The sequence below is a fragment of the Pseudomonas sp. GGS8 genome (genome assembly GCF_024168645.1).
Classification (GTDB): Bacteria; Pseudomonadota; Gammaproteobacteria; order Pseudomonadales; family Pseudomonadaceae; genus Aquipseudomonas.
The window spans coordinates 964,603-1,022,273 of sequence record NZ_JALJWF010000001.1; the positions used below are offsets into that span (position 1 = coordinate 964,603).

The 57,671-nt window shown below is 58.4% G+C and carries 50 protein-coding genes, 3 tRNA genes, 1 other RNA gene and 1 pseudogene (2 of these 55 only partly in view); 18 read left to right on the forward strand and 37 right to left on the reverse strand.

Annotation, left to right across the window (positions count from 1 at the left end; all coding sequences use genetic code 11):
• A protein-coding gene (cra, locus tag J3D54_RS04270; RefSeq protein ID WP_253416829.1) for a catabolite repressor/activator crosses the window boundary here: on the forward strand, positions 1 to 548 show its 3' portion. Its footprint begins 448 nt before the window's first position; the window shows 548 of its 996 coding nt (coding positions 449–996); the start codon falls outside the window, past its left edge; the stop codon is at positions 546 to 548.
• A 3-nt stretch (positions 549 to 551) separates the two neighbouring features.
• Complete coding sequence (locus J3D54_RS04275; RefSeq protein WP_253416830.1) at positions 552 to 1,328, forward strand: TatD family hydrolase; 777 nt, start codon at positions 552 to 554, stop codon at positions 1,326 to 1,328.
• A 42-nt stretch (positions 1,329 to 1,370) separates the two neighbouring features.
• On the opposite strand, the gene J3D54_RS04280 is transcribed toward J3D54_RS04275, so the two are convergent.
• From J3D54_RS04280 to J3D54_RS04295, 4 genes are all read right to left on the reverse strand, one after another.
• Entirely contained in the window at positions 1,371 to 3,401 is a 2,031-nt protein-coding gene (locus J3D54_RS04280; protein WP_253416831.1) for a methyl-accepting chemotaxis protein, read from the reverse strand.
• 298 nt (positions 3,402 to 3,699) lie between these two features.
• A complete protein-coding gene (gene ampE / locus J3D54_RS04285; RefSeq protein ID WP_253416832.1) occupies positions 3,700 to 4,536 on the reverse strand; it encodes a regulatory signaling modulator protein AmpE in 837 nt (278 codons plus the stop codon).
• Positions 4,533 to 5,108, reverse strand: coding sequence for a 1,6-anhydro-N-acetylmuramyl-L-alanine amidase AmpD (gene ampD / locus J3D54_RS04290; RefSeq protein WP_253416833.1), 576 nt, complete (start codon positions 5,106 to 5,108; stop codon positions 4,533 to 4,535). Before ampD ends, ampE begins: the two co-directional genes overlap by 4 nt.
• A gap of 64 nt (positions 5,109 to 5,172) precedes the next feature.
• Complete coding sequence (locus tag J3D54_RS04295) at positions 5,173 to 7,380, reverse strand: DUF1631 domain-containing protein (RefSeq protein ID WP_253416834.1); 2,208 nt, start codon at positions 7,378 to 7,380, stop codon at positions 5,173 to 5,175.
• A 360-nt stretch (positions 7,381 to 7,740) separates the two neighbouring features.
• On the opposite strand from J3D54_RS04295, the gene nadC reads away from it, so the two are divergent.
• Entirely contained in the window at positions 7,741 to 8,589 is an 849-nt protein-coding gene (gene nadC, locus J3D54_RS04300) for a carboxylating nicotinate-nucleotide diphosphorylase (protein WP_253416835.1), read from the forward strand.
• A 51-nt stretch (positions 8,590 to 8,640) separates the two neighbouring features.
• On the opposite strand, the gene J3D54_RS04305 is transcribed toward nadC, so the two are convergent.
• Positions 8,641 to 8,946, reverse strand: a complete 306-nt coding sequence (locus J3D54_RS04305) for a DUF6388 family protein (RefSeq protein WP_253416836.1) — start codon at positions 8,944 to 8,946, stop codon at positions 8,641 to 8,643.
• Positions 8,947 to 9,248: 302 nt separating this feature from the next.
• Between J3D54_RS04305 and J3D54_RS04310 the strand changes: the two genes are divergently transcribed.
• Positions 9,249 to 9,794 carry a hypothetical protein gene (locus J3D54_RS04310; RefSeq protein ID WP_253416837.1) on the forward strand — a complete coding sequence of 182 codons (546 nt, stop codon included), beginning with the start codon at positions 9,249 to 9,251 and terminating at the stop codon, positions 9,792 to 9,794.
• Between the two features lie 10 nt (positions 9,795 to 9,804).
• On the opposite strand, the gene J3D54_RS04315 is transcribed toward J3D54_RS04310, so the two are convergent.
• The 16 genes from J3D54_RS04315 to rlmE all read right to left on the reverse strand — a co-directional run bounded on the left by J3D54_RS04315 (position 9,805) and on the right by rlmE (position 25,353).
• A tRNA-Thr gene (locus J3D54_RS04315) sits at positions 9,805 to 9,880 on the reverse strand.
• Between the two features lie 144 nt (positions 9,881 to 10,024).
• Entirely contained in the window at positions 10,025 to 12,130 is a 2,106-nt protein-coding gene (gene pnp, locus J3D54_RS04320; RefSeq protein ID WP_253416838.1) for a polyribonucleotide nucleotidyltransferase, read from the reverse strand.
• A 210-nt stretch (positions 12,131 to 12,340) separates the two neighbouring features.
• The gene (gene rpsO / locus J3D54_RS04325; protein WP_011332409.1) at positions 12,341 to 12,610 is read right to left on the reverse strand and encodes a 30S ribosomal protein S15; all 270 of its coding nucleotides are present in this window, start codon (positions 12,608 to 12,610) and stop codon (positions 12,341 to 12,343) included.
• Between the two features lie 140 nt (positions 12,611 to 12,750).
• The gene (gene truB, locus J3D54_RS04330; protein ID WP_007933551.1) at positions 12,751 to 13,668 is read right to left on the reverse strand and encodes a tRNA pseudouridine(55) synthase TruB; all 918 of its coding nucleotides are present in this window, start codon (positions 13,666 to 13,668) and stop codon (positions 12,751 to 12,753) included.
• 3 nt (positions 13,669 to 13,671) lie between these two features.
• The gene (gene rbfA / locus J3D54_RS04335) at positions 13,672 to 14,073 is read right to left on the reverse strand and encodes a 30S ribosome-binding factor RbfA (protein WP_007900467.1); all 402 of its coding nucleotides are present in this window, start codon (positions 14,071 to 14,073) and stop codon (positions 13,672 to 13,674) included.
• Between the two features lie 159 nt (positions 14,074 to 14,232).
• On the reverse strand, positions 14,233 to 16,752 hold the full coding sequence (gene infB / locus J3D54_RS04340; RefSeq protein WP_253416839.1) for a translation initiation factor IF-2: 2,520 nt from the start codon (positions 16,750 to 16,752) through the stop codon (positions 14,233 to 14,235).
• Positions 16,753 to 16,779: 27 nt separating this feature from the next.
• Entirely contained in the window at positions 16,780 to 18,261 is a 1,482-nt protein-coding gene (gene nusA, locus J3D54_RS04345; RefSeq protein ID WP_007933547.1) for a transcription termination factor NusA, read from the reverse strand.
• A gap of 47 nt (positions 18,262 to 18,308) precedes the next feature.
• A complete protein-coding gene (gene rimP, locus J3D54_RS04350) occupies positions 18,309 to 18,767 on the reverse strand; it encodes a ribosome maturation factor RimP (protein WP_007973115.1) in 459 nt (152 codons plus the stop codon).
• A 138-nt stretch (positions 18,768 to 18,905) separates the two neighbouring features.
• Positions 18,906 to 18,982: transfer RNA gene (locus tag J3D54_RS04355), tRNA-Met, on the reverse strand.
• A gap of 96 nt (positions 18,983 to 19,078) precedes the next feature.
• Positions 19,079 to 19,164: transfer RNA gene (locus J3D54_RS04360), tRNA-Leu, on the reverse strand.
• Positions 19,165 to 19,186: 22 nt separating this feature from the next.
• Positions 19,187 to 19,570, reverse strand: coding sequence for a preprotein translocase subunit SecG (gene secG, locus J3D54_RS04365; RefSeq protein WP_017336473.1), 384 nt, complete (start codon positions 19,568 to 19,570; stop codon positions 19,187 to 19,189).
• Positions 19,571 to 19,574: 4 nt separating this feature from the next.
• Positions 19,575 to 20,330: a triose-phosphate isomerase gene (gene tpiA / locus J3D54_RS04370; protein WP_253416840.1), complete on the reverse strand. Its 756-nt coding sequence runs from the start codon at positions 20,328 to 20,330 to the stop codon at positions 19,575 to 19,577.
• A 66-nt stretch (positions 20,331 to 20,396) separates the two neighbouring features.
• The gene (glmM, locus tag J3D54_RS04375) at positions 20,397 to 21,734 is read right to left on the reverse strand and encodes a phosphoglucosamine mutase (RefSeq protein ID WP_253416841.1); all 1,338 of its coding nucleotides are present in this window, start codon (positions 21,732 to 21,734) and stop codon (positions 20,397 to 20,399) included.
• 16 nt (positions 21,735 to 21,750) lie between these two features.
• Positions 21,751 to 22,602: a dihydropteroate synthase gene (gene folP / locus J3D54_RS04380; RefSeq protein ID WP_253416842.1), complete on the reverse strand. Its 852-nt coding sequence runs from the start codon at positions 22,600 to 22,602 to the stop codon at positions 21,751 to 21,753.
• Between the two features lie 8 nt (positions 22,603 to 22,610).
• Complete coding sequence (gene ftsH, locus J3D54_RS04385) at positions 22,611 to 24,521, reverse strand: ATP-dependent zinc metalloprotease FtsH (protein ID WP_253416843.1); 1,911 nt, start codon at positions 24,519 to 24,521, stop codon at positions 22,611 to 22,613.
• 202 nt (positions 24,522 to 24,723) lie between these two features.
• Positions 24,724 to 25,353 (reverse strand): 23S rRNA (uridine(2552)-2'-O)-methyltransferase RlmE, encoded by a 630-nt coding sequence (gene rlmE, locus J3D54_RS04390; RefSeq protein WP_008005470.1) that lies wholly within the window; start codon positions 25,351 to 25,353, stop codon positions 24,724 to 24,726.
• Between the two features lie 105 nt (positions 25,354 to 25,458).
• Between rlmE and J3D54_RS04395 the strand changes: the two genes are divergently transcribed.
• Positions 25,459 to 25,767, forward strand: coding sequence for a YhbY family RNA-binding protein (locus J3D54_RS04395; protein WP_007942889.1), 309 nt, complete (start codon positions 25,459 to 25,461; stop codon positions 25,765 to 25,767).
• A gap of 9 nt (positions 25,768 to 25,776) precedes the next feature.
• Here J3D54_RS04395 and J3D54_RS04400 read toward each other — a convergent pair whose 3' ends face one another.
• The 8 genes from J3D54_RS04400 to grpE form a co-directional block, all read right to left on the reverse strand.
• Positions 25,777 to 26,181, reverse strand: coding sequence for an MFS transporter (locus J3D54_RS04400; RefSeq protein WP_253416844.1), 405 nt, complete (start codon positions 26,179 to 26,181; stop codon positions 25,777 to 25,779).
• Positions 26,182 to 26,209: 28 nt separating this feature from the next.
• Positions 26,210 to 26,686, reverse strand: coding sequence for a transcription elongation factor GreA (greA, locus tag J3D54_RS04405; protein ID WP_018929481.1), 477 nt, complete (start codon positions 26,684 to 26,686; stop codon positions 26,210 to 26,212).
• A complete protein-coding gene (carB, locus tag J3D54_RS04410) occupies positions 26,683 to 29,904 on the reverse strand; it encodes a carbamoyl-phosphate synthase large subunit (protein ID WP_253416845.1) in 3,222 nt (1,073 codons plus the stop codon). Before carB ends, greA begins: the two co-directional genes overlap by 4 nt.
• 116 nt (positions 29,905 to 30,020) lie before the next feature.
• Entirely contained in the window at positions 30,021 to 31,157 is a 1,137-nt protein-coding gene (gene carA / locus J3D54_RS04415; RefSeq protein WP_253416846.1) for a glutamine-hydrolyzing carbamoyl-phosphate synthase small subunit, read from the reverse strand.
• Between the two features lie 259 nt (positions 31,158 to 31,416).
• Complete coding sequence (gene dapB / locus J3D54_RS04420; protein WP_253416847.1) at positions 31,417 to 32,223, reverse strand: 4-hydroxy-tetrahydrodipicolinate reductase; 807 nt, start codon at positions 32,221 to 32,223, stop codon at positions 31,417 to 31,419.
• Positions 32,224 to 32,232: 9 nt separating this feature from the next.
• A complete protein-coding gene (gene dnaJ, locus J3D54_RS04425) occupies positions 32,233 to 33,357 on the reverse strand; it encodes a molecular chaperone DnaJ (protein WP_095055180.1) in 1,125 nt (374 codons plus the stop codon).
• A 297-nt stretch (positions 33,358 to 33,654) separates the two neighbouring features.
• Positions 33,655 to 35,571, reverse strand: a complete 1,917-nt coding sequence (dnaK, locus tag J3D54_RS04430) for a molecular chaperone DnaK (RefSeq protein WP_253416848.1) — start codon at positions 35,569 to 35,571, stop codon at positions 33,655 to 33,657.
• A gap of 102 nt (positions 35,572 to 35,673) precedes the next feature.
• Positions 35,674 to 36,240: a nucleotide exchange factor GrpE gene (grpE, locus tag J3D54_RS04435; protein ID WP_007900531.1), complete on the reverse strand. Its 567-nt coding sequence runs from the start codon at positions 36,238 to 36,240 to the stop codon at positions 35,674 to 35,676.
• A gap of 241 nt (positions 36,241 to 36,481) precedes the next feature.
• Here grpE and recN point away from each other — a divergent pair, with 241 nt between their 5' ends.
• Entirely contained in the window at positions 36,482 to 38,155 is a 1,674-nt protein-coding gene (recN, locus tag J3D54_RS04440; protein WP_253416849.1) for a DNA repair protein RecN, read from the forward strand.
• 75 nt (positions 38,156 to 38,230) lie between these two features.
• Here the strand turns inward: recN and fur are convergent, their stop codons facing one another.
• Complete coding sequence (gene fur / locus J3D54_RS04445; RefSeq protein ID WP_003197684.1) at positions 38,231 to 38,635, reverse strand: ferric iron uptake transcriptional regulator; 405 nt, start codon at positions 38,633 to 38,635, stop codon at positions 38,231 to 38,233.
• A 97-nt stretch (positions 38,636 to 38,732) separates the two neighbouring features.
• Between fur and J3D54_RS04450 the strand changes: the two genes are divergently transcribed.
• Positions 38,733 to 39,260, forward strand: a complete 528-nt coding sequence (locus J3D54_RS04450) for an outer membrane protein assembly factor BamE (RefSeq protein WP_253416850.1) — start codon at positions 38,733 to 38,735, stop codon at positions 39,258 to 39,260.
• Between the two features lie 61 nt (positions 39,261 to 39,321).
• Here the strand turns inward: J3D54_RS04450 and J3D54_RS04455 are convergent, their stop codons facing one another.
• The 3 genes from J3D54_RS04455 to J3D54_RS04465 are packed head-to-tail and all read right to left on the reverse strand — an operon-like array spanning position 39,322 to position 41,474.
• Positions 39,322 to 39,636: an RnfH family protein gene (locus tag J3D54_RS04455; protein ID WP_253416851.1), complete on the reverse strand. Its 315-nt coding sequence runs from the start codon at positions 39,634 to 39,636 to the stop codon at positions 39,322 to 39,324.
• Entirely contained in the window at positions 39,629 to 40,063 is a 435-nt protein-coding gene (locus J3D54_RS04460) for a type II toxin-antitoxin system RatA family toxin (protein WP_007933502.1), read from the reverse strand. Before J3D54_RS04460 ends, J3D54_RS04455 begins: the two co-directional genes overlap by 8 nt.
• 7 nt (positions 40,064 to 40,070) lie before the next feature.
• Positions 40,071 to 41,474 carry a sodium-dependent transporter gene (locus J3D54_RS04465; protein WP_253416852.1) on the reverse strand — a complete coding sequence of 468 codons (1,404 nt, stop codon included), beginning with the start codon at positions 41,472 to 41,474 and terminating at the stop codon, positions 40,071 to 40,073.
• A gap of 118 nt (positions 41,475 to 41,592) precedes the next feature.
• Here J3D54_RS04465 and smpB point away from each other — a divergent pair, with 118 nt between their 5' ends.
• A complete protein-coding gene (gene smpB, locus J3D54_RS04470; protein ID WP_008029800.1) occupies positions 41,593 to 42,075 on the forward strand; it encodes an SsrA-binding protein SmpB in 483 nt (160 codons plus the stop codon).
• 40 nt (positions 42,076 to 42,115) lie between these two features.
• Here smpB and J3D54_RS04475 read toward each other — a convergent pair whose 3' ends face one another.
• A complete protein-coding gene (locus J3D54_RS04475) occupies positions 42,116 to 42,883 on the reverse strand; it encodes an FCD domain-containing protein (RefSeq protein WP_253416853.1) in 768 nt (255 codons plus the stop codon).
• A 262-nt stretch (positions 42,884 to 43,145) separates the two neighbouring features.
• Here J3D54_RS04475 and J3D54_RS04480 point away from each other — a divergent pair, with 262 nt between their 5' ends.
• From J3D54_RS04480 to ssrA, 8 genes are all read left to right on the forward strand, one after another.
• Entirely contained in the window at positions 43,146 to 44,837 is a 1,692-nt protein-coding gene (locus tag J3D54_RS04480) for a lactate permease LctP family transporter (protein ID WP_253416854.1), read from the forward strand.
• 151 nt (positions 44,838 to 44,988) lie between these two features.
• Positions 44,989 to 45,813 carry a (Fe-S)-binding protein gene (locus J3D54_RS04485; protein ID WP_018929467.1) on the forward strand — a complete coding sequence of 275 codons (825 nt, stop codon included), beginning with the start codon at positions 44,989 to 44,991 and terminating at the stop codon, positions 45,811 to 45,813.
• Positions 45,810 to 47,264 carry a LutB/LldF family L-lactate oxidation iron-sulfur protein gene (locus J3D54_RS04490; protein WP_253416855.1) on the forward strand — a complete coding sequence of 485 codons (1,455 nt, stop codon included), beginning with the start codon at positions 45,810 to 45,812 and terminating at the stop codon, positions 47,262 to 47,264. The genes J3D54_RS04485 and J3D54_RS04490 overlap by 4 nt, the downstream gene beginning before the upstream one ends.
• Positions 47,264 to 47,935: a lactate utilization protein gene (locus J3D54_RS04495; protein WP_018929465.1), complete on the forward strand. Its 672-nt coding sequence runs from the start codon at positions 47,264 to 47,266 to the stop codon at positions 47,933 to 47,935. Before J3D54_RS04490 ends, J3D54_RS04495 begins: the two co-directional genes overlap by 1 nt.
• The gene (locus J3D54_RS04500; protein ID WP_253416856.1) at positions 47,932 to 50,742 is read left to right on the forward strand and encodes an FAD-binding and (Fe-S)-binding domain-containing protein; all 2,811 of its coding nucleotides are present in this window, start codon (positions 47,932 to 47,934) and stop codon (positions 50,740 to 50,742) included. The genes J3D54_RS04495 and J3D54_RS04500 overlap by 4 nt, the downstream gene beginning before the upstream one ends.
• A 128-nt stretch (positions 50,743 to 50,870) precedes the next feature.
• Positions 50,871 to 51,143: a hypothetical protein gene (locus J3D54_RS04505; RefSeq protein ID WP_253416857.1), complete on the forward strand. Its 273-nt coding sequence runs from the start codon at positions 50,871 to 50,873 to the stop codon at positions 51,141 to 51,143.
• Between the two features lie 278 nt (positions 51,144 to 51,421).
• Positions 51,422 to 51,697, forward strand: a complete 276-nt coding sequence (locus tag J3D54_RS04510; RefSeq protein WP_253416858.1) for a hypothetical protein — start codon at positions 51,422 to 51,424, stop codon at positions 51,695 to 51,697.
• 97 nt (positions 51,698 to 51,794) lie between these two features.
• Positions 51,795 to 52,188, forward strand: a transfer-messenger RNA (tmRNA) gene (gene ssrA, locus J3D54_RS04515).
• A gap of 160 nt (positions 52,189 to 52,348) precedes the next feature.
• Here the strand turns inward: ssrA and J3D54_RS04520 are convergent.
• Genes J3D54_RS04520 through J3D54_RS04530 form a run of 3 tightly spaced genes read right to left on the reverse strand, consistent with a single transcriptional unit; the run spans position 52,349 to position 56,450 of the window.
• Complete coding sequence (locus J3D54_RS04520) at positions 52,349 to 53,689, reverse strand: MFS transporter (RefSeq protein ID WP_253416859.1); 1,341 nt, start codon at positions 53,687 to 53,689, stop codon at positions 52,349 to 52,351.
• Positions 53,690 to 53,730: 41 nt separating this feature from the next.
• On the reverse strand, positions 53,731 to 55,272 hold the full coding sequence (locus J3D54_RS04525; RefSeq protein ID WP_253416860.1) for a class I adenylate-forming enzyme family protein: 1,542 nt from the start codon (positions 55,270 to 55,272) through the stop codon (positions 53,731 to 53,733).
• Positions 55,273 to 55,274: 2 nt separating this feature from the next.
• Positions 55,275 to 56,450, reverse strand: a complete 1,176-nt coding sequence (locus J3D54_RS04530) for an acetyl-CoA acetyltransferase (protein ID WP_253416861.1) — start codon at positions 56,448 to 56,450, stop codon at positions 55,275 to 55,277.
• 152 nt (positions 56,451 to 56,602) lie between these two features.
• On the opposite strand from J3D54_RS04530, the gene J3D54_RS04535 reads away from it, so the two are divergent.
• Together J3D54_RS04535 and J3D54_RS04540 are read left to right on the forward strand one after the other, a co-directional pair.
• Positions 56,603 to 57,175, forward strand: a complete 573-nt coding sequence (locus J3D54_RS04535) for a LuxR C-terminal-related transcriptional regulator (protein WP_253416862.1) — start codon at positions 56,603 to 56,605, stop codon at positions 57,173 to 57,175.
• Between the two features lie 217 nt (positions 57,176 to 57,392).
• Positions 57,393 to 57,671: pseudogene (locus J3D54_RS04540) on the forward strand (DUF6124 family protein) (it continues 91 nt past the right edge of the window).

A 57,671-nucleotide genomic window follows, 5' to 3' on the forward strand; every position in this document is an offset into this window, starting at 1 on the left:
TGATGGAACCTGAGCACTTCTGCTCGGTGATCAGCGACGATCGTGAAGCCAGCCTGCACCTGACCCGCAGCCTGTTGGACCCGCTGCCAAAACAAATCGCGCTGCTCGGCGCCCGCCCTGAATTGAGTATCAGCCAAGAGCGGGCGACGGGCTTCAAAGAAGCGCTGAACGGCTTCAAAGGCGAGGCGCTGATCGAACACGGCGAGTCGTTCAGTCGTGAATGCGGCAAACAATTGATGGAAGAATTAATTCAACGCCTGGGCCATTTGCCGGATGCGCTGGTGACCACGTCCTACGTGCTGCTTCAGGGCGTATTCGATGCCTTGCACGACTTCCCGCTGAAAACCCGCCCGCTGCGCCTGGGCACCTTCGGTGATACGCAGTTGCTGGACTTCCTGCCGCTGCCGGTCAACGCTATGTCTCAGCAACATCAACTGATCGCCGACAAAGCCCTGGAACTGGCAGTGGCCGCCATCGAGCAGGCCGATTACCAACCGGGCGTGCTGGCCATCGCGCGGACGTTCAAGCAGCGTATTCGTCAGGATTGACCCGTGGAACTGATCGACACCCACACTCATCTGGATTTTCCGGACTTCGACGAAGATCGTCAGGCATTACTGGCCGAGAGCCGTGCGCTCGGCGTGCGGCGGATGGTGGTGCTGGGGGTGTATCAGGCCAATTGGCAGCGAGTCTGGGAGCTGGTGCAACGTGATCCCGATCTGCATGCGGCGTTCGGTTTGCACCCGGTGTATCTGGATGACCATCGCCCTGAAGATTTGACCGAACTCGGTGACTGGCTGACGCGATTAGCGGGCCATCGGCAGCTATGCGCGGTGGGCGAGATTGGTCTGGATTACTTCATCGAAACCCTCGATCGTGAACGTCAGCAAACGCTGTTCGATGCCCAACTGCAACTGGCGGCGGACTTCAACCTTCCAGCGTTGATTCATGTGCGACGCAGCCACGCGGCGGTGATTGCCACGCTCAAACAGTTTCGCTTGAAACGGGCGGGGATCATTCATGCCTTCGCCGGCAGCCAGGAAGAGGCTCGCGAATACATCAAGCTCGGTTTCAAACTCGGCCTCGGCGGCGCCGCGACCTGGCCGCAAGCCTTGCGCATGCACCGGGTGATTGCCGGTTTGCCCCTTGAGTCGGTGGTACTGGAAACCGACTCACCAGACATGGCTCCCGCCATGTTCCCCGGCCAACGCAACAGCCCGGCTCATCTGCCGGCGATCTGCGAGGCACTGGCTGCCCTCATGGCGATCAGCCCCGAACAACTGGCTGCCGCCAGCACCGCCAATGCGTGTGAGCTGTTCAACTGGTAATCAGTCGCTACACACATTCCCTGTGGGAGCGGGTTCGTGGCATCAAACCCGGAACGCGCTGATCAATTGCTTGAGCTCCACCACCTGCGCCGATAACGCCCGGCTCGCCGTCTCGGTCTGGTGCGCGCCTTCGGCGGTACGCTCGCCGGCGCGGTTGATCTCGACGATGTTCTGGTCGATATCGTGAGCCACGGCGGTCTGCTGCTCTACCGCAGCGGCAATCTGCTGGTTCTGGTCGACGATCATGCCGACGGCGCCGACGATGTTTTCCAGCGCCTGCTGGACCTTTTCCGACTGCCCGACCGTGCCACTAGCCATCTGATGGCTAGTGCCCATCGCCTTGACCGCCGCACCGACACCGCTGTGCAGCTTGGCGATCATCTGCTCGATTTCTTCGGTCGATTGCTGGGTGCGTTTGGCCAGGGTCCGGACCTCATCCGCCACCACCGCAAAACCACGGCCCTGCTCGCCCGCGCGCGCGGCTTCGATGGCGGCGTTGAGGGCCAGCAGATTGGTCTGTTCGGCAATGCTTTTGATCACTTCCAGCACACGGCTGATGGACTGACTGTCGCTGGCCAGCTGATTGATCACCCGCACCGACTGATCGATCTCGCTGGCCAGTGCAGCGATGCTGCCTTGCTGGGACTCCACCAATCCGCGCCCGCTGATGGTCTCGTCATTGACGCTGTGGGCGCTGCTGACGGCCGCAGCGGCACTGCGCGCCACCTCCTGAGAAGTGGCCGACATCTGGTTCATCGCCGTGGCGACCTGTTCGATCTGCGTACGCTGCCCCGCCACCGCCAGGTTGCTCTGGGCGGACACGCTTTCGACCTGCCCGGCCTGGCGCTCGACCTCGCTGACGGTCTGGCCCACTCGCTCGATCAGGTCATGGATTTTCTTCACGGTGCCGGTGAACACCTCGCCCAACTCGCCCAGTTCATCGCGGCTGTTGGCGCTAAAAGTCACAGTCATGTCACCGGCCGCCACCGTATCCATCACCGCGCCAAGACGCTTGAGGGTGGTGCGGGTCGAGGCGTAGAACCCGCCATAGAGGTAAAAAATCAACACAAACACCAGCGCCAGCGCCACCGCCTGCAACACCATGTGGGTACGGTGCTGCTCGAGCCGCTGCTGCAACTGGGTGCCGAGAAACTTCAGGGTGGCTTCGTTGAGTTGATAGGTCTGGTCCATCAGGCCCGTGACTTGATCGAAAAAGGCCTGCCACGGCGCATCAAGGGTGTCGGCCATCACCACCTGTTCTTCGAACAGTTCACTGGCCTTTTTCAGGGAGGCCTTGCTGCTTTCTGCCTGTGCAGCCAGGGTTTCGTACGCGGCTTTACTGGAGCCCAGTGCATCCTTCAACTTCAGGCCGTATTCGGCCTGAAGTTTTTCGATCTGCGCCAGCAACTCATCGAATCGGGTGCTCGAGGCCGAATTGAGAAAGCCCTGCCCCAGCGAGTAAGCCCCCATCGCCCGGCCTTCGCCGAGTATCTGGGTAACGGCCGGCGTGACGTTGGTAATGAGTTCGCTCAGCTGACGCATGTCGCTCTGGCTGTCGCGGCTCAGGCCGGCCTGACTGGCAATGATCTGGCTGAAAATCTGCGCGTTGCCGAGCAACTTGCCGATCAGCGCACTTTTACTCTGCAGGGAGTTTTCCGCTTGCTGGGCCTTGAACGCGGCGATCATTTCATCGCGTTTGCCATCGAAAAACGTGATTTGCTCCGGGTCAGTGGTCATCGCCACCAGCCCTTGCAAACGGCTAAGAACGCTTTGCTCCAGGGCACTGATCGTCGATTCGACATGATCGGCCTTGCCGGACTGGCCCAGGGTGACGTTGATCTGTACCAGGTTGTTCAGGGTCTCCAGGTCCCGACGCAGGCTCAGGCCGCTGCCCAACAGGTCGAGGCTCTGCAACTCGACCTGGGTGCCCTGGAATTCGCGATAGGAATCACGCACCAGATAGAAATTGGTCACCAGCATCGGCACGAGGAACAGCACGCTGATCAGGCTGAACTTCATGCCGAAGCTCAGGCGGTTCATCAGCGCGACGGCGGGATAGAGCAAGCTCTTCACTGTGAAGTCTCCCTTTGATTTCTTATTTTTATTGGCAGGCGCGCAGAGACAGCAGATAGCCACTATTGGCGCTGCCTCTGTATAGCCTAAATCGGAGGGAGGTTTTGTAACTTAAGGTTAACTACAGGGTTGCCGTTGTTGGAGCGGATGAGCCCCTTGTGGCGAGGGGGCTTGTCGGAACGCCGCATCGCCCCGTTCGGCTGCGAAGCAGTCGTAAATCCGGACAACTCGATCTGACTGAAAGGGCGCTGGGGGGCCGCTTCGCGACCCAACGGGGGCAAGCCCCCTCGCCACAGGCTTAGTGCAAAACTGTCCACAACGCAAACCCGGCATACCAAAGCACCGCCGCGCGCAGCAGCAGTTCCCAGATCCGGTCCAGGCTGTTGATGCCGTCCGGGCCAACCACCGGTGCCGGAATTTCACCGGCCACCAGCCCGACCTTCTCGATCAACTGGGCAGCGCTGATATTCCAGTTCAGCAGTTCGTGCAGCATCACCCGGCTGACCGCGACAAAGTTGCCGACCAGCGCAAAGCTCGCCGCCAGCAGTCGCACCGGCACCCAATCGAACGCATGACGCAGCTGCGCGGCACGCTCGACCACGGCCGGGTTCTGACCATGCTCTTCGGCCAGCGCCAGCAGTCGATAGCTCAGGGCCGCAACCGGGCCCAGCAGGAAGTACCAGAAGATCACCGCGAAAAAGCTCTGATAGGCCTCCCACAGCAGATACCCTTGCACCCGTTCCAGCAACTGCTCGCCGTTGTCAGCGCAGATATCCAGGTCACGTTTGGCGACATGGGCGGCGGCCTGCAGGTCTTCCCGGCGCCAGGCATCGCGAAACGGTCCGAGGCCGGCCAGCAGATCGCCACGCCCCAGACTGTAAATCACCACCAACAAGTGCACAGGCAACGCCAGCAAGCCATAGGCCACCGGGTCCAGCACCACCAACAGCAACCCCAGCAGCGCCACCGGCAGCAACACCAGCACCACCAGTATCAGCCACGGACGGTGAGTCATGCGTGGGCTCGATTCAAGCTTGTTCAGCTCGCGCACCCAACCAGCATCACGTTGAACCCGATGGCGCAGGGCCGAGAACTTTTCGATCCAGACCGCTAACAGCAGCACTAGAAAACTCATTGTTGCTCCTCTTCTTCCTGAGCGGCTTTTGCCAGGGCCGCACGATAGCGTGCCCAGTCGAACGCCGGTCCCGGATCAGTCTTGCGCCCGGGTGCAATGTCGCTATGCCCGCAAATGCGTTGTGCGGTGATGCCCGTGAAGGCGCTTTGCAGCTGTTGGGTAAGGGCCGTCAACGTCTCATATTGCGCATCGGTGAACGGTAGATCATCCGTGCCTTCAAGCTCGATGCCCACGGAAAAATCGTTACAGGTTTCCCGTCCCTCGAAACACGAGACGCCAGCGTGCCAGGCGCGCTCAAGACAAGAGACAAACTGAGTAACCGTGCCGTCACGTTCAATCAGAAAGTGCGCAGACACCCGCAGGTCGGCGATCCCTGCAAAATAGGGATGTTCCGTGACATCCAGTCGATTCTGGAAAAACTCCTGCACCTTGCCGGTCAGAAACTGCGCGGGCGGCAGACTGATATTGTGGATCACCAGCAGGGAGATCTCGCCCTCGGGGCGCGCATTGAAGTTGGGCGAGGGGCATATGCGCACACCCTGACACCAACCGCTCGCGGGGTCCAACTGCATACAGGTTCCTTCAACGACGACTGTGTTGGTGCCCAGTATGCCGCGATAGACCCTCGGCACGCGATCACTTGCCGCGTTTGAGACGCCGCAGGTTGCCCAACACCGATTCCAACGCCCGGTCGAACAGCAAGGTGTCGTCCAGCGTGCGCACTGCGCCACGCCGAAACTCCAGAGCCAGACCGGTACGCCTGCGCTCAAGAACTTTCATCCCGGTGCGGTCGACGAAGATGTATTTGCCGGTGGTTTCAATGATCGCCGCCAGCTTGCAGCGCAGGGTGTTTTCTTCATCTTCCTGAAACTCGACCCAGCACCCCGGGCGCAGTTGATCGACCTGCAGCAGCGCGACATCGTCCTGCGGCAAACGCACCGAGGCTGTCTCGACAGGGCCTTCGTCAGCGGTGCGAAGTACAATTTCCTGCTGCACTTCGACCATCATCGGCCCCTCAACAGGCGCGCTGTCCTGGACCGGAGGTTCGAACAATTGAACGTGCAGAACTTCCAGCTCGCTGAAAAACTCGCTGGTGGCGAACGGGTCGAATGCCGAGCTGTTCAATCCATCGCGCAACGACTTGAGCAACCCCGGCACCAGCGCCAACACGCGCAGGCTCGCGTCGGGCTCGTCATGGCGCTGCACGCTCCAGACCAACTGCTCCATGGTCTGCACATCGGCGTGCCATTCGGCAGACTGATCACCGTGTTTGAGGCTGGTCAGCAACAGCACTTTGCTCCAGGCCTCCTGGACAAACACCACCACGCTGTGCGGCAGCACCTTACCCACCAACGCCTGATTCAGCGCCTGCTCGACGCGCTGACGCGCCAGTTCGGTCCTGGCGCGGCCCTCTTCGGCGTCACGGGTGCGCTGCTCGAGTAATTCGCTGCGACGGCGCTCGTCATTGGTGAAGGCAAGAAAATCCGCCAACAGTTCGGAAAAGATCGCCGGGTCATCGACAAAGTCGTTCAACAATCGCTGCACCACCTGCTCGATACGCAGGTACAGACTGTCGCGTTCATGGTCATCGCACTCGTCCCAGCCCATGGCCGCCGCGGCGATTTCGTTTAGCAAGCGCCGGGCGGGGTGGCTGCCGCGGCTGAAAAAACTCTTGTCGAGCACTGCGACTTTCAACATCGGGATCTGCAAGCGTCCGATCAGCGCCTTGAGGGAGTCCGGCAGGTTGCGGTCATCGAGAATGCATTCGAAGAGCATGGCGATCAGGTTGATCACGTCTTCATCGGCCACCCCGACCACCCGCGACCTGCCGCTTTTGACACTGACCCGGGTCAGTAGCAGTTCGAGCTGATTACGCAGGTCAAAGTCGTCCTGAACCGCCAGCGCCGGCACGTATTGCTGCAAGTGCGAGAGCAGGCGCAGCAGATCGCGGGTGGAGATGGGCTGGGTCTGGGCACTGACCTCCAGAGTCGGCGCAACGCTGCCGCGCACATGGAGCAGCAACTCCTGCAATGCGGCGAAAACTTCCTGCACCCCCTCGTCAATCTGTGGATTGCCGCTGCGCCCCCCGGCCTCGACAGAGTCGGCGTGAACACTGGCAGCCGCTCGATCGATGGCACGTCGCGCCGGGGCGGGCTTGAGGTCCGGCAGCACGCCGGTGGCGATCAGCAATTGATTGGCTTCAGCGTAAAGCTGATCAGCGTTGCTGAGCACATAGCGCTCGAACAACTTGAGGATGATCAGCTTGACCTTGATCTCCATCCCCAGGTTGCGCCCGGCCTGCAGGAAATACTCGCAGAGCAGCGTCGGCCCCAGGGGATTGTGCTGTTCGACCAGTTTCTTGCCCAGCAGGGTGCTCAGTCGGGCGGTGAGTTGGTCGAGGGCGAAACCGTCGCGGTTCAGCACTTTGCCGACCATGACTTCCACCGCCACATTACGCTCCATGTCGTCATGGGATAGCGACGCCGAGGTATCGAAAACCAATGCCCGAGGCAAGGCAACCTGTGAGGTGTCGCACTGCGTGAGTCTGAGGAAAGCCTCGAGGAACTGCTCGAGAAAACCGCGCTCGATATTTTTGCGCTTGAGCCGCAAATCGCGCATGGCTTCGAAGAAGATGTTTTGCTCGACATCGTTTCGAGCCCGGTCAGCCATTTCGAACAGGGTATCGTCGGCGTTATCGAACAGCTCCTGCAGACCCTGCTTGAGCTGTTGAGCAGCCTTGTCGCGAACCTGAAGCAGAATCACCGGCAGGCGGGCGAGCAGCGAGTGAGTCGCCTGGTCGGTAGTCGCCTTGTGCAAAGGCACTGCATTCCCGTCGTTGTGCATCCAAGCCTCCTGAAACGGTGATGCTTCGGTTCGGTAAGAAAGATCGAGCACGCCGGCCATATAGCCGGCACTCAGCGGGCACATCGCCCACCCGCTGTCATTCAATAATCGGGAACCCAAAGATACGTCAAAGCTATGACGTCAAATACAAGGCAGAATTATCTGCAAAAGACCTCTTTTGTGCCAGCAGACTCTGCACCTCCCAAAGAAATAGACGCTTATGAAAGACACTTGCTTAGCCCCGATTGCTCGCGCTAATCGACCAAATGCAGGTTTGCAAACGACGGGATGGTTGTTGATGCCTTGGGTTGCCTCGCGCCATGGCCCTATAATCGGGCCACTTTGTTTGTGGAGCCCGTTATGCCGAATCTACGACTCGCCGATTTGACCGCCGAAATCGAAGCCAACGTGCGCCGTGCGTTGCTCGAGGACATCGGCAGCGGCGACATCACCGCGCAACTGATCCCGGCCGAACGCCTGGCCAAAGCCACCATCATCACCCGCGACGCCGCCGTCATCAGCGGTACTGCGTGGGTTGATGCCGTGTTTCGCCAGCTGGATCCGCGGGTCGCCGTGCACTGGCAGGTGAGCGATGGCGAGCGGGTGAAACCCAATCAGGTGCTGTTCCACCTTGAAGGCCCGGCACGCTCGCTGCTCACCGGCGAACGCAGCGCACTGAACTTCCTGCAACTGCTCTCGGGCGTGGCCACTCGCGCGCAGTACCTGGCGGATTTCGTCGCCCAAACCCGAGTGAAGTTACTAGATACTCGCAAAACCCTGCCGGGGCTGCGTCTGGCCCAGAAATACGCCGTGACCTGCGGCGGCTGCCATAACCACCGCATCGGCCTGTATGACGCGTTCCTGATCAAGGAAAACCATATCGCCGCCTGCGGTGGCATTCCTGAGGCTATCGCCGCCGCGCACAAGATCGCTCCGGGCAAACCGGTGGAAATCGAAGTGGAGAACCTGACGGAGCTCAAAGAAGCCCTGGCGGCGGGGGCCGACATCATCATGCTCGATGAACTGAGCCTGGATGACATGCGCGAAGCCGTGCGCCTGAACGCCGGCAAGGCAAAACTGGAGGCCAGTGGCGGCATCAACGAAAGTACGTTGCTGCCGATTGCGCAAACCGGGGTGGATTACATTTCGATTGGTGCGATGACCAAGGATGTGAAGGCCGTAGACCTGTCGATGCGACTGAGCCTCTGAGTTCTTCGCATAAAGAAAAACGCCAGCCCCGATGAGGCTGGCGTTTTTGTATCAGACCACCAGATTGTTCATCTCGCAGTACTCTTCCCACTCGACACCCAATACCTCGGCCGCTTCCTTGTGCAGCGCCAGGCGCGCAGCCTCGAACTCTTCCGGGGTTGAGGTGTACTTGAGCGTCAGCTCCCACGGCTGCAAGCCCTGGGCTTCTGCCTCATCCTCGAATGCCCACTGGATCTGGTCTTTCTGATCGTCGGCTGGCAAGTCCTTGATCTCTTCGGCCAACTGAGGCGACTCAAGCAGGTACTTTTTAAGTGCTTCTTCGTTTCTGGCTTCTTGGGTCAATTCTTTAACGGTCATGGCGTTCTCGCTGATCTGGGGAATGGAAGATGGATCTGGATCATCAAGGATCTCTCTGACGCAAAAAACCGTTTGAAGCCCGGTTTGTCTGGCCTTCAGAACCATTCGGGATCATCTGAAAACTGCTGGGCGATGCTCATGCAGGCAACGAATATAGGACGTTTTGCCGATGATTTACACGGCTCTTTACATCTATCTCACAAAAAGCTGCGTGCAAGAGGAGCTGAGGACGTCGGGAACATAAATCCAATTCCCAAGTCATAGCGATGTGCCATATCAGCACTTCACGAGGAACCCCAGTGATGCGCAGTTTTTCGAAGCTTTCGTCTACCCGGTTTGCCACCGCGACCCTGCTGCTCGGCAGCCTGACATTGGCCAGCGCTGCTCAAGCGGCTGTCGAAGTCAGCTCCGACCCTTCGCTGTACTCCGACAAAATCTCCGCCCTCCACAATTCACTCGGCAAGGACACGCTCGTCAGAACCAGCGTCAGCATCGATGATCTGGAAAATCTGCAAAAAACCGTGAAGGCCAATGCCTCCGAACTGGAAAGCCAGAAGCGCACCATCAATGAGCAAGCCCGCCAGATCGAAGAACTCAAACGCAACAGCGGTTCCAGCACCAGCTCCAGCAGCAAGGAGATTGATGATCTCAAGCGCACGGTCAATGAACAGGAACGCGACCTGAACAGTCTCGGCAAGCAGGTGGAAGAGCTCAAGCGCAACAGCGGCTCCAGCTCAAGCTCGAACAACAGCGAAATTTCCAGTCTTAAACGGGAGCTCAGTGATCAGGATCGCACGATGGATCAGCTCAAGCGCACCGTCGAGGATCTGAGCAGAAAGGTGAAATAAGCGGGAAAAGTGGTGCCCGAGACAGGAATCGAACCTGCGACCTTCGCGTTACGAGTGCGCTGCTCTACCGGCTGAGCTACACGGGCTGTGGCCTAAAGCTAGCACTGGCTTCAGGGTCCGGCAACTTCGCGCACCACAAAATCGAAAGATCTTCCTGCACAAAAAAATGCCCCGCCGTTTTCACGGCGAGGCATTTTTTATAACGTTGAAGCGGTCAGGCGCGGAGGTAATTAAACGCCCGAAGCCTTGGCTGCTGCTACGTCTTTGATGGACAGCTTGATACGGCCGCGGTTGTCCACGTCCAGTACCAGTACTTCCACTTCCTGGCCTTCTTTCAGGATGTCGGTCACTTTCTCTACGCGAGCATCGCTCAGCATCGAGATGTGAACCAGACCGTCCTTGCCTGGCAGGATGTTGACGAATGCGCCGAAGTCGACGATGCGCTCAACTTTACCTACGTAGATCTTACCGATTTCAGCTTCAGCAGTGATACCCAGAACGCGCTGACGTGCAGCTTCAGCCGCTTCCTTGGTTTCGCCGAAGATCTTGATCGAGCCGTCGTCTTCGATGTCGATCGAAGCCTTGGTCTCTTCACAGATCGCACGAATGGTCGCGCCGCCTTTACCGATGACATCACGGATTTTGTCGGTATCGATTTTCATCGCGATCATGGTCGGAGCGTTTTCCGACAGTTCGGTACGCGACTGACCAATGATCTGGTTCATCTGACCGAGGATGTTCAGGCGCGCTTCCAGGGCTTGGCCCAGAGCGATTTCCATGATTTCTTCGGTGATGCCTTTGATCTTGATGTCCATCTGCAGCGCGGTCACACCCTTGGCGGTACCGGCTACTTTGAAGTCCATGTCGCCCAGGTGGTCTTCGTCACCCAGGATGTCGGTCAGGACGGCGAATTTCTCGCCTTCCTTAACCAGACCCATGGCGATACCGGCAACAGGTGCCTTCATCGGCACACCCGCGTCCATCAGAGCCAGGGAGGCACCGCAGACCGAAGCCATGGAGCTCGAACCGTTGGACTCGGTGATTTCCGACACTACACGAATGGTGTACGGGAACACGTCGGCAGCAGGCAGCATGGCCTGAACCGAACGACGGGCCAGACGGCCGTGACCGATTTCGCGACGACCAGCGCCACCCATGCGACCACACTCACCTACCGAGAACGGAGGGAAGTTGTAGTGCAGCATGAACGGATCTTTTTTCTCGCCTTCCAGGGTGTCCAGCAGCTGTGCATCACGGGCAGTACCCAGAGTCGCAACTACCAGGGCCTGTGTTTCGCCACGGGTGAACAGTGCCGAACCGTGGGTCTTCGGCAGAACGCCGACTTCGATGTTCAGCGGACGCACGGTCTTGGTGTCGCGGCCGTCGATACGTGGCTTGCCGTTAACGATGTTTTCGCGAACGGTGCGGTATTCGATTTCACCGAAAGCTGCTTTGACGTCAGCAGCGGAAGGCTGGCCTTCTTCACCGGACAGCTTGGCAACCACCTGGTCTTTCAGTTCGCCCAGGCGAGCGTAACGGTCGGCCTTGACGGTGATGGTGTAAGCCTGGGAGATCGCTTCGCCGAACTCGGCACGGATAGCACCCAGCAGAGCAGTGGCTTCTGGCTGTGGAGCCCAGGTCCAGGTCGGTTTGGCAGCTTCGGCAGCCAGTTCTTTAACAGCGTTGATCACAACCTGGAACTCGTCGTGAGCAAACAGTACCGCGCCCAGCATCTGGTCTTCGGTCAGCTCTTTGGCTTCCGATTCAACCATCAACACAGCTTCCGACGTACCGGCAACGACCATGTCCAGGCTCGATGCTTTCAGTTGTTCGTAAGTCGGGTTCAGCAGGTAGCCGGTGCTTTCGTGGAACGCAACGCGGGCAGCGCCGATCGGACCATCGAAAGGAATGCCGGAGATGGCCAGCGCAGCCGAGGTACCGATCATCGCAGCGATGTCCGGATCGGTCTTCTTGCTGGTGGAAACGACGGTGCAGACAACCTGCACTTCGTTCATGAAGCCTTCTGGGAACAGCGGACGGATCGGACGGTCGATCAGTCGGGAAGTCAGGGTTTCTTTCTCGGAAGGACGGCCTTCACGCTTGAAGAAACCACCAGGGATCTTGCCGGCAGCGTAAGTCTTTTCCTGGTAGTGAACAGACAGAGGGAAGAAGCCCTTGCCTGGATCGGCTTGTTTGGCACCGACTACGGTCACCAATACGCTGACGTCGTCGTCAACGGTGACCAATACTGCGCCGGAGGCCTGACGGGCGATACGGCCAGTCTCGAGGGTAACGGTCGACTGACCGAACTGGAATTTTTTGATTACCGGGTTCACGGTGTCCTACCTTCTTTGTGGCTCTTGGGGGAACTGGTTTCTTGCGAAATTCTTGGGCAACGCCGGGAATCGGCCCGACAGGATTGTCCAGGGTGCTATCACTCAGGCAAAGCAGATATCCAGATAAAACTTGAGGCTGGGAGCCTGCCATGCGCTGGCGGGAAACCCGCTGACGCACGACAGACAACCAACCTCTAGCGCAATCGCTTATTAGCGACGCAGACCCAGGCGAGCGATCAGAGCGCTGTAACGGCTCACGTCCTTGCCTTTCAGGTAGTCCAGCAGCTTACGACGCTGGTTAACCATGCGGATCAGACCACGACGGGAGTGGTGATCTTTACCGTTGGCCTTGAAGTGACCTTGCAGTTTGTTGATGTTGGCGGTCAGCAGTGCAACTTGCACTTCTGGCGAACCAGTGTCACCAACAGCTTGCTGGTAGTCAGCTACGATTTGAGCTTTTTCTTGAACGTCGAGAGCCATGAGGCAATCCTTTTATCAGGAAACCATCCAAGGGACGGTTTCAACAGGCCAGGGACAAATCCCTGTATCTATAAATGAGTAGTGACCGTGCCTGTTGACAGCCACCCTCGCCAACCTGCTGTTACACAGGCTGGTTTCGGTCATTCAGACCGAATCAGTCGACGTGGCGCGATGCGCCCGTCTTCGCTCACTTCACCGATACCGATGAAGCGACCATTGTGATCCTGTACCCGTACCATGCCAAATTTCGGTGCATCCGGGGCACGTACCGGCTGGCCGTTGAGCCAGTAGAACGCGCTCGCTTCCGAGAACTGCAACAGTGGCCAATCCAGCAGGCCGCTGTCCGATGGCATCAGGAAGCGGTCGACCGCTTCGTTGCCGCCTTCGGCATGTACCGCTTCCAGCTCTTCCAGAGTGACGGTCTGTGCAAGCGTGAAAGGCCCGGCCTGGGTACGTCGCAATTCAGCCACGTAAGCGCCACAACCGAGTTGCTCACCGATATCCTCCACCAGGGTACGGATATAGGTGCCTTTGCTGCAATCCACCGCAAGCCGCGCAGTATCACCCTCAAAGGCCAGTAATTCCAAGCGCGCAATAGTAACAGAACGCGGTTCGCGCTCCACTACTTCACCTGCACGGGCCAGCTTGTACAACGGCTGACCATCGCGCTTGAGTGCCGAGTACATCGGCGGTATCTGACTGATTTGCCCACGAAATTTCGGCAGCACAGCTTCGATATCGGCGCGACCAACGGTCACCGGACGCTCCAGCAAAACCTCACCTTCGGCATCCGCCGTGGTGGTGGTCTTGCCCAGTTGCGCCAGGGTTTCATAACCCTTGTCGGAATCGAGCAGGTATTGTGAGAACTTGGTGGCCTCGCCGAAGCACAACGGCAACACGCCGGTGGCCAGCGGATCGAGACTGCCGGTGTGTCCGGCCTTCTCGGCATTGAGCAACCAGCGGACCTTCTGCAACGCCGCGTTGGAAGTGAACCCCAACGGCTTGTCGAGCAGGATGATACCGCTGACGTTACGACGGATACGTTTGACCTGAGCCACCGATTACTCCTTGGCGTCTTCGGGTTCAGCCGCTACCGGGTGCTGATTGTCTTCAGCCACCGCGCGCTCGATCAAGGCGGACAGGTGCGCACCACGCACGACACTTTCGTCGTAATGGAAGTGCAACTGTGGAACGCTGCGCAACTTCATCTCGCGAGCCAACTGCATGCGCAGGAAACCAGCGGCGGAGTTGAGCACCTTGATGCTTTGCGCGATGTCGTCGCGACTGTCCTGGCCCATCACGGTGATGAAGATCTTGGCGTGACCGACGTCACGACTGACTTCAACAGCGGTAATGGTGACCAGGCCGACGCGCGGGTCTTTGACTTCACGACGGATCAGCTGTGCCAGCTCACGCTGCATCTGATCACCGATTCGTTGGGTACGGCTATATTCTTTTGCCATGTCTTGTTACCTGTTACTGCCCCACGGTGAAACCCGAAGGGTCTGAAAGCGGCAAACGCCCGGCCTGACAAAAGCCAGACCGGGCGTTGCGTTTAGAGTCCGACTGATGCGCCGCGCAATTGCATGCGGCTGGCCATCACGGCTCTTGAAGTGCGCGAGTTAGAGGCTGCGAGCAACCTGAACCTTCTCGAAGACTTCGATCTTGTCACCGACTTTGACGTCGTTGTAGCTCTTCACGCCGATACCGCATTCCATGCCGGCACGTACTTCGGAAGCGTCATCCTTGAAGCGGCGCAGAGATTCCAGCTCGCCTTCGAAGATAACGATGTCTTCACGCAGTACACGGATTGGACGGTTACGGTGAACAACACCTTCGATAACCATGCAACCGGCGATCGCGCCAAACTTCGGCGAACGGAACACGTCACGCACTTCAGCGGTACCCAGGATGTTCTCGCGAACATCGCTGCCCAGCATACCGGTGAGGGCTTTCTTGACGTCTTCGATGATGTCGTAGATCACGTTGTAGTAACGCATATCCAGACCTTCCTGCTCGACGATCTTGCGAGCGCCGGCATCGGCACGCACGTTAAAGCCGAACAGTACCGCGTTGGAGGCCAGTGCCAGGTTGGCGTCGGATTCGGTGATACCACCGACACCGCCACCGACCACACGCACTTGCACTTCGTCGTTACCCAGGCCATTCAAGGCACCGTTCAACGCTTCCAGCGAACCACGGACGTCGGATTTGAGGACGATGTTGAGCGTCTTCTTCTCTTCCTGACCCATGTTCTCGAAGATGTTTTCAAGCTTGCCGGCGTGAGCACGGGCCAGTTTGACTTCGCGGAACTTGCCTTGACGGAACAGAGCCACTTCACGGGCTTTCTTCTCGTCAGCAACTACGCTCATCTCGTCGCCAGCGTCCGGAGTACCGTCCAGGCCGAGGATCTCGACAGGGATGGAAGGACCGGCTTCCTTGATTGGCTTGCCGTTCTCGTCGAGCATGGCGCGAACGCGGCCATAGTTCGAACCGACCAGCACCATGTCGCCTTGGCGCAGGGTACCGTCTTGAACCAGAACGGTAGCAACCGGGCCACGACCTTTGTCGAGACGCGATTCAACCACAACACCACGACCAGGAGCCGATGGGGTCGCTTTCAGTTCGAGAACTTCAGCCTGCAGCAGAACAGCTTCGAGCAACTCGTCCACGCCAGTACCGACTTTCGCCGAAACCGATACGAACGGGGTGTCGCCGCCCCACTCTTCCGAAGTCACGCCGTGAACCGACAATTCGCTACGGATGCGATCGAGATCGGCGCCCGGCTTGTCGATTTTGTTCACTGCAACAACCAGAGGTACGCCAGCCGCCTGAGCGTGCTGAACAGCTTCAACGGTCTGCGGCATTACGCCGTCGTCCGCTGCAACCACCAGGATCACGATGTCGGTCGCCTTGGCACCACGGGCACGCATGGCGGTAAACGCGGCGTGACCAGGGGTGTCGAGGAAGGTGACCATGCCGCGTTCGGTTTCAACGTGGTACGCACCGATGTGCTGGGTGATACCACCGGCTTCGCCAGCAGCTACCTTGGCACGACGGATGTAGTCGAGCAGCGAGGTCTTACCGTGGTCAACGTGACCCATTACGGTCACAACCGGTGCACGGGAGAACGCCTCACCTTCAAACTTCAGGGACTCGGCCAGGGAATCTTCCAGGGCGGTGTCGCTGACCAGGGTCACTTTGTGGCCCAGCTCTTCGGCAACCAGTTGGGCAGTTTCCTGATCCAGTACCTGGTTGATGGTCGCTGGGGTACCCAGTTTGAACATGAACTTGATGATTTCAGCAGCCTTGACCGACATCTGCTGGGCGAGATCGCCAACAGTGATGGTCTCGCCGATCTTCACTTCGCGCACAACAGGGCCGGTTGGGCTCTGGAAACCGTGGGCGTTGCGTTTCTTCAGCTTGGCCTTGCCGCGACCACCACGACGGAAGCCATCGCTTTCTTCATCGGTAGTACGTGGTGCAACGCGTGGAGCAGGCGCTTTTTCCTTGACCGAAGCACGATGTGGAGCGTTTTTGCGCTCGCCATCGCCACTGCCACGACGATTGCTATCGTCGGCACGTGGTTTGTCCGGACGACGCTGCTCGTCGCGTTTGCGAGTGTCGGCTGCAGGTGCAGCGGCCACGACCGGGGCGCTTTCACGCACGGGCTCGGCAACTGCAACAGGCGCTGCGACAGCTTCGACAGGAGCGGTTTGCGCAGCAGCAGGCTGGCGACGCGCTTCTTCTTCGGCGCGACGCTTGGCTTCTTCTTCAGCCTTCTGACGTGCAGCATTTTCTACTGCGCGACGTTCTTCCAGTTCGCGTTTGCGCTCGGCTTCGATTTCTTCCGGGCTGCGCTGCACGAAGACTTTCTTCTTGCGTACTTCAACGCTGATGCTTTTGCTGCCAGCAACACGCAGGGTGCTGGTGGTTTTACGCTGCAGCGTGATCTTGCGTGGTTCTTCCACTTTCGCCTTGTGGCTGCTTTTCAAGTGAGTCAGCAAAGATTGCTTCTCACTGTCAGTCACATGTTCTTCGGCGGCGGTGTGCGGCAGACCTGCCTCACGCATCTGCTGCAACAGGCGCTCTACCGGTGTTTTGACCTCATCGGCCAGTTGTTTCACCGTGACTTGCGTCATGCACTTCTCTCCTCAGGCCGCGCCTAATTACTCGAACCAGTGGGCTCGGGCGGCCATGATCAACTTGCCGGCACGATCATCGTCAATGCCGTCGATGTCGAGCAGGTCGTCAATAGACTGCTCGGCCAGGTCTTCGCGGGTAATTACGCCGCGCACCGCCAGTTCCATCGCCAAATCCTTGTCCATACCCTCAAGCGAGAGCAGGTCTTCGGCCGGATGGGCGTCTGCCAGCTTTTCCTCAGTAGCGATGGCTTTGGTCAACAAACGATCCTTGGCGCGAGCGCGAAGCTCGTTGACGGTTTCTTCGTCAAAGCCGTCGATGTTGAGCATTTCTTCCAACGGTACGTAGGCAATCTCTTCCAGGCTGGTGAAACCTTCATCTACCAGCACCTGTGCCAGGTCTTCGTCGACTTCCAGCTCGTCGATGAAGTTGCGCAGGATATCGCCGGTTTCTGCTTGCTGCTTAGCCTGGATGTCCGATTCGGTCATCACGTTCAGGGTCCAGCCAGTCAACTGGCTAGCCAGACGCACGTTCTGACCACCGCGACCGATGGCCTGAGCCAGATTGTCTGCGCCAACGGCGATGTCCATTGCATGGGCATCTTCGTCAACGATAATTGCCGCCACTTCAGCCGGCGACATTGCATTAATCACGAACTGAGCCGGGTTATCGTCCCACAGGACGATGTCCACACGCTCACCGCCCAACTCGCCGGACACTGCCTGGACGCGCGAACCGCGCATACCGATGCAAGCGCCTTGCGGGTCGATGCGTTTGTCCTTGGAGCGGACCGCGATCTTGGCACGCGAGCCCGGGTCACGGGACGCAGCCATTACTTCGATCAGGCCTTCAGCGATTTCCGGCACTTCGATGCGGAACAACTCGATCAGCATTTCCGGCGCGGTACGCGACAGGATCAGCTGCGGGCCGCGGTTCTCGGTGCGGATTTCCTTGAGCAGCGCACGCAGACGCACGCCAACCCGGAAGGTTTCGCGAGAGATGATGTCTTCACGGGCCAACAGCGCTTCCGCGTTATTGCCCAGGTCGACGATCACGTTGTCGCGGGTGACTTTCTTCACGGTGCCGGAGATGATTTCCCCCAGACGCTCGCGATAGGCATCAACGACTTGAGCACGCTCGGCTTCGCGAACTTTCTGCACAATGACTTGCTTGGCAGTCTGTGCAGCAATGCGGCCGAACTCGATGGATTCGATTTTTTCTTCGACAACGTCACCGACCTTTGCGCCAGGATGCGTTTGCGCAACCTTGCTCGGCCAGGTTTCGATAGCCGGATCGTCCAGGTCTGCTTCTTCGACGACCGTCCAGCGGCGGAATGTTTCATAAGCACCGGTGTGGCGATTGATTTCCACACGCAGATCAACTTCGTCCTCGAAACGCTTTTTGGTAGCGGTGGCCAGAGCCAGCTCCAGCGCTTCAAAAATTACGTTTGCCGGTACGCCCTTTTCATTGGATACCGACTCAACAACCAGCAGTACTTCTTTGCTCATCGTACGCCTCGCCTTTCGCAAGCCATTGGATCCGCGGGATCCGCGTCTCAGTCAAAACTGGGAATAATGTTGGCCTTGTCGATCATATCGATCGGCAACAGGAACTCATGGTCTTCAACCTGCACCACGACGTCCTGCTCTTCTACACCGCGCAGAAGGCCCTGAAAGTTGCGTCGACCTTCAAAAGGCGAGCGCAGCTTGATCTTCACTTGTTCACCGGCAAATTTTGCAAACTGCTCAAGAGTGAACAGTGGGCGTTCCATGCCAGGCGAGGAAACTTCAAGGGTGTATTCAACGGAGATTGGATCTTCAACATCCAGCACACCGCTGATCTGGCGACTGACGATGGCGCAATCGTCCACCAGCACGCCGCCTTCTTTATCGATATAAACGCGCAACATTGAGTGGCGACCTTGAGCCGAAAACTCAATACCCCAGCATTCATAGCCTAGGGCCACGACCACCGGGGCCAGCAAGGCCTGCAACTCTTCTAGCTTGCTCGACACCTGAACCCCCTCGTGCATGTATGTGCATGCTATGCAAAATAAAAAAATGGGCGAAACGCCCATCCTTGAAACGCCGCCGAATAGCGGCGTTGAAAGTGTCCAGCTAACAAAAAGCCCCTGAAAAGGGGCTCCTTAAACTGGTTGCGGGGGCCGGATTTGAACCGACGACCTTCGGGTTATGAGCCCGACGAGCTACCAGACTGCTCCACCCCGCGACAAAGCTGGGGCGGAAGTATACGACCGATCCCTGACAGGGTCAATGTAACCTTCCACCTACAAGAAAGCCCGCAACAGCGGGCTCTCCTGATAATTGGTACCGAGAAGGGGACTCGAACCCCTACACCCTATGGGCACAACCACCTCAAGGTTGCGTGTCTACCAATTCCACCACCTCGGCAATACTACGTTTGAAACTCTTCTTACTTCTGCTCTTGAGCTGGAGGCACGTCAGTCGCTGGAGTAGCCGACTTTTGCTCTTGAAGCACCGGGACATCATCAGAAGCCGGTTGTTGCTTTGGAACTTCCAACACTGCCGGGTTTGGCAAACCTACTTGAGTCAGCTGGTGAGCCTTCTCTTTAGCAAAGTAACCTAACCCCAAGCTGGTTATGAAGAAACCGGCGGCAAGTATAGCAGTAAACTTACTAAGAAAGGTAGAGGAACCTTGGCTTCCGAACACAGTATTTGAAGCACCTGCTCCGAAAGATGCGCCAGCGTCCGCACCCTTACCCTGCTGCAGCAATACCAGAGCAACTACGCCCAATGCACCCAGCAGATGAAAAACGACTACGACTGTTTCCAGCATTTTTTCAGTTTCCCGCGGCGCGACAAATCGCACCGAACTCATCTGCATTCAGGGAAGCCCCACCAATGAGCCCCCCATCGATATCCGGCATGCCGAACAGTTCGACCGCATTGGCCGCCTTCACGCTGCCGCCGTATAGAAGCCGCACACCTTGTGCGATTTCAGAATTCTCTGCCGCCAACTGGGCGCGAATGGCTGCGTGCACATCCTGCGCTTGTTGCGGCGAAGCAGTCAGCCCGGTACCAATGGCCCAGACCGGCTCATAAGCGATTACTGCGCTTGCAAAAGCACCAACACCCAGCTCCTCGATGATGCTGCCCAGCTGACGCCCGACAACCTCAAGAGTTTTTCCGGCTTCGCGCTGCTCGAGGGTCTCCCCTACACACAACACCGGGATCAAGCCACATGCCTGTGCTGCCGCAAATTTGCGATTCAGTGTCCCGTCGAGTTCGCCCATTATCTGGCGGCGCTCGGAGTGCCCGACAAGCACTAGGGAACAACCTGCATCCACTAACTGACTCGGCGAAATCTCACCCGTCAACGCACCCTGCCCGGATTCAATCGCAGAGTTCTGCGCACCGACCGAAATCGACGCGCCTTGCAAACCATCAATCACTTGATTGATATACAAGCAAGGCGGGAACACCGCGACATCAACACCGCTCGGCAAGGCCAGATGACGAAGGCCATCGATCAGCTCAGCGACGCTGGCGCGGGTACCGTGCATCTTCCAGTTACCAGCTACCATAGGGCGACGCATGCTGTACCTCGTCGGTCAAAGTGGGCGCAGATGTTACCCAACACAATCATGGCTGGCAAGCCGAAATCAGGCAGAAACTTCAGTTACCAGTTTCGCCAGCTCTTCGGCGTAATCGCGAACCTGTATTTCATCCTCGCCTTCGACCATGACGCGCACCAATGGCTCTGTCCCGGACTTGCGCAACAACACGCGCCCACGGCCCGCCATCGCCTGAGTGACACGATCACTGGCCTCCTTGACAGTCGGGTGCTCGAGCGGACTCACGCCACCGCCAAACCGCACGTTGATCAACACCTGAGGGCACTTGCGCAACGCCTGACGCGACTGAGCCAGGCCTTCCGAGCGCCTCTTCAACGCCATCAATACCTGCAATGCAGCAATGATCGCATCACCGGTAGTGGTGTGGCTGAAGCAGACAATGTGCCCCGAGTTTTCACCACCCACCAGCCAATCGCGCTCCAGCAACTCGGAGATGACGTAACGATCACCAACGTTGGCCCGCACAAAAGGAATCGCCAGATCCGCCAGGGCCAACTCCAGCCCCAGGTTACTCATCAGTGTACCGACCACACCGCCCTGCAACTTGCCACGCTCTTGCAGGTCGCGAGCGATGATGAATAGCAACTCATCACCATCGACGACAGCGCCGGTGTGATCAACCATCTGCACGCGGTCACCATCACCATCGAAGGCAATACCCAAATCGGCGTGTTCGGCCAGCACGGCAGCCTGCAGCGGCGCCATATGGGTCGAACCGCAATTGTCATTGATGTTCAGGCCGTTAGGATGGGCAGAAAGCACAACGACATCAGCCCCCAACTCACGAAACACGCTAGGCGCCACTTTATAAGTCGCACCATGGGCACAGTCGAGCACGATCTTCAGTCCGGCAAAACTGGTACCGGCCGGAACGCTGCTCTTGCAGAATTCAATATAACGGCCCGAGGCATCGTTAATTCGCGACACCTTGCCGATCTTGCTCGACTCAACCACCGTCATCGGGGTATCGAGCAGCTCTTCGATCATCAGCTCGACTTCATCCGGGAGCTTTGTGCCCTTACCAGAGAAAAACTTGATGCCGTTGTCGTCATGAGGATTATGCGAAGCGCTGATCACGATGCCAGCTTCGGCATGAAAGGTGCGCGTCAGATAGGCGATAGCCGGCGTCGGCATTGGCCCCAACAGCATCACATCCGCACCTGCCGAGGTCAGCCCGGCCTCAAGCGCCGATTCGAACATGTAACCGGAGATCCGGGTGTCCTTGCCCACGAGCACCTTGCAGGCACCCATGCTGCGAAATGCCATGCCTGCCGCCCAGCCCAGCTTGAGCATGAAATCAGGAGTGATAGGGTATTGACCGACCCGACCACGAATGCCGTCGGTGCCAAAGTATTTCTTACTCATAAGTACTCCATCATTCTTATTCGGCTGATTCTACGGCGGCAATCATCCGCAACACATCGACTGTTTCCGCCACATCATGGACGCGCAATATACGCGCACCTTTGACCGAAGCCAGCGCCGCAAGTGCCAGACCGCCATGCAGGCGCTCTCCCACCGGACGATTCAACGCCTGCCCGATCATGCTCTTTCGCGAAACCCCGACCAACAGGGGCCGACCCAAGGCATGCAGGGCTTCCATATGCTTGAACAAGCTTAGATTGTGCTGCAAGGTTTTCGCGAAGCCGAAGCCCGGATCAAGAATGATCCGCTCAGCAGGGATACCCACCGACGCGCATTGGACCATGCGCTCGGCAAGAAACTCGCCAACCTCTTTCGTAACATCCTGGTACTGCGGGTTGTCCTGCATGTCGCCCGGCTCGCCAAGCATATGCATCAGGCACACCGGCAAACCGGTGGCCGCCGCCGCATCCAGAGCACCGTCTCGACGCAACGAGCGCACGTCATTGATCAACCCCGCCCCCAGCCTTGCGGTTTCACGCATGACGGCAGGCGTGGAGGTATCGACCGAAATAATCACATCCAATTCACGGCTGATACGCTCGACGATAGGCGCTACGCGCTCAAGCTCTTCCAGCGGTGAAACAGCCCTGGCACCCGGTCTGGTCGACTCGCCACCGACGTCGATCAGCGTCGCGCCGGCCGCCACCATCGCCTCGGCATGGCGCAAGGCCGCGTCCAGCTGACTGTATCGGCCGCCATCGGAAAAGGAATCGGGAGTGACATTGAGAATGCCCATGACATGCGTCTGGGCCAAATCAAGAACCCGGTTGCCACAAGGCAACCGGGTCGAGGACTGAACAGAAGTCATTTCAAACCTTAAACGTCAGCAGCCGGGCCGCCGATAGGTGTTTCCGGACGTCCATCCTGCACCACTGGAGGCGTGCCAGAAGTATCGTTGCCGCCAGACCAGTCGCGAGGTTCGCGAGGCGTACGACCCGCCATGATGTCATCGATCTGATCGGCATCGATCGTCTCGTACTTCATCAGGGCATCCGCCATTGCATCAAGCTTGTCACGGTTATCCGTGAGGATCTGCTTGGCCGTGCCGTAGCACTGATCAATGATGCTGCGCACTTCAGAGTCGATCAGCTTGGCCGTTTCGCCAGAGAAGCTGGCATGCTGACCACCGCCGCCACGACCGAGGAACACTTCGCCCTCTTCTTCGGCGTACATCAATGGACCGAGCTTTTCCGACAACCCCCACTTGGTCACCATGTTTCGCGCAATCTGGCTGGCACGCATGATGTCGTTGGACGCACCGGTGGTGACGCCATCGAAGCCCAGGGTCATCTCTTCAGCGATACGACCGCCATACAGCGAGCAGATCTGGCTGATCAGCGCACGCTTGGACAGGCTGTAGCGATCTTCTTCCGGCAGGAACATGGTTACACCAAGTGCGCGACCGCGCGGAATGATCGACACCTTGTAGACCGGATCATGCTCAGGCACGACGCGACCAACAATGGCGTGGCCGGCTTCGTGATAAGCAGTGTTCTGCTTCTCTTTCTCGGACATGACCATGGATTTGCGCTCGGCACCCATCATGATCTTGTCTTTGGCCAGCTCGAACTCTTTCATTTCGACGATACGCTTGCCGGCACGAGCTGCGAACAACGAAGCTTCGTTCACCAGGTTAGCCAAGTCAGCACCGGAGAAACCAGGAGTACCACGAGCGATTACAGCCGGAGCGACGTCGTCACCCATCGGCACTTTGCGCATGTGGACTTTGAGAATCTGCTCGCGACCACGGATGTCCGGCAGGCCAACCACAACCTGACGGTCGAAGCGGCCCGGACGCAGCAACGCAGGGTCCAGCACGTCCGGACGGTTGGTCGCGGCGATGACGATGATGCCGTCATTCATTTCGAAGCCGTCCATCTCAACCAGCAACTGGTTGAGGGTCTGCTCGCGCTCATCGTGACCGCCACCCATGCCGGCACCACGGTGGCGACCGACGGCGTCGATTTCATCGATGAAGATGATGCATGGCGCGTGCTTCTTCGCCTGCTCGAACATGTCACGAACACGGCTGGCACCGACACCCACAAACATTTCGACAAAATCGGAACCAGAAATAGTGAAGAACGGTACTTTTGCTTCGCCTGCAATCGCTTTGGCGAGCAACGTTTTACCGGTCCCCGGAGGACCCACCATCAGCACGCCGCGAGGAATGCGACCACCCAGACGCTGAAACTTGCCCGGATCACGCAAGAACTCGACCAGCTCACCGACTTCTTCCTTGGCTTCGTCACAACCGGCAACGTCACCCAAGGTGGTTTTCACCTGATCTTCGGAGAGCAGGCGCGCCTTGCTCTTGCCGAAGCTCATCGGCCCACCCTTGCCACCGGCGCCGCCCTGCATCTGCCGCATGAAAAACATGAACACGGCGATGATCACCAGGATCGGGAAGCTTGCGACCAGCAGCTGAGTCCAGATGCTTTGCTGTTCAGGCTGCTTGCCTTCGACTACGACATGATTGTCCACGAGGTCGCCGATCAGACCGTTGTCCTGGATTGCCGGACGAATGGTCTTGAAGCTGTCGCCATCGTTGCGTTTGCCGGTAATCACGTAGCCATCAACCGCTACGCGCTCGACCTTGCCATCCTTGACCTGCTGGATGAAGTCGGAATAGTTGAGGGTCTGCGGCTCGTTAGGGCTGGAGAAGTTGTTCATCACTGTCACCAGGACAGCCGCGATGATCAACCACAGGATCAGATTCTTTGCCATATCGTTCAATTAACTACCCTCTGAAGCAAGCTCCGCTAATGGCGCGCGCTTCGCATGATATTCACCGGCCTAACTTACTACATTACCTACGGCTCTGGCAGGCGCCGTCTGTAACCCTTTGTGAAACACTTTCTACACAATATTCGTTTATGCACGCGGGGCGAAATACGAAAAACCTATCACCCCGCAAAAAAACCTCGTTTTACTCACTACGGCCGCGGTAGCCCCAAGCCAGCATGTATTGCTCGCGGGAACTGCCACGGGAAGAGTCCGGCTTGATCATCTGGACCTTGTCGAATTTCTGACGAGCGTCCTTCACGTAAGCATCAAACCCTTCGCCCTGAAACACCTTGATCACGAAATTACCACCCGGCTTGAGTATCCGAGCCGCCAGATCAAGAGCCAGCTCACATAGAAACATGGCTTTTGGCATGTCCACCTCAGGCGTACCACTCATATTGGGGGCCATATCGGAAATCACAAGGTCCACCTGCGAATTACCCACGGCTTCAAGGATCTGAGCGAGCACTTCGTCCTGGGTGAAGTCACCCTGGATGAAAGTCACGTCCGGAATGCTGTCCATTTCCAGGATGTCCGAGGCGATCAGACGCCCCTGACCACCGATCAGCCGACTAGTGACCTGCGACCAGCCGCCGGGCGCCGCACCCAGGTCGACAACGCTCATACCCGGACGGATCAGCTTGTATTTCTCCTGGACCTCCAGAAGCTTGTAACTCGCACGCGAGCGGTAACCATCCTTCTGCGCCTGCTTCACATAGGGATCATTGACATGTCTTTGCAGCCACTTAAGGCTTGTCTTGGAACGGGCCACGGGCCACCTCGAAAATAAAACGGGTCGTGATTAACTGGGCGGTCCCGGACTCGCTCGGGTAAACTGGCCGCCGCTTTTTACAAGATCAGACGCAGGGGTCAGATTATGCCGCTCACTCAAGAGCAGAAGAAACAGTACAAATCCATTGGCCACCATCTGAAACCAGTTTTGATTGTGGCTGACAACGGTTTGACTGAAGGTGTGTTAGCCGAACTTGAACGCGCTTTGGCGGATCACGAGCTGATCAAAATCAAGCTCAACATCCTCGATCGCGAATCGCGCCTGGCGAGCATTGCAGAACTGTGCAAGGTCGGCAAAGCGGATCTGGTTCAGGTCATCGGCAAGATGGCACTGATTTACCGCAAGAACTTCAGCGTCAACAAGCAGCTGTCGAACGTCCATCGCTTCAAGTGATGGCAAGGGTCAAGGGTGTGCTTCGCGCACCCTGACACTCCACCCAGGCACCGGCTGCATCACCAGCACCAGCCCGGAAAAGCCCAGGACAAGATAGCTGAACAACTGCAAATGCAGCGCCTGCGGCCAACCGAAGCGTACTGCGAAATACATCGCGCACCCATACAGCGCTATCAGCAGCAGTTGCCCGCGAATATCCCGCCATAGACTGGCAAGGCCCTCGGCCTGTACCAGCACCAAAGCCTGAAAAATCACACTCGCCGTGGCGAATCCCACCATCAGCGTATTCAGCGCGCCTGCAATTTCGTCGATCAGCAGCGGCGCCAGGCCGATTTGCCCCAGCACCGGCAGCAGACCGATGTGCAACAACCACAAGCCGCCAACCCAGAGCATCTGGGTCAGCTGCCAAAGCATGGCGCCCGCACGCAGCGGGCGCCTTCTTTCAGATGTGGCGAACTTCGACAATCTCATACTCGATAACGCCACCCGGCGTTTTGACCGCCACCACATCACCCTCTTCCTTGGCAATCAGGGCGCGAGCGATTGGCGAACCGACGGAGATCTTGCCGAGCTTGATGTCTGCTTCATCCTCACCAACGATCTGGTAAGTCACGCTTTCATCAGTCTCGACGTTGGCGATTTCGACGGTGGTGCCGAAAATCACCTTGCCGGTGTGCTCGATGGTCGTTACGTCGATAACCACAGCGTTTTGCATGCGGCCTTCAATGTCACGAATCCGCGCCTCGACCATCCCCTGCTGCTCGCGAGCAGCGTGGTATTCGGCGTTTTCCTTCAAGTCACCCAACTCGCGGGCCGTACCGATGTCCTGACTGAGTTTCGGACGAACGACCTTGGTCAGATGAGCGTGTTCTTCTTCCAGGGCTTTAGCGCCCTTGACGGTCATTGGGTATTTGATCATGCCTTCAATCCTGCGTGTAGATCCTGCAAGCGGCGCACGGTCTTCTCAGGACCGAACTTCAACGCTTCGCAGATAGCTTCGCCAGCAGCAATAGTAGTGGTGCAGTAGATCTTGTGCTGCAGGGCATTACGACGAATGGAGTAGGAATCAGCAATCGACTGACGACCTTCAGTGGTGTTGATGATCAGAGTGACTTCGTCATTCTTGATCATGTCGACCACGTGCGGACGACCCTCGGTCACCTTGTTCACACGACGCACTTTCAGGCCTGCGGCTTCAATCAGCTTGGCAGTACCGGCAGTGGCGACCACTTCGAAGCCCAAGTTGATCAGATCACGGGCCACGCCTGCAACCAGTGGTTTGTCATCGTCACGCACGCTGATGAACGCAGTACCGCCGGTCGGCAGCACTTCACTGGCACCCATCTGGGCTTTGGCAAAGGCTTCGCCGAAGGTATCGCCCACACCCATCACTTCACCGGTGGACTTCATCTCTGGGCCCAGGATCGGGTCCACACCAGGGAATTTGGCGAACGGGAACACCGCCTCTTTCACGCTGTAGAAGTTCGGAATGATTTCTTTGGTGAAGCCGATTTCCTTCAGGGTTTTACCGGCCATGACGCGTGCTGCGATCATCGCCAGGGAAACACCGATGCACTTGGAGACGAACGGCACGGTACGGGAAGCGCGCGGGTTGACTTCGATGACGTAGATGTCTTCGCCTTGCAGCGCCAATTGCACGTTCATCAGGCCGACCACGCCCAGCTCCAGGGCCATTTTCTTGACCTGTTCGCGCATCTCGTCCTGGATGTGGGCAGGCAGCGAGTACGGCGGCAGGGAGCACGCGGAGTCACCGGAGTGAACGCCGGCTTGCTCGATGTGCTGCATGATCGCGCCAATCACCACGTCGGTGCCGTCGCAAACCGCATCCACGTCCATTTCGATGGCGCAGTTGAGGAAGTGGTCGAGCAGCACCGGGCTGTCGTTGGACACTTTCACCGCGTCACGCAGGTAGCGCTTGAGCTCTTCTTCTTCGTAGACGATTTCCATTGCGCGACCGCCCAGAACATAGGACGGACGAACCACCAGCGGGTAACCGATCTTGGCGGCGGCACGAATCGCCTCGTCTTCGCTGCGCACGGTGGCGTTAGGCGGCTGACGCAGGTTCAGACGCTCAACCATCTGCTGGAAGCGCTCACGGTCTTCGGCACGGTCGATGGCGTCAGGGCTGGTGCCGATGATCGGCACGCCGGCTTCTTCAAGGGCGCGAGCCAGTTTCAACGGGGTTTGACCACCGTATTGGACGATCACGCCTTTTGGCTTCTCGACGCGGACGATTTCCAGTACGTCTTCCAGGGTCACTGGTTCGAAGTACAGGCGATCAGAGGTGTCGTAGTCGGTGGAAACGGTTTCCGGGTTGCAGTTGACCATGATGGTCTCGTACCCGTCTTCGCGCAGAGCCAGTGCCGCGTGTACGCAGCAATAGTCGAACTCGATACCTTGGCCGATACGGTTAGGACCGCCGCCGAGGATCATGATCTTGTCGCGACCCGATGGGGCTGCTTCGCACTCTTCCTCGTACGTCGAGTAGAGGTAGGCGGTGTCGGTGGCAAACTCGGCCGCGCAGGTGTCAACGCGCTTGTAGACCGGGTAAACCTCAAGCTTGTGACGGTGGCGACGCAGGGCCTTCTCGGTCACGCCCAGCAGCTTGGCCAGACGCATGTCGGAGAAGCCCTTGCGCTTGAGGCGGAACATCATGTCGCGGTCGATGCTGGCCAGACCCAGGGTCTTGACCTTCTCTTCGTCCTTGATCAGATCTTCGATCTGCACCAGGAACCACGGGTCGATCATGTTCATGCCGAAGATGTCTTCGACCGACAGACCGGCGCGGAACGCGTCAGCCACGTACCAGATGCGCTCGGCGCCCGGCACGGTCAGTTCACGCTTGAGGATGCTCATGCTTTCCGGGTTGCTCAGGTCGAGCTTCTCGTCCAGGCCACAAACACCCACTTCCAGACCGCGCAGAGCTTTCTGCAGGGACTCCTGGAAGGTCCGGCCGATGGCCATGACTTCACCGACCGACTTCATTTGAGTGGTCAGGCGTGCGTCGGCTTTCGGGAACTTCTCGAAGGCAAAGCGTGGCAGCTTGGTGACGACGTAGTCGATGGACGGTTCGAAGGACGCCGGGGTCTTGCCACCGGTGATGTCGTTCGACAGTTCGTCGAGGGTGTAACCGACGGCCAGTTTCGCCGCGACCTTGGCGATCGGGAAACCGGTGGCTTTCGATGCCAGGGCCGAGGAACGGGATACCCGCGGGTTCATCTCGATGACCACCATGCGGCCGGTGTTCGGGCAGATGCCGAACTGGACGTTGGAGCCGCCGGTTTCCACGCCGATCTCGCGCAGCACCGCCAGGGAGGCGTTACGCAGGATCTGGTATTCCTTGTCAGTCAGGGTCTGGGCTGGCGCGACCGTGATCGAGTCACCGGTGTGCACGCCCATCGGATCAAAGTTTTCGATGGAGCAGACGATGATGCAGTTGTCCTTTTTATCGCGGACAACTTCCATCTCGTATTCTTTCCAGCCGATCAGCGATTCGTCGATCAGCAGCTCTTTGGTTGGAGACAAGTCCAGACCGCGAGCGCAGATTTCCTCGAACTCTTCACGGTTATAAGCGATACCGCCACCGGTGCCGCCCATGGTGAAGGACGGACGAATGATGCACGGGAAGCCCAGACGATCGAGAACCGCGTTGGCCTCTTCCATGCTGTGGGCGATACCCGAACGCGGGCAGTCCAGACCGATGGATTTCATCGCCTTGTCGAAGCGCGAACGGTCTTCGGCCTTGTCGATGGTGTCAGCGTTGGCGCCGATCATCTCTACACCGAACTTCTCCAGAACGCCTTCGCGCTCCAGGTCCAGGGCGCAGTTCAGAGCGGTCTGGCCACCCATGGTCGGCAGCAGCGCGTCCGGACGCTCTTTCTCGATGATCTTGGCAACGGTCTGCCACTTGATCGGTTCGATGTAGGTGGCGTCGGCCATGGCCGGGTCGGTCATGATGGTCGCCGGGTTGGAGTTCACCAGGATGACGCGGTAACCCTCCTCGCGCAGGGCTTTACAGGCCTGGGCGCCGGAGTAGTCGAATTCGCAAGCCTGGCCGATCACGATCGGGCCAGCGCCGAGAATCAGGATGCTTTTAATGTCTGTACGTTTTGGCATGGGTTGTCACTCAAATCCGCAGGTCAGTCGGCAAGCCGTCTTGTTCAATCTCTGAAGCCTTGAGGGGGTCGCCGGTGCGGGACCGCCCTCAGGCTTCGCTACATCAGGGCGAGCGATTAGCGTCGCTTGGCCATTTCATTGATGAAGCGATCAAACAGTGGCGCTACGTCGTTCGGGCCAGGGCTGGCTTCAGGGTGACCCTGGAAGCTGAAGGCGCTCTTGTCGGTACGCTCGATGCCTTGCAGGGTGCCGTCGAACAGCGATTTGTGGATCGCCCGAACGTTGCCTGGCAGGGTCGCTTCGTCTACCGCAAAACCGTGGTTCTGGCTGGTGATCATCACCACACCGCTGTCCAGATCCTGGACCGGGTGGTTGGCGCCATGGTGACCGTGACCCATTTTCAGGGTCTTGGCACCGGAGGCCAGAGCCAGCAGTTGGTGGCCAAGGCAGATGCCGAACACCGGAATCTCGGTTTCCAGCACGTCCTTGATCGCCTGGATCGCGTAGTCGCATGGCTCAGGGTCACCCGGGCCGTTGGACAGGAACACGCCGTCCGGCTTGAGAGCCAGAACTTCTGCAGCCGGGGTTTGTGCAGGCACCACGGTCACGCGGCAACCGCGCTCGACGAGCATGCGCAGGATGTTCAGCTTGACGCCGTAGTCGTAGGCCACCACGTGGTACGGCAGATCAGAAGCGTCGATGGTCGCGTGGCTGTCGGTTTTCAAGTCCCAGACAGTCGAGCGCCACTCGTACTTCTCTTTGGTGCTGACGACTTTTGCCAGGTCCATGCCTTTGAGGCCAGGGAAGCCCTGAGCGGCGGCGATGGCGGCTTCTTCGGAAATGTTGTCACCGGCCATGATGCAGCCGTTCTGCGCGCCTTTCTCACGCAGAATGCGTGTCAGGCGGCGGGTGTCGATACCGGCGATAGCCACAACGTTGTTGGCTTTCAGGTAGTCGGACAGAGACATCGTGTTGCGCCAGTTGCTCGCAACCAGTGGCAGGTCACGGATGACCAGGCCAGCGGACCAGACGCGATCGGACTCGGCGTCTTCCGGCGTGGTGCCGGTATTGCCGATGTGCGGGTAAGTCAGGGTAACGATCTGTTGGGCGTAGGAAGGATCGGTAAGGATTTCCTGATAGCCGGTCATTGCGGTGTTGAACACCACCTCACCAACGGTTTGACCGTCGGCTCCAATGGCTTCGCCGCGAAAAATGCTGCCATCAGCAAGGGCGAGTATGGCTGGCTTAGTCAAGAAGACCTCCCGTAAATAAAGCCTGAAAGGGCGATCGCAGGTTGTAAAAAAGCGGAGTGACGTATGGACACGTCACCCCGCTTCTTCATCGAATTATTCTGCGCGCTTTTAGTGGACACACTAAAGCTGTAGCTTACAGAAAAAGGCACTTTTGGTCTACCGCCAATGAGCTCTAAAGGCCGGAGAATGCGACAGGACGTCGCTTGGCGGTTTAAAACCGGGCTCAAAGGCTATGTTTGAACCCGGTTTCGGCTGCATCTTAACGCAGGTCGAGCACGTCTTGCATGTCGTAGAGGCCTGGTTCACGACCGTCCAGCCACAAAGCTGCACGTACCGCGCCCTTGGCAAAGGTCATGCGACTCGACGCTTTATGCGTAATTTCCAGGCGCTCGCCCTCACAGGCAAACAGCACCGTATGGTCACCGACCACATCACCACCGCGAACAGTGGCAAAGCCGATCGTTTCACGCTCACGCGCACCGGTATGGCCTTCACGCCCGTAGACCGCGACCTTCTGCAGATCACGATCCAGCGCACTGGCGATCACCTCACCCATGCGCAGCGCCGTGCCTGAAGGCGCATCGATCTTGTGCCGGTGGTGAGCCTCGATGATTTCGATGTCAGCCTCATCACCCAGCACGCGCGCGGCCATGTCGAGCAGCTTCAGCGACAGGTTTACACCGACGCTGAAATTGGCCGCGAACACGATAGGAATATCCTTGCCCGCCTCGGCTAGCAACTGCTTCTGCGCGACGTCCAATCCCGTCGTGCCGATCACCATGGCCTTGCCCGCCTTACGGCAGAAGGCCAGGTTTTTCAGCATGACTTCCGGGAGCGTGAAGTCGATCAGCACATCAAACTCATCGGCCACCGAATCCAGACTACCGGACAACGGCACACCAATACGCCCCAGCGAGGCCAGCTCACCAGCATCCACGCCAATCAGCGTGCTGCCGGGGCGCACGATAGCCGCCGTCAGACCGGTCAGCGGCGCGCGCTGCTGCACCGCCTCGACAAGGATCTTGCCCATGCGGCCGGCGGCACCCATCACAGCAATACGTCGCATGCTCACTCCTTACAAATCGCCGAAGAAGCGCTTCACGCCTTCGAACCAACCGGTGGTTTTCGGGGAATGGCTGTTGTCGTCCGCCAGGGAGCTGCGGAACTCTTCCAGCAATTCGCGCTGACGACGACCCAGATTGACCGGGGTTTCGACCGCTACGCGGCACATCAGATCACCCGCACCGCCACCGCGAACCGGCGCTACGCCCTTACCGCGAACACGGAACTGCTTACCGGTCTGAGTCCCTTCAGGGATCTTCAACTTGACACGACCATCAAGGGTCGGAATCTCCAGCTCGCCGCCCAGCGCCGCGTCGACGAAGCTGATCGGCACTTCGCAGAACAGATGTTTGCCATCACGCTGGAAGATCGCGTGCTCACGCACATTGATCACCACGTACAGGTCGCCGGTCGGGCCACCCTGCGCGCCGGCTTCGCCTTCGCCGGACAGACGAATACGGTCACCGGTATCGACACCGGCCGGCACTTTCACCGACAGGGTCTTGTACTCTTCGACACGACCTTCACCGTGGCAGGAGTCGCACGGATCGGAAATGATCTTGCCTTGGCCATGGCAGCGCGGGCAGGTCTGCTGCACCGAGAAGAAGCCTTGCTGCATGCGTACCTGACCGATACCGCCACACGTCGGGCAGGTGATCGGCGAGGAGCCTTTCTTGGCGCCCGAGCCGTCACACGGCTTGCAGTTGACCAGTGTCGGAACACGGATATTCACGGTTGTGCCGCGCACCGCTTCTTCCAGGTTCAACTCCAGCGTGTAACGCAGGTCGCTGCCGCGCTGAGCGCCGCCACGGGAGCCGCCGCGACCGCCACCGAAGAAGTCACTGAAGACATCGCCAAAGATATCGGAGAAGTTCTGGCCGCCAAACCCGGCACCGCCGCCACCCATGCTCGGGTCGACACCGGCATGACCGTATTGGTCATAGGCCGCGCGCTTGCTGGAATCGGACAGCACTTCGTAGGCCTCATTGGCCTCCTTGAACATATCTTCCGATGCTTTGTCATCGGGATTACGGTCCGGGTGATGCTTCATCGCCAGGCGGCGGTAGGCCTTTTTCAGGTCTGCTTCGCTTGAGCCACGCTCAACACCCAATACTTCGTAATAGTCACGCTTTGCCATAAGTCTTTGCACTCTTAAGGACGTTCGACAAACCTCTCCTGAGCCTCGTCAAACTCGTTGAGCCCCAATACAGGCCCGGACCCAACTCACGTCAATTCAACGATCCTGGTCTTTGATTCGATGCAGCACTTTCGGCGCGGAAAGCAGGAGCATCCCCGGCCATGCCACCAACACGCGAGCGTTGTCGCATGCTGTAAAAATTCGCTAACTCCAGACACGCCAACGCGGGAGCAAGCTCCCGCGCGGCGACATCCTACCAGTCACCGCCTGAAGGCAGTCAACCGGGCGACCAACAACTTACTTGTGGTCTTTGACTTCTTCGAACTCGGCATCGACAACGTCGTCAGCTTTTTCAGCTTTTTCGTCGTGCGGTGCCGCGCCTTCAGCTGGCTGAGCCTGGTCGGCGTACATTTTCTGAGCCACTGGTGCGGAGACCTTCGACAGCTCTTCAACCTTGGCTTCGATAGCAGCCTTGTCGTCGCCTTTAACAGCGGTTTCCAGGGCAACTACTGCGGCTTCGATTGCAGTCTTCTCTTCAGCGCTCACCTTGTCGCCAGCATCAGCGACCATTTTGCGAGTCGAGTGAACCAGGGCGTCGCCTTGGTTACGGGCGCTGGCCAGCTCTTCGAACTTGCGGTCTTCTTCAGCATTCAGTTCAGCATCGCGAACCATTTGCTGAATTTCGTCCTCGGACAGACCGGAGTTGGCCTTGATCACGATCGACTGAGTCTTGCCGGTAGCCTTGTCTTTGGCGCCGACGTGCAGAATGCCGTTGGCGTCGATGTCGAAGGTCACTTCAATTTGCGGCACGCCACGTGGAGCTGGTGGAATCTCGGCCAGGTCGAACTTGCCCAGGGACTTGTTCTGTGCGGCCTGCTTACGCTCACCTTGCAACACGTGGATAGTCACGGCGCCCTGGTTGTCGTCGGCAGTCGAGAACACTTGCGATTTCTTGGTAGGAATCGTGGTGTTTTTCTCGATCAGCGCAGTCATCACGCCGCCCATGGTTTCGATACCCAGGGTCAGCGGGCTGACGTCGAGCAGCAGAACGTCTTTCACGTCGCCGGCCAATACCGCGCCCTGGATAGCAGCACCCATGGCAACGGCTTCGTCCGGGTTAACGTCTTTACGAGCTTCTTTACCGAAGAAATCGGTTACCAGTTTCTGAACCAGTGGCATACGGGTCTGACCGCCGACCAGGATCACGTCGTTGATCGAACCAATCTCGATACCGGCATCTTTCATGGCGATGCGGCAAGGCTCGATGGTGCGCTGAACCAGGTCTTCCACCAGCGCTTCAAGCTTGGCGCGGGAGATTTTCACGTTCAAGTGCTTAGGACCGGTAGCGTCTGCGGTGATGTACGGCAGGTTCACGTCGGTCGACTGGCTCGAGGACAGTTCGATCTTGGCTTTCTCAGCGGCTTCTTTCAGGCGCTGCATGGCCAGCGGATCACCCTTGAGGTTCATGCCGCTTTCTTTCTTGAATTCGTCGACGAGGTAGTCGATCAGACGAATGTCAAAGTCTTCACCGCCCAGGAAAGTATCACCGTTGGTGGCCAACACTTCGAACTGGTGCTCGCCATCGACTTCAGCGATTTCGATCACGGAAACGTCGAAAGTACCGCCGCCCAAGTCGTAAACGATCACGGTGTGATCGCCTTTCGCCTTGTCCATACCGTAAGCCAGTGCGGCTGCGGTTGGTTCGTTGATGATACGTTTAACGTCCAGACCCGCGATGCGGCCGGCGTCTTTGGTGGCTTGACGCTGGCTGTCGTTGAAGTAGGCCGGAACGGTGATCACCGCTTCGGTCACTGGCTCGCCGAGATAGTCTTCGGCGGTCTTCTTCATTTTCTTCAGAATTTCAGCCGAAATTTGAGGCGGCGCCATTTTCTGGCCGTTCACTTCAACCCAGGCGTCGTTGTTGTCAGCCTTGACGATCTTGTAAGGGACCATCTGGATGTCTTTCTGTACGACTTCTTCGTCGAAACGACGACCGATCAGACGCTTCACCGCGTACAGGGTGTTATGCGGATTGGTCACTGCCTGACGCTTGGCCGACTGGCCAACCAGAATTTCGCCATCGTTGGCATAAGCGATGATCGACGGCGTGGTACGCGCGCCTTCAGCGTTTTCAATAACTTTGGCCTTGCCGTTTTCCAGCACGGAGACGCAGGAGTTGGTAGTCCCCAGGTCGATACCGATAATTTTGCCCATGTTCACTCTCCCGAAACTTTGGATTTGGATGCCGCAGCAGTGGTGGCTGACTGCGGTAGCACTTAAACGCTTGACTTCTAAATGGGGGCCTTGCGGCTAATTTCAAGCCTGCTCGTCAATCGAAGGCGAAACCGGTGCAGGTGCCTTGCTGACCACGACCATGGCCGGGCGCAGCAGGCGACCATGGAGCTGGTAGCCCTTCTGAAATACCTTGAGCACGCTGTTTGGCTCGACGTCGGCGCTTTCCTGCATGGCCATCGCCTGGTGATGCGAAGCATTGAAGGGTTCGCCTTCAGGGTCGATCGCTTCCAGGTGATAACGCTTCAGGGTGTCCTGGAACATTTTCAGGGTCAGCTCGATCCCTTCGCGCATCGGACGAATGTTTTCGTCGTCAGGGTTGGACAGCTCCAGACCGCGCTCCAGGCTGTCAATGATCGGCAGCAGGTCGCCAGCGAACTTTTCCAGCGCGAATTTATGGGCCTTTTCAACGTCCTGCTCGGCGCGACGGCGGACGTTCTGCAGATCGGCGGCGACACGCAAAGCCTGATCCTGCGCACCAGCCAATTGCTCTTCGAGCACTTGTACACGAGCCGCCAGGTCTTCACCCGAAGCCTCGGGGCCCTGGTTGGCGTCTAGATTTTGCGTATCCACTGTCTGTTCGTCAGCCATAGATTTCTCCTTCCAATATCGTCCGCGAGCTCAACTCACGCTTCTGCCCCGGTATATGGGGCCGCAAAATTCAGCTTCAAGGGCTATCCGATGATTAGCCCTACAAAAAACAGCTGCATTTTCATTCCCAAGCGCACTAAGGATTTCTTTCAATCAAGCAAATCGACCTAAGAGGGGGCATTGTCAGCCAGAAACAAAACACTGTATAAATAACCAGACCTAAAGCCTGGGAGCGGCCTTTATGCTGGTGCACCTGTCCGTACACAACTACGCCATCGTTGAACATCTCGATCTCGAACTCGATCGCGGGATGAGCGTGATCACAGGGGAAACCGGCGCCGGCAAGTCGATCATGCTCGACGCCCTCGGCCTGACCCTGGGCGATCGCGCCGACAGCGGCGTAGTCCGCCCGGGGGCTGACAAGGCCGACATCCTGGCCACCTTCGACCTGATCGACATCCCCGAAGCCAGCGCCTGGCTGGCCGAGCGGGATCTCGAGAGCGACGGCCCGTGCATCCTGCGCCGTGTAATTACCGCCGAAGGGCGTTCGCGCGGTTATATCAACGGCACCCCCTGCCCCCTTGGCGACCTGAAGGCCTTGGGCGAATTGCTGATTGATATCCACAGCCAGCACGAACACCAATCCCTGCTCAAAACCGATACCCACCGTCGCCTGCTCGACGAGTATGCCGGCGCCACCGACCTTGCCCGCCAGGTGCAACTGGCCGCCCAACGCTGGCGCCAGACCCGCCAGGAGCTGGAGCGCCTCTCCAACTCCGGCGACGAACAGCGCGCTCGTCATCAGTTGCTCAGCTATCAACTCGAAGAACTGGAAAGCCTCGGTCTCGGCGAAAACGAGCTGGAGCAACTGGAGCAGGAACACAAGAACCTGACCAACGCTGAAACCCTGCTGGGCATTTGTCGGCAAGTGGTCGAACAATGCAGCGAAAGTGATTCCGGCAATGTATTGAACGCACTGACCGCCAGCCTCAATCGCCTATCGAGCGTGAATAATTCGATTGGCGCTCTGGGTGAAGCCAGTAACCTGCTGACCAGCGCGCAGATTCAGGTTGAAGAAGCCGTGGGCGAATTGAACCGCTTTCTCGACAACTTCGACGCCGACCCGGCACGCCTTCAATACCTGGAAGAACGCCTCGACGCGATCTACACCCTGGCGCGCAAACACCGCATCCAGCCGACCGAGGTCGCCGAGATGCAACAGAAGCTGCTCGATGAAATCGAAACCCTGAATGCCAACGATGAATCCATCGAACGACTGAGTGATGAGCTGGCCTCCTACGCCCGTCATTATCAGGAGAAGGCTCGGGAGTTGAGCGACCTGCGCCATCAAGCCTCGAGCAGTCTGGCCAGCGCCGTGGAGCAGGAAATCCAGCGCCTGGGCATGCCCGGTGGCCGCTTCACCATCGAGCTGCGCCCCAACAGCAGCGACGAACTGCTGCCCAACGGGCTCGAACAAGTAGAACTGCTGGTGAGCGCCAACCCAGGGCAACCGTTGAAAGCCTTGGCAAAAGTGGCATCGGGTGGCGAGCTGTCACGCATCAGCCTGGCGATTCAGGTGATCACCGCACAGACTTCACGCGTACCGACCCTGGTGTTCGACGAAGTGGACGTAGGTATTGGCGGCCCGACCGCCGAAATTGTCGGTCAACTGCTAAGACGCCTAGGGGAGCGCGGACAGGTTCTGACCGTGACTCACTTGCCGCAAGTGGCGGCGCAAGGTCATCAGCATCTATTTGTGCATAAGGTCCGCGGCGAAGATGCCACGCACACGGCCGTCTCCAAGCTGAGCAAGAATGATCGCGTCGAAGAAGTGGCGCGGATGCTGGGCGGCATCGACCTCACCAAGGAGTCCCTGGCTCACGCGAAGAAAATGGTCGTTACCGCAAAAATCTAAGAAGAGCAGAAAGCACGAAGGCGACCCTGGGGTCGCCTTCGTTCGTTTCGCGAACCTGAAGCTCGCGCGACATGCTTACTTTTTCTTGCGCACGTACAGTACAAGATTGTGATCAACCATCTCGAAGCCGTACTTGTCGACGATTGCTTTCTGCAGCCGCTCGATTTCTTCGTCGAAGAATTCGATCACTTCACTGGTCTCGACGTTGACCATATGGTCGTGATGCTTGCCGTCGTCCAACTCGAAGACCGCATGGCCTCCGTCGAAGTTGTGCCGCACCACAAGGCCAGCTGCCTCGAACTGGGTCAGAACACGGTAAACCGTGGCCAGACCGACGTCCTCACCAGCCTCCATCAGTGCCTTGTAGACGTCCTCGGCGCTCATGTGGCGTTGCTCGGCGGAATCGAGCATTTGCAAAATTTTGACCCGTGGAAGGGTCACTTTGAGGCCGGCTTTGCGTAGTTCGCTATTTTCAACCATGGTCAGCTTTCTCGCGATGCTGCTTCGCAGCTTCTCTTAATGCGGGTATGATCGGCGTTTACGTTGTCCCAGCCAAGATAGTGGAAGTCGCCCACCGATGCAAAACACCAAGCTCTTGCTAACCAGTTTCACCTTTGTGGGACTGCTCGCACTCGCCGGTTGTTCATTCCCCGGGGTTTACAAAATCGACATCCAGCAGGGCAATGTCGTCACGCAGGACATGATAGACCAGTTACGCCCGGGAATGACCCGCCGGCAAGTACGGTTTATCATGGGCAACCCTCTGCTGGCTGACACGTTCCACGCCGATCGCTGGGATTACCTGTATAGCCTGCAACCGGGTGGTGGTGAACGCCAACAGGAACGCATTAGCGTTATCTTCAACCCAAATGACCAACTTGTCAGCCTCTCGGGCGACTTCATGCCAGGCGTGAGCCGCGACGAAGCCATTCTCGGCAAGGACAGCGGCACTACCGTGACCGCACCGGCAGAAAACGCCGAGAAGCCGAAGCCAGAAAAACCGGTCAAGCCAGGCTCGTTGCTGGACCAGATCCAGAAGGACGTGGACAACGTAGAAACTGTCCCAGTCCCGACTCCAGAACCGCTGGAAACCTCGCCGCAATAATTTGCGACGCAATAAAAACCCCGGCATGTCCGGGGTTTTTATTGTCTGGCGTTTAACCGAATCACTGATTCCGGGCTTTGGCCTCGGCCGCTTTGGCTGCACGTAACCGGCGCACTTCTTTCGGATCGGCGAGCAACGGCCGGTAAACCTCGATGCGATCACCTGCCTGAACCTGGCGAATGGCCGGCTCGGCGATCACTTTGCCAAAGATACCGACCGGACAGCTGCCCAGATCCAGTTCAGGGAATTCGTCATTCAGGCCGGATTTGAACAACGCATCCCGCACCGTCGCGCCCACCGGCACCGTTACGCTCAGCAGCACCTGACGATCAACGGCGGCATACACCACCTCGACCTTGATCACCGCCTCAACCATGCATCTGTTTCGCGCGTTGGCAGAATGCGTCCATCAACGTATTCGCCGCCTGATTAAACAAAGGCCCCAACGTCGCACGGACCAGCGGCCCCGAATAGTCGAACGACAGGTCCAGGCTGATCTTGCAGGCCTTCTCACCCAACGGCTTGAACACCCAGACGCCGTGCAACTGGCTGAACGGACCTTCCTCGAGGTTCATTTCGATCGAACGCCCGGGCACCAGGGTATTACGCGTTACAAAATGCTGACTAAGACCACCCTTGGCCACGCCGACGCTGGCGCGCATGAACTCAGGAGAGCTTTCCAGAATTTCGGTCGATGAGCACCACGGCAGGAATTCCGGATAGCGGGCCACATCGTTGACCAGGTCATAAAGCGCTTGCGCCGGATACGGCAGCAGGGCCGAACGTTGAATGTGTGTCGTCATGTCAGCGTTACTTCCACAGCTGGGCGGCAAACACTACAAGAATGCCGATGGGCGCCACATAGCGCATCAAAAACAGGGATAGGGCGAACAACACCGGGCTACGGATCGACAACTCGTCGCGCACCGCTTCACGCCCCATCACCCAACCCGCAAACACCACGAAACACAAACCACCGAGTGGCAACATGATCCGCGAGGTGAAGAAGTCGATCACACCAAAGAAGTCCAGGCCACCGGCTGCTCCCCATTGGTAGAGATGGAACATCCCGCCTTCGTTCACGAAAAACTTGGCTTGCTTCCATATATTGAAAGAAAACACGGTACCCAGGCCGACGAACCAGCAGGTGAATGCCAGCCAGAAGGTGACCCAGGCGCGGCTGATTTTCGTGCGTTCAACCAGGTAAGCCACCATCGGTTCGAGCAGGGAAATCGCCGAACTCCAGGCTGCAATCGCTACCAGTACGAAGAACACTACGCCCATCAACTGGCCGAACGCTACGTTACCGAAGGCAAATGGCAAGCTGACGAACATCAGGCCAGGACCTTCGCTCGGGTTCAGCCCGGCAGCGAACACAATCGGAAACAATGCCAAGCCGGCCAACAGCGAAACAAAGGTATCGAGCAGCGCCACACCGACGACGGTTCCGGAAATCGACGAGTGCTTCGGCATGTAGGCGCCATAAATCATGATCGAACCGACACCCACGCTCAGGGAGAAGAACGCGTGCCCCATGGCCGGCAGCAAGCCATCAAGCACCTTGTCCGGATGGAAGTCGAACATGAAATGCACACCTTCCATGAAGTGCCCCGTCGTCATGCTGTAACCCAGCAGGACAATCACCATCACGAACAGCAGCGGCATCATGATCCGCAGGCTGCGCTCCAACCCGGCGACCACACCCTTGGCGATCACCACTGCCGACAACAGCATGAAAATCGTGTGCCAAAGTGTCAGGCGCCATGGGTCGGCGATCACATTACCGAAGTATGCGCCGACCTGATCAGCCGTCACGCCCCGGAAGTCACCACGGCCCATATCGATGATGTAATCCAGCGACCAACCGCCGACCACACTATAAAAAGAAAGAATCAGCAACGCGGTGATCATCCCGGCAAATGCGCCCCAGGACCACTTCGCCGAATGCCCCGCTTCCAGCGCCAGAACCTTCAAGGCGTTGGCCGGGCTCTGCCGCGCGCGCCGGCCGATCAGGGTTTCGGCCAGCATGACGGGCATACCGATCAGCGCGATACAGGCCAGGAACATCAACACGAAGGCTCCGCCACCGTAGACGCCAACCATGTAAGGGAATTTCCAGATACTACCCAAACCCACGGCCGAACCGGTCGCGGCGAGTATGAAGACCCAGCGGCTAGCCCAACTGCCGTGGACAGAAACCTTGTCTGTCGACATCGTTATCACGCCCAAGCGTTCAAAAAAGAGGCCGCATTGTCCGGGATTCAATCAACCTGCTCAAGCACGTAGCGTCACCGTAGCCGACTCGCGCGCAACTCCCTATAATGCCGCCCCTATGGCTAAACAGAAGAAACACCCAACAGGGACCATCGCGCAAAATAAAAAGGCGCGACACGATTACTTCATCGAACATCGGTTCGAGGCTGGTCTGGTCCTGGCCGGCTGGGAAGTAAAAAGTCTGCGGGCAAGCAAACTGCAACTGGTTGACAGTTACGTACTGCTCAAAGATGGCGAAGCCTGGCTGCTCGGCAGCCACATTACGCCTCTGACGACGGCCAGCACCCACGTTATCGCTGATCCGACCCGCACCCGAAAACTGCTGCTCAATCGGCGCGAGCTGGAGAAGCTGGCCGCTGCCGTGCAACAAAAAGGTTACGCCTGCGTATGCCTGTCCTGGTACTGGAGCAAGCACATGGTCAAGTGCGAGATCGCTCTGGGCAAGGGCAAGAAGGAATACGACAAGCGTGATACCGAACGCGAACGCGACGCCGGTCGTGAATTGCAGCGTGCGGTGCGGAACAAGGGCAAGGAAGAATAATTCTCCTGCCTGATCGTTCCCACGCAAAGCGTGGGAACGATCACATCCCCTTGCGCCGCTCCGCCCGAGCCATGCGCTGCACTTCCTGACGCACTTCTTCCAGCACTTCTTGCACATACAAAATGTGCCGACTGGAAACTTCTCGCGCCTGTTCCGCCCGCCCCTCGATAATCGCCTGATACAACTCCCGGTGCTGCGCAATCAGCATGTCGCGGGTTTCGACGCGCTGTTTGTACATGCCGCCAATGTTGGTCACCACGTTGCGCTTGAGCAGGTCGAACAGCCCGCGAATGGTGTGCAGCAACACTGCGTTATGACTGGCCTCGGCAATCGCCAAGTGAAAATTTGCATCCGCCGCGCCCTCTTCCGCCCGACTCACTTCATCGTGGCGCGAATAGCAGTCCTGCAACTCATCGAACGCCGCCGTCAGTCGCTCACGATCCACATCGGTGGCGCGCAATGCCGCGTAGTAAGCACAGGATGCTTCCAGGGTATGGCGAAACTCCAGCAAATCGCGCTGGGCCTCGGGGTTGCTTTCCAGCAGGTGCAACAGTGGATCGCTGAACGTCGAGCCCAGGGATTCCACCACATAGTTGCCGCCGCCCTGACGACTGACCAGCAGCCCTTTGGCCACCAGTTTCTGAATCGCCTCACGCAACGAAGGGCGTGACACGCCGAACTGCTCGGCCAACGCACGCTCTGCCGGCAGGCGTTCGCCAGCCTTCAATGTGCCCTCGAGAATCATCCCCTCGAGTTGCTCGACAATATCGTCAGACAAACGGCGCTGCCGAATCTGATCAAACCCCATCACTCAATTCTCCACGGTCCCGGCGGCTCGCCGGGCTCTCTATTCTGGCCTATCGGCGCTGCGCCAGCACCTACCAGACGACACTTGATCGAACAGATCAGATGCGTTCTGCACCGCTCATTCGACAAAAGTTTTAGGGCGGCAAATTGACACACCGCCTCCAAGACTTTTACCCTAGCCAACAGCGATTGTAAATTGGTATTACCAATTAACCAAGAACGCTGACCAGTGCCTGACCAACAACAATTAGGGGCCACCCCATATGCAAACCTGGCAACAGCTCTACAGCCCGCTCGGCAGTCTCGGCGCGTCCGCACTCGCGGCCGTCATTCCTATCGTATTTTTCTTCCTGGCTTTGGCCGTGTTCCGCCTCAAAGGCCATGTGGCCGGCAGCATCACCCTGGCGTTGTCGATTGCCGTGGCAATCTTCGCCTTCCAGATGCCGGTCGATATGGCTTTCGCCGCCGCTGGATATGGCTTTGCCTACGGGCTGTGGCCGATTGCGTGGATCATCGTGGCGGCGGTGTTCCTCTACAAACTGACGGTCAAGAGTGGCCAGTTCGAAGTGATCCGCAGCTCGGTGCTGTCGATTACCGATGACCAGCGCCTGCAAGTGCTGCTGATCGGTTTCTGCTTCGGCGCGTTCCTGGAAGGTGCCGCCGGTTTCGGTGCACCGGTAGCGATTACCGCCGCACTGCTGGTAGGACTGGGCTTCAACCCACTGTACGCCGCTGGCCTGTGCCTGATCGCCAACACCGCGCCGGTGGCTTTTGGCGCATTAGGGATTCCGATCATCGTCGCAGGGCAAGTCACCGGCATCGACGCCTTCAAGATTGGCGCCATGACCGGTCGCCAGCTGCCGCTGCTGTCGCTGTTCGTGCCGTTCTGGCTGGTGTTCATGATGGACGGCCTGCGCGGCGTTCGCGAAACCTGGCCAGCTGCATTGGTGGCCGGTTTAAGCTTTGCCATCACTCAATACTTCACCTCGAACTTCATTGGCCCGGAACTGCCGGACATCACCTCGGCGCTGGTCAGCCTGATTTCCCTGACACTTTTCCTGAAAATCTGGCAGCCAAAACGCGCTGCAGGCGCGCACATCGTCGGCGCCGTCTCGGCGTCCGTGGTAGCCAGCGCCGGTGGTTTCGGCCAACCGCGTACCACCGTCGCGTCGCCTTACAGCCTGGGGGAAATTTTCAAAGCCTGGTCGCCGTTCCTGATCCTCACCGTATTGGTCACCATCTGGACGCTGAAACCGTTCAAGGCGATGTTTGCCGCCGGTGGCTCAATGTATGGCTGGGTGTTCAACTTCGCGATCCCGCACCTGGATCAAATGGTGATCAAGGTCGCCCCGATCGTAACGACCCCGACAGCGATTCCGGCGGTGTTCAAGCTCGATCCGGTTTCCGCGACCGGCACGGCGATTTTCTTCTCCGCACTGATCTCGATGCTGGTGCTCAAGGTCAACATTAAAACTGGTCTGACCACTTTGAAAGAGACGTTCTACGAACTGCGCTGGCCGATTTTGTCCATCGGCATGGTGCTGGCCTTCGCCTTCGTCACCAACTACTCGGGCATGTCTTCGACCATGGCTCTGGTATTGGCTGCCACCGGTGCGGCGTTCCCATTCTTCTCGCCATTCCTCGGTTGGCTCGGCGTGTTCCTGACCGGCTCCGATACCTCGTCCAACGCGCTGTTCAGTTCGCTGCAAGCGACCACCGCGCACCAGATCGGCGTCAACGACACCCTGTTGGTGGCGGCGAACACCAGCGGCGGGGTGACCGGCAAAATGATCTCGCCGCAATCCATCGCCGTGGCCTGCGCCGCGACCGGGCTGGTGGGCAAAGAATCGGATCTGTTCCGCTTCACCCTCAAGCACAGCCTATTCTTTGCAACGATCGTCGGCCTGATCACCTTGGCCCAGGCTTACTGGTTCACCGGCATGCTGGTGCACTAAGCACTACACGCCACACGGAAAAAACCGACGCTGGGTTACGCCCCCGGCGTCAGCTATTCACAACCGGGTCTGCAAGGCTGCTGAAAGCTTCTCTCTCTATATTCAGCAGCCTCAGCGGACGGATAACCGGGACCACCCGGAGACACGCCTGATGAGCGAGCTTTTTTACAACGCTGTGCCGAACGCGACCCGCGTCGCCCCGCCACTGCCCGAACCTCGGCAATACCCCAGCGAGAAACCGTCACGGGTGTACCTGTTCGGGACCTGCGTGGTGGATCTGTTCTACCCCGAAGCCGGGATGGACGCGATCCACCTGCTGGAACGCGAGGGTATTCGTGTCGAATACCCGCAAGGGCAAAGCTGCTGCGGGCAACCGGCCTATACCTCGGGTTACACCGAACAGGCCCGGACCGTGGCGCGCTCACAACTGGCGTTGTTTGCCGGGGACTATCCGGTGGTGGTGCCGTCGGGTTCTTGCGCGGGCATGTTGCGCGAACACTATGCCGACCTGTTCAAGGATGAGCCGCAAACGCTGAAACAGGTTCAGGCCCTCGCGGCACGAACTTACGAACTCGCCGAGTTCCTGTTGTTTGTCTGCAAGGTGCAGCTCAAGGACAGCGGTGAACCGGTGAAAGTGGCGCTGCACACGTCGTGCTCGGCACGCCGTGAAATGAACACCCACCTGCATGGCCGCGAGTTGTTGGCGCAACTGAGCAATGTGGAGCGAGTCGACCACAGCCACGAAAGTGAATGCTGTGGCTTTGGTGGGACTTTCAGCGTCCGTATGCCGGACATTTCCGGTGCGATGGTGGCTGACAAGACCCGTGCGTTGAAGGAATCCGGCGCGCACAAGGTACTCAGTGCCGACTGCGGTTGCCTGATGAACATCAACGGCTCGCTGGAGAAACAACAGGAAGCGTTGCGCGGTCAGCATCTGGCCAGCTTCCTTTGGCAGCGTACCGGAGGTGCCCGATGAGCAGCTCCACGATTATTCCTACGGTTGCCGTAGAAGAAGATTTTCGCAGCCGGGCTCACAAGGCTTTGGCTGACACGCAATTGCGAAACAACTTTCGCAGCGCGATGGATTCACTGATGAGCAAACGGGCAGCGTCTTTCAGCGATGCCCATGAAAGAGAACATTTGCGAGCGCTGGGCAATGCAGTCCGCGCCCGTGCATTATCCAAGTTGCCCGACCTGCTCGAGCAGCTTGAACAGAACCTGACCCGCAACGGTGTGACAGTGCACTGGGCGGAAACGGTGGACGAAGCCAATGGCATCGTCTTATCGATCATCCGCGCTCACGAGGGGCGGCAAGTGATCAAGGGCAAATCGATGGTCAGCGAAGAGATGGAGATGAACCATGTCCTCGAAGCTCAAGGCATTGAATGCCTTGAGTCGGACATGGGGGAATACATCGTCCAGCTCGACCACGAGAAGCCTTCACACATCATTATGCCGGCGATCCACAAGAATGCCGGTCAGGTCGCGTCCTTGTTCCACGACAAACTTGGCGTGGAGTACACCAAGGACGTTGACCAACTCATTCAGATCGGTCGCAAAGTCTTGCGGCAGAAATTCTTTGAAGCCGACATCGGCGTCTCCGGCGTCAACTTCGCCGTGGCCGAAACCGGCACCTTGCTGCTGGTGGAAAACGAAGGCAATGGACGGATGACCACCACGGTGCCGCCGGTGCACATTGCTGTCACTGGCATCGAAAAAGTCGTGGAAAACCTGCGCGACGTGGTGCCGCTCTTATCACTACTGACCCGCTCGGCCCTCGGCCAGCCGATCACCACCTACGTCAACATGATCTCCGGCCCGCGCAAGGAACATGAACTCGACGGCCCGCAGGAAGTGCATCTGGTGCTGCTGGACAACGGTCGCAGCCAGGCGTTTGCCGACAGCGAATTACGCCAGACCCTGAACTGCATCCGCTGCGGCGCCTGTATGAATCATTGCCCGGTCTACACCCGAATCGGCGGCCATGCCTACGGCGAGGTTTACCCAGGGCCTATCGGAAAAATCATCACCCCGCACATGGTCGGCCTGGCGAAAGTCCCCGACCACCCAAGTGCGTCTTCGTTATGCGGTGCCTGCGGTGAAGTCTGCCCGGTAAAAATTCCGATCCCTGCATTGCTGCGTCGCCTGCGGGAAGAAAACGTCAAAGCGCCGGACAGCCCGCATCAAGTGATGCGCGGTCAAGGCAGCAAGTATTCGCGCAAAGAACGGTTTATCTGGAACGCCTGGGCCAAGCTCAACAGCTCACCAGCGCTATATCGCCTGTTCGGCTTCTTCGCCACTCGCCTGCGAGCGCTGACGCCGAGCAACATCGGCCCATGGACCCAGAACCACAGCGCACCGAAACCCGCGGCCCGCTCACTGCATGACATGGCCCGCGAGCATCTGGCCAAACAGGGGGACCGTTGATGAGCGCCAAACAAAATATCCTCGCCAAGTTGCGCAACAGTCTGACAGGCACCACGCCGGTGGCTGACAACTTCGATGTCGAACTGGTGACCGAGCCCTACACCTACACGCCGGAACAACGCATCTCGCAACTGCGCAAACTGATGGAGGCGGTGCACACCGAGATTCATCTGACGTCCAGAGAGGGGTGGCCCGAATTGCTCGCGCAACTGCTGCGGGATCGCCAACTACCGAGCCTGCTGATTGCGCCGACGACACCTCACGGGCAACGCATCACCGAGCATTGGGCGAAAAATCCTGGCCTGCCAGCGCTCAAGGCCTACAACCGTCCGGTCGAGGAATGGAAAGCCGAGTTGTTCAACGACACCCCGGCCAGCCTGACCACCACCCTCGGCGCGATCGCCGCAACCGGTAGCCTGATTCTCTGGCCGACGCGGGAAGAACCGCGCTTGATGAGCCTGGTGCCGCCGGTGCATTTTGCCCTGCTCAAGGCCAGTGAAATCCGCGACAACTTCTATCAGGTGCAACAGGAATTCGAATGGGCCCAAGGCATGCCGACCAACGCCTTGCTGGTGTCCGGCCCCTCGAAGACTGCCGATATCGAGCAAGTGCTGGCCTACGGCGCCCACGGCCCGAAAGACCTGGTGGTGCTGATCCTGGAGGACCAATGAGTCTACCGGCGGCTTTCCTGCGCGATGCGCAGCAACTGATTCCTGAAGCACGACGTTTCGACGACCCGCTGTCGACCCTGGCCTTCGGCACCGACGCCAGTTTCTACCGGCTGATTCCGAAACTGGTGATTCGCGTCGAATCCGAAGATGAAGTGGTGGCGCTGCTCAAACTGGCGCAGCGGGACCACGTCCCGGTGACCTTCCGCGCCGCCGGCACCAGCCTGTCCGGCCAGGCCATCAGCGATTCGGTGCTGATTGTGCTGGGGGATAACTGGAACGGTCGAGAGATCCGTGGCCAGGGTACGCAAATCCGTCTGCAACCGGGCGTGATCGGCGCCCAGGCTAACGCCTGGCTGGCACCGTTCGGACGCAAGATCGGTCCGGATCCGGCGTCGATCAACGCCTGCAAAATCGGCGGCATCGTCGCCAACAATGCCAGCGGTATGTGCTGCGGCACGGCGCAAAATACCTATCACACCCTGGCCGGGATTCGTCTGGTGCTGGCCGATGGCAGCCGTCTCGATACCGAAGACGCCGCCAGTGTGGCCGCGTTCCGGGAGAGCCACGCCGAACTGCTTGAACGTCTGGCGACGCTGGGCCGCGAGACCCGCGCCAATGCTGAACTGGCTGCGAAAATTCGCCACAAATACCGTCTGAAAAATACCACTGGGCTGTCACTCAACGCCCTGGTGGATTTCGACGAGCCTGTGGATATCTTGAGCCACTTGCTGGTGGGTTCCGAAGGCACGCTCGGGTTCATCAGCGCGGTGACCTACGACACGGTAATCGACCACCCGAACAAGGCATCGGCGCTGATCGTATTCCCGGATGTGGAAACCTGCTGCAACGCCGTCACCGTCCTGAAAAGCCAACCGGTGTCGGCCGTGGAACTGCTGGACCGTCGCAGCCTGCGCTCAGTGCAGGACAAGCCCGGCATGCCGGATTTCGTACAACAACTGTCGGCTAATGCCTGCGTCCTGCTGATCGAATCCCGCGCCGCATCGATCACTTTGCTGCGGGAACAACTGGCGCAAATCATGGCGTCACTGAGCGGCTTCCCGGTGGAGAAACAAGTCGACTTCACCGAAGACCCGGTGGAAAACGCCCGGCTCTGGGCGATCCGCAAGGACACCTTCCCCGCCGTCGGCGCGGTGCGCAAAACCGGCACCACGGTGATCATCGAAGACGTGACCTTCCCCGTGGAACAACTGGCCATCGGCGTGAACCGCTTGATCGAGCTGTTCGACAAACATCACTACGACGAAGCGATCCTTTTCGGACACGCCCTGGAAGGCAATCTGCACTTCGTCTTCACCCAAGGCTTCAATAGCGCGGAAGAAGTCGCACGCTACCAGGCGTTCATGGACGACGTGGCGCAATTGGTGGCCGTGGAGTTCGGCGGTTCGCTGAAGGCCGAACACGGCACCGGCCGCAACATGGCGCCCTTCGTCGAACTGGAATGGGGCAGCGACGCCTACCAGTTGATGTGGCAGCTCAAACGCCTGCTCGACCCCAACGGCATTCTCAACCCGGACGTGGTGCTCAGCGCCGACCCACAGATCCACCTCAAGCATCTGAAACCGCTGCCGGCCGCCGACGAGATTGTGGATAAGTGCATCGAGTGCGGTTTCTGCGAACCGGTATGCCCGTCGAAAAGCCTGACGTTGAGCCCACGCCAGCGCATCGTGATCTGGCGCGACATCCAGGCGAAGAAACGCGCCGGCATAGACACCGCCGAACTGGAACAGGCCTACGAATACCAGGGCATCGATACATGCGCCGCCACGGGCCTGTGTGCACAACGTTGCCCTGTAGGCATCAACACCGGCGAGCTGGTGAAAAAACTCCGAGGCCGTAACGCGACCCATACGAAAACCGCCAACTGGATTGAAGGCAATTTCGCCACTGCGTTACAAGGCGCGCGCTTCACCCTGCACGTGGCCAACGGTGCGCGGATGCTGCTGGGGGCGCCACGTTTGGCGAAGCTATCGGCAAGGTTGACGCGCTTATCCAAGGGTCAGGTCCCACAATGGACCAACGCCATGCCACAGCCGGAAAAGGCCATTCGCTTCAGCCCAAACGTGTCGGACGAACGCCCTCGGGTGGTGTATCTCGCGGCCTGTGTGTCGCGGGTCATGGGCCCGGCAGCGAGTGATAAAGAGCAAATGTCGCTGTACGACAAAACCCGGGGTCTGCTGGAAAAGGCCGGCTATCAGGTCGTCTCTCCAGACAATCAGGACAACCTCTGCTGCGGCCAGCCATTCGCCTCCAAGGGCTACGCCGAACAGGCCGAACACAAACGCCAGGAACTGATCGGCGCGCTACTGCACGCCAGCCGCGGCGGGCTCGACCCGATCTACTGCGACACCAGCCCCTGCACCTTGCGGCTGGTTCAGGACCTGGGCGACGTGCGACTGGACCTGTACGACCCGGTGCGTTTCATTCGTACGCATTTGATGGACCGACTGGACTTTACCCCGCAGGAAGCACCGATCGCAGTGCACGTCACGTGCAGCACTCAGCATCTTGGCGAGAGCCAGGCGCTGATCGATCTGGCGCGCAAGTGCAGTAAAAACGTGGTCATTCCGGAAGGCATTCACTGCTGCGGTTTTGCCGGGGACAAGGGCTTTACCACGCCGGAATTGAACGCGCATTCGTTACGCACGCTGAAGGACGCGGTACAGCAATGCAGCGAAGGGATTTCCACCAGCCGCACCTGTGAGATCGGTCTGACGCAACACGGTGGAATTGACTACCACGGGTTGGTCTATCTGGTGGATCGGGTCACTCAGCCCAGGGCGACCTGAAGAAAAATAGAACCCTGACGTACTGCCACAGTCCACTGATCAAGTCCCGCAGCGCGGGACTTTCCCTCAAATTGGCAGCCCGTCCTGATGGCCAGCGATGCCTGGACCCTCAGTTCAAGGAGACACCCATGAAACGCTCTGTACTGTTAGGTCTGTTCGTTACTGCCTCAATGCTGGCCTCCCCCTCGTTTGCCGCCGAAGACCTTTGTGCGGTCAACTTGAAAACCATCGAAAATGCCAAGACACAGACGCCTCCAGAGATGACTGATCAAGTAATGGAAAGCGTCACGAAAGCCAAAGCCGATCAGGCAAAAGGCACCAAGGAAGGGACTGATGATTGCATAGCCGAGACCGAACAAACTATCCAGCAACTCAAGAACGCGAACAAAGGCGGGAAGTAATCCAGCACAAGGCCAACCTTAGGGTTGGCCTTCAGAGCCATATAAACCCTAAACTTGCGGAGCATCGGGCAGACTCGCGAGCTCGGCAGCTGCAACAGATTGCATTTCGTCTTAACTGACTGGCATCAGGCGTTTCTTGTCCCTTTTTCACACCCGCCTCCCGGAAAAATCTTTCACCCCATCGCCAGCAAAAACAGAACCCTTGCACGCCTTCACAGTCCATTTGTTAAGCCCCAATCAGCGTGGCCCAATCCCCAACCCCGTTCCAGGAGATACCCATGAAGCGTTCCGCCCTGGCTGGACTGCTCATCACTGCAACAATGCTGGCCTCCTCCGCATACGCCTCAAACGATAGCGATCAATGCGTAATGAAGCTCCAGGAAGTCAACAGCAAGCTGTCCAGCGCTGCCACGCTGGATGCCGCCACCAAAGGTGTCGTCGTCACCAAAGCCGAACAAGCCAAGGCCGCCCACGCCTCCAACAACGACAGAGAGTGTGTTTCCCTGGCGCAGCAAGCGCTTCAGGACATTCAAAGCCACATGAATAGCCATTAGGGCCAGGCCAGATAACATGCAGGTAAGGACAGAAGGTCGACGCGCCGCGCGTATTGGCGTACACTTCGCTTACCTGCTGGTTACACATAGCAGGTTCGGGGCCGCTTTGGATTCGACGCCGGTTGCGAAACTTTAGGTGCATGCCGACTTGGTAACAGAAGTCGTAAATCCACTGTTGCAACTTCCTATAGTTGCCAATGACGAAACCTACGGGGAATACGCTCTCGCTGCGTAAGCAGCCTTAGCCCTTCCCTCCTGGTACCTTCGGGTCCAGCAATCATCAGGGGATGTCTGTAAACCCAAAGTGATTGTCATATAGAACAGAATCGCCGTGCAGTACGTTGTGGACGAAGCGGCTAAAACTTACACAACTCGCCCAAAGCACCCTGCCCGTCGGGTCGCTGAGGGTTAACTTAATAGACACGGCTACGCATGTAGTACCGACAGCGGAGTACTGGCGGACGGGGGTTCAATTCCCCCCGGCTCCACCACTTCATCATCTAAAGACGTCCACGGACGTCTTTTTTTGTGCCTGAAATCCATCAATGAAATCTGGTTCGCCCCTCTTGTGCGAGCCTATCCTCAAGCATTAACAAAGCCCGTCTTGCGCGGGCTTTGTTGCATCTGGGATTTTGTCTATCGCGTGCATGCTCAAGGCGCGGGGCCCAACGCCATGTCAGCTCGCCCAACGCCCGACACCTCGACGGGACTTGCACAGGCGACAAAATCCTCCTTGCGCAACAGTACCAACGCAATCAACGACACCACGCCCGTGCCTATGTAAAAGTACCAGGGCGACGTAATGTCTGCGGTCACCTTGATCAGCCAGGTAGAAATCAGCGGTGCGCTACCACCGAATACCGCCACCGGAATGTTGTACGCCACCGCGATACCGGTGGAGCGGATTCGGGTGGGCAACAACTCGCTCATTAATGCATAAGTCGACGAGGCATACAGGCCGAACAGGATGGCCACCGCCATCAACGGGTAGATAAACGAAGCAGGCGTCGCCGTGGGGGCCGATTTGAAGAGCCAGTACATCGCCAAGGTGGCCAGGGTGCCGACCACCAACAGAAACGGCTTACGCCCGTTTCTATCCGTGAACGCACCGCCGAATGGCATGACGACTGCGGCCGATAAGCTGGCAACGAAGACGTAGAGCAAGGTCGTGCCGCTGTCGAACTTGAGAATGCTCGACATGTAGGTCGAGACAAAGGTCAGCACCAGATAGAAGATCGAGCTGTGCAGGGTAATGATGAAGAACACCAGGGCAATCGCCCGTTTCCACTGCCAGACTTCTCGCAGAGGCGCCCTGGAGGTTTCCCCCGCGCGCTGCAATGCCAGGAACTCGGGACTGTCTTCAAGCTTCAGGCGAATGTACATCGAGATCAGGCCCAGAGGCGCCGCAATCAGAAACGGAATGCGCCAACCCCAGGCTTGCATCAGGTCGGCGCCCATGACCCAGGTCATGCCGTTGGCCACGGCACCGCCCAGTAACAGTCCGAGCACCGCCGTTACCATCAACCAGCATGTGGCGAAGCCGCGTCGCCCAGGCCCCGCGTACTCGGAGATGAAGCTGGTGATGGTGCCGATCTCGCCACCGGCCGAGAAGCCCTGTACACAGCGGATCAACACCAGAATGATCGGCGCTGCAATCCCTATCGAAGCATAGGTCGGCAGCACCCCCAGCAAGAAGGTCGAACCGGCCATCATCACCAGCACGGTGATCAGGGTTGTGCGCCGACCGATCTTGTCCGCCAGCGGACCGAAGAACAGCCCTCCCAGAGGCCGGATGAAAAAGCTCAAGGCAAAAGCCGCAAAACTGGCGAGCAGGCTGGTGGTCGGGTCATCAGAGACGAAGAACGCCTTGCCGATATAAACGGCGAGAAAACCATAGACGCCGTAGTCGTACCACTCGATCAGGTGGCCGGACGTTGCACCGATAAACGCCCGACGCCGTTGCCGGGCCGGTTTTTTCTGTTGAATGCCCACGTGAGGGACTCCTGTCTGATTTTATCCATGGGAAACACAACTCAGGGAACTGCAGTGCCGTTCGCGACCTCCTTCAACCAGAGGCGCAGCTCGGTCTTGAGGATCTTGCCGTAACTGTTCTTGGGCAGCTCCGTGCAAAATACGTACTTCTTCGGTTTTTTGAATGACGCCATGCGTTCGACGAACCATGCGTTGAGCAAAGACTCATCGAGCGATCCTGCTGCACGGGGAACGACGAACGCTACCACCCTTTCCCCCCACTGCACATCCGGCTCGCCAACCACACAGACTTCAAATACTTCCGGGTGCTGCGCCAACACTTCTTCTACTTCCCGAGGGTACACGTTGCAGCCGCCGGAAATGATCACATCCTTGGAGCGATCGGTGAGCGTCAGATAACCCGCGCGATCAAGAAAGCCGATGTCGCCGGTTAACAGCCAGCCATCCACCAAGGTCTGGCGAGTCGCCGCGTCGTTGCGCCAGTAGCCTTGCATGACGGTGGGACCACGCACGGCGATTTCCCCTGACTGGCCGGGAGGCAACGGCCGGTGCTCAGGGTCCAGAATCCTGATCTCCATGCACGAATGTGCCCGCCCCACGGAAGCTGCCAGAGACGCCCAGTCGGGACGGTTTCGATCCGCGATCAACTCACGCGACAACGCGCTGATCGTCATCGGGCTCTCCCCCTGACCATAGATCTGCACCAGCCGCGCGCCAAAGGTCTCGACCGCTTCTTGCAGATCCTTCAGGTACATCGGCGCGCCACCGTAGACAATGGTTTTGATCCCGTCGCCGCCGTAGCCTTGGCGCCGAGTCTGTTCAACCATGCGCTTGACCATGGTTGGCGCGGCGAACAACATGAGATTGCGCAGCCCGCTCGCCAGCTCGAACAGCTCGTCGGCCTTGAAACCACGGGATTCGGGGACAACATGACGAGCCCCGCAACGCACATGGATAAAGTTGTAGAGGCCGGCGCCATGGGACATCGGGGCCGCGTACACCACTGCATCATCCGGACTGACCGGATCAACGTCGAGCGGATAACACAGCGACATGGCCGTCAGGTTGCCGTGGGACAGCATCACCCCCTTGGATCGCCCGGTGGTACCGGAGGTGTAGAACAGCCAGGCAAGGTCATCGGCATCACGAGAGCAAGGATCTTCCGACGTCGCCGCATCGAACGAAGCACACACCACACTGTCCGCTTCATTCAGTTCGCGACAGCCCTGCGGCAACATCTCGGGCGAGAACACCTTGCCGCCCTCGGTGAAAATCAGACGGGCTTGCGCATCACTGGCGATCCAGCCAGCTTCAACAGGGTGCAGCTTGCAGTTGATCGGCACCGCGACCGCGCCAATCCACCAGACGCAATAGAGTATTTCGAGGTATTCGCAACTGTTCTTCATGAACAGCGCCACACGATCGCCGGGCGCAATGCCGTGCTCGCCTATGAGCTGCGCGGCACGACTACGGACATGAGCGGCAAACGTGGCGTAGTCGGCGACTTGCCGCTGCCCCTCAAATAACGCTGGACGTTCTGGCCAGCGTCGACCGGCGTCGTTCAGCCAGTTGGCAATGTTCATGCTCAAGCCCTGTGAGCCTGAAGCACCGAGGCATAATTGGCGACCGCCATGCCACCCATGTTGAACAACAGACCGAACTCGGGGTTCGGCACGGCCAGGCCGACAGGCTCGCCCGTCAACTGCCAAAAGGCCATAGCGTGCATCGATACCCCCGTGGCGCCCACAGGATGCCCCTTGGCCTTGAGCCCGCCAGACAGGTTCACCGGCAAACGCCCGCCCGCCCGCACAGTACCGTCATCCAGCGCTCGGTGCCCCTCACCTTTGGGGGCCAGGCCCATGGCTTCGTAGATCAGCAGTTCGGCAATGGTGAAACAGTCATGGACCTCGGCAAAACTCAGATCGCCCAAGGTGACATTAGCCCCGCGCAAAGCCGAATGGATCGCACGCCGTGGGCCTTCAAACGCGATGATGTCACGCTGGGCAATCGGCAGGAAATCGTTGACTTGAGCCACCGAGCGAATCAGCACCTCACGACGAAACTGCCTGGCTCGCCTGGACGAGGCCAGCACAATGGCGGCAGCCCCATCGCTGATCAGCGAACAGTCGGTCAGACGCAGCGCCTGCGCCACATACGGATTGGTTTTGGACACATTGTTGCAATGTTCGAAATCCATGACCCGGTGCATCTGCGCCAAGGGGTTGGCCATGGCGTTGGAGTGGTTTTTGGTGGCGATGGCGGCCATCGATGCCATCGGGCACTGGTGGCGGTCACGGTACTGTTGCGCAGCCAGGCCGAACAACTGCGGAAAACTGAGCCCGGCCTCTTGGGCGTCGTTCTGATAACCGGCACCGGCCAGGGCCTTGGTGACCTCGGCTGTAGAGTTGGAAGTCATCTTCTCGGCGCCCACGATCAACACCAGCTCAGCAGAGCCTGAGCGGATCGCATTGATCCCCGCGTGAATCGCCGCCGAGCCCGAGGCGCAGGCGTTTTCACAGCGAGTGGCAGGCTTGAAGCGCAAGCCTGCGTCGGCTTGCAGCATCAATGAAGCGGGAAAACCATCCGCAACCATCCCCGAATTGAAATGCCCGAGGAACAGGGCGTCGACTTCTGAGGCGTCGATGGCGGCATCCGCCAGGGCTTCGCGGGTAACCTGCACGATAAGGTCTTCCAGCGTAGAACCGTCCAGACGACCAAAACGGGAGTGAGCGGCAGCGACGATGGAAACGGAATGGGGCATGGTGATTTTCTTCTGTGCTTGAATCAGGTATTCATTACAATGACCTACCGTCCGGATCACTCGCTAGTTCGTACAACTACGTACTCGCATAAGTAACTGCACTGACCCACGGTATCGTTAGCAAGGAATTGTAAGTCGAGGCAGGATGCCCAATGACCGTCTTCGCAAAGCAACTCAAAGACCTTGAACGTCTGGCGTTCCAGGTGTCACCCGCCCCGCAGCTCATCACCGGCAACCGCGTGATGCTCGACTGCAACGAGGCATTTCTGGAGCTGTTCGGTTACGCTCGCGAGGAGCTTCTGGGTCATCTGACCCTGCTGATCTACCCCTCCCAGGCGGACTACAAGGCCATTGGCAACCGCTGCCAGAACTGGTTGCTCAACAGCCAGAGCGGCTCCTACTCCGATGAACGCTTCATGCAACATAAAAGCGGCGAGGTGTTCTGGGCCAGGTCCCACGGCTATACCCTGACTCTGGACGATCCGTTCAAACTGATGGTCTGGCACTTCGAACGCCTGGACCGACCGCACCACGCGACGGTAAACCTCACGCCCCGCGAACGAGAAATCTCGATGCACATCGTCAATGGACTGACCTGCAAGGAAGTGGCAAAAAAACTGGCGATTTCCCACAGAACCGTGGAAGTCCATCGCGCACGCCTGATGAAAAAGCTACAGGCCAAGAACAGCGCGGAGCTGGTTTCGAAGATTATTGTTGTGAGTTGACGGGCAAGTAATAGAGAGAAGTTCTTTCAAATACGCTTCTCAGTTTTTCTGAAGAAAAACTAACCATGTCCTAGGAAATTCCCCTCAAGTTGTGACGAACTCCATGAACTGGCGTAGTAACGATCCGAGAAGATAACCTTCCGTCTTCGCTGCAACCCAGTGGACGGTTTTGACAGGCCGAAAAGCGTAGGGATCCCTAACCTTTCGGAGTTCCCTCATGAAAAAGACCAACCCACTCGAAAACCCAACCCTTTCAGAGTCGGAAACCCTCGACCTGACCCAACTCTCCCAAGCCACCCAACGCGCCGTCAGCGCCCGCTTGTGCAACCCGAAACAGCCCGATCCCGTGAGCCATGTGTTCACCATCCTCCCCGACGTCGCCCCCCCCCACCCTGCTCGGTCACACCAGCGAAACCCTGGCCTCCTTGAACGTCATGACCACCGACCTGGCCGACCAGCTCGAAGGCTCACATCGCAACGTGGCCTTGGCGATGCA

Excerpts from the sequence above, each read along its gene's own strand:
- ampE (WP_253416832.1), bottom strand. The coding sequence starts at position 4,536 with ATGAGTTTTCTAGTGCTGCTGTTAGCGGTCTGGATCGAAAAGTTCTCG.
- ampD (WP_253416833.1), bottom strand. The coding sequence starts at position 5,108 with ATGCAGTTGGACCCCGCGAGCGGTTGGTGTCAGGGTGTGCGCATATGC.
- J3D54_RS04295 (WP_253416834.1), bottom strand. The coding sequence starts at position 7,380 with ATGCACAACGACGGGAATGCAGTGCCTTTGCACAAGGCGACTACCGAC.
- nadC (WP_253416835.1), top strand. The coding sequence starts at position 7,741 with ATGCCGAATCTACGACTCGCCGATTTGACCGCCGAAATCGAAGCCAAC.
- J3D54_RS04305 (WP_253416836.1), bottom strand. The coding sequence starts at position 8,946 with ATGACCGTTAAAGAATTGACCCAAGAAGCCAGAAACGAAGAAGCACTT.
- J3D54_RS04310 (WP_253416837.1), top strand. The coding sequence starts at position 9,249 with ATGCGCAGTTTTTCGAAGCTTTCGTCTACCCGGTTTGCCACCGCGACC.
- rpsO (WP_011332409.1), bottom strand. The coding sequence starts at position 12,610 with ATGGCTCTCGACGTTCAAGAAAAAGCTCAAATCGTAGCTGACTACCAG.
- rbfA (WP_007900467.1), bottom strand. The coding sequence starts at position 14,073 with ATGGCAAAAGAATATAGCCGTACCCAACGAATCGGTGATCAGATGCAG.
- infB (WP_253416839.1), bottom strand. The coding sequence starts at position 16,752 with ATGACGCAAGTCACGGTGAAACAACTGGCCGATGAGGTCAAAACACCG.
- nusA (WP_007933547.1), bottom strand. The coding sequence starts at position 18,261 with ATGAGCAAAGAAGTACTGCTGGTTGTTGAGTCGGTATCCAATGAAAAG.
- secG (WP_017336473.1), bottom strand. The coding sequence starts at position 19,570 with ATGCTGGAAACAGTCGTAGTCGTTTTTCATCTGCTGGGTGCATTGGGC.
- tpiA (WP_253416840.1), bottom strand. The coding sequence starts at position 20,330 with ATGCGTCGCCCTATGGTAGCTGGTAACTGGAAGATGCACGGTACCCGC.
- glmM (WP_253416841.1), bottom strand. The coding sequence starts at position 21,734 with ATGAGTAAGAAATACTTTGGCACCGACGGCATTCGTGGTCGGGTCGGT.
- folP (WP_253416842.1), bottom strand. The coding sequence starts at position 22,602 with ATGACTTCTGTTCAGTCCTCGACCCGGTTGCCTTGTGGCAACCGGGTT.
- ftsH (WP_253416843.1), bottom strand. The coding sequence starts at position 24,521 with ATGGCAAAGAATCTGATCCTGTGGTTGATCATCGCGGCTGTCCTGGTG.
- J3D54_RS04395 (WP_007942889.1), top strand. The coding sequence starts at position 25,459 with ATGCCGCTCACTCAAGAGCAGAAGAAACAGTACAAATCCATTGGCCAC.
- J3D54_RS04400 (WP_253416844.1), bottom strand. The coding sequence starts at position 26,181 with ATGCTTTGGCAGCTGACCCAGATGCTCTGGGTTGGCGGCTTGTGGTTG.
- greA (WP_018929481.1), bottom strand. The coding sequence starts at position 26,686 with ATGATCAAATACCCAATGACCGTCAAGGGCGCTAAAGCCCTGGAAGAA.
- carB (WP_253416845.1), bottom strand. The coding sequence starts at position 29,904 with ATGCCAAAACGTACAGACATTAAAAGCATCCTGATTCTCGGCGCTGGC.
- dapB (WP_253416847.1), bottom strand. The coding sequence starts at position 32,223 with ATGCGACGTATTGCTGTGATGGGTGCCGCCGGCCGCATGGGCAAGATC.
- dnaJ (WP_095055180.1), bottom strand. The coding sequence starts at position 33,357 with ATGGCAAAGCGTGACTATTACGAAGTATTGGGTGTTGAGCGTGGCTCA.
- dnaK (WP_253416848.1), bottom strand. The coding sequence starts at position 35,571 with ATGGGCAAAATTATCGGTATCGACCTGGGGACTACCAACTCCTGCGTC.
- grpE (WP_007900531.1), bottom strand. The coding sequence starts at position 36,240 with ATGGCTGACGAACAGACAGTGGATACGCAAAATCTAGACGCCAACCAG.
- recN (WP_253416849.1), top strand. The coding sequence starts at position 36,482 with ATGCTGGTGCACCTGTCCGTACACAACTACGCCATCGTTGAACATCTC.
- fur (WP_003197684.1), bottom strand. The coding sequence starts at position 38,635 with ATGGTTGAAAATAGCGAACTACGCAAAGCCGGCCTCAAAGTGACCCTT.
- J3D54_RS04450 (WP_253416850.1), top strand. The coding sequence starts at position 38,733 with ATGCAAAACACCAAGCTCTTGCTAACCAGTTTCACCTTTGTGGGACTG.
- J3D54_RS04455 (WP_253416851.1), bottom strand. The coding sequence starts at position 39,636 with ATGGTTGAGGCGGTGATCAAGGTCGAGGTGGTGTATGCCGCCGTTGAT.
- J3D54_RS04460 (WP_007933502.1), bottom strand. The coding sequence starts at position 40,063 with ATGACGACACACATTCAACGTTCGGCCCTGCTGCCGTATCCGGCGCAA.
- J3D54_RS04465 (WP_253416852.1), bottom strand. The coding sequence starts at position 41,474 with ATGTCGACAGACAAGGTTTCTGTCCACGGCAGTTGGGCTAGCCGCTGG.
- smpB (WP_008029800.1), top strand. The coding sequence starts at position 41,593 with ATGGCTAAACAGAAGAAACACCCAACAGGGACCATCGCGCAAAATAAA.
- J3D54_RS04475 (WP_253416853.1), bottom strand. The coding sequence starts at position 42,883 with ATGGGGTTTGATCAGATTCGGCAGCGCCGTTTGTCTGACGATATTGTC.
- J3D54_RS04480 (WP_253416854.1), top strand. The coding sequence starts at position 43,146 with ATGCAAACCTGGCAACAGCTCTACAGCCCGCTCGGCAGTCTCGGCGCG.
- J3D54_RS04485 (WP_018929467.1), top strand. The coding sequence starts at position 44,989 with ATGAGCGAGCTTTTTTACAACGCTGTGCCGAACGCGACCCGCGTCGCC.
- J3D54_RS04490 (WP_253416855.1), top strand. The coding sequence starts at position 45,810 with ATGAGCAGCTCCACGATTATTCCTACGGTTGCCGTAGAAGAAGATTTT.
- J3D54_RS04495 (WP_018929465.1), top strand. The coding sequence starts at position 47,264 with ATGAGCGCCAAACAAAATATCCTCGCCAAGTTGCGCAACAGTCTGACA.
- J3D54_RS04500 (WP_253416856.1), top strand. The coding sequence starts at position 47,932 with ATGAGTCTACCGGCGGCTTTCCTGCGCGATGCGCAGCAACTGATTCCT.
- J3D54_RS04505 (WP_253416857.1), top strand. The coding sequence starts at position 50,871 with ATGAAACGCTCTGTACTGTTAGGTCTGTTCGTTACTGCCTCAATGCTG.
- J3D54_RS04510 (WP_253416858.1), top strand. The coding sequence starts at position 51,422 with ATGAAGCGTTCCGCCCTGGCTGGACTGCTCATCACTGCAACAATGCTG.
- J3D54_RS04525 (WP_253416860.1), bottom strand. The coding sequence starts at position 55,272 with ATGAACATTGCCAACTGGCTGAACGACGCCGGTCGACGCTGGCCAGAA.
- J3D54_RS04530 (WP_253416861.1), bottom strand. The coding sequence starts at position 56,450 with ATGCCCCATTCCGTTTCCATCGTCGCTGCCGCTCACTCCCGTTTTGGT.
- J3D54_RS04535 (WP_253416862.1), top strand. The coding sequence starts at position 56,603 with ATGACCGTCTTCGCAAAGCAACTCAAAGACCTTGAACGTCTGGCGTTC.